Annotated in this window: 52 protein-coding genes; 30 read left to right on the top strand and 22 right to left on the bottom strand. The window is 70.7% G+C overall.

Annotation, left to right across the window (positions count from 1 at the left end):
• Nucleotides 1-55: 55 nt before the first annotated feature.
• The 5 genes from IE209_RS29735 (at nucleotide 56) to IE209_RS29755 (ending at nucleotide 5,218) form a co-directional block, all read left to right on the top strand.
• The gene (locus tag IE209_RS29735) at nucleotides 56-598 is read left to right on the top strand and encodes a hypothetical protein (protein WP_189690507.1); all 543 of its coding nucleotides are present in this window, start codon (nucleotides 56-58) and stop codon (nucleotides 596-598) included.
• Nucleotides 599-695: 97 nt separating this feature from the next.
• Entirely contained in the window at nucleotides 696-2,063 is a 1,368-nt protein-coding gene (gene gorA, locus IE209_RS29740) for a glutathione-disulfide reductase (RefSeq protein WP_189690508.1), read from the top strand.
• 30 nt (nucleotides 2,064-2,093) lie between these two features.
• On the top strand, nucleotides 2,094-3,590 hold the full coding sequence (locus IE209_RS29745) for an AMP nucleosidase (protein ID WP_189690509.1): 1,497 nt from the start codon (nucleotides 2,094-2,096) through the stop codon (nucleotides 3,588-3,590).
• A gap of 6 nt (nucleotides 3,591-3,596) precedes the next feature.
• The gene (locus IE209_RS29750; protein ID WP_189690510.1) at nucleotides 3,597-4,763 is read left to right on the top strand and encodes a GGDEF domain-containing protein; all 1,167 of its coding nucleotides are present in this window, start codon (nucleotides 3,597-3,599) and stop codon (nucleotides 4,761-4,763) included.
• A 50-nt stretch (nucleotides 4,764-4,813) separates the two neighbouring features.
• The gene (locus IE209_RS29755) at nucleotides 4,814-5,218 is read left to right on the top strand and encodes a phage holin family protein (RefSeq protein ID WP_189690511.1); all 405 of its coding nucleotides are present in this window, start codon (nucleotides 4,814-4,816) and stop codon (nucleotides 5,216-5,218) included.
• Between the two features lie 12 nt (nucleotides 5,219-5,230).
• Here IE209_RS29755 and IE209_RS29760 read toward each other — a convergent pair whose 3' ends face one another.
• Nucleotides 5,231-6,298: an alpha/beta fold hydrolase gene (locus IE209_RS29760; RefSeq protein WP_189690512.1), complete on the bottom strand. Its 1,068-nt coding sequence runs from the start codon at nucleotides 6,296-6,298 to the stop codon at nucleotides 5,231-5,233.
• Nucleotides 6,299-6,319: 21 nt separating this feature from the next.
• The gene (locus tag IE209_RS29765; RefSeq protein WP_189690513.1) at nucleotides 6,320-7,483 is read right to left on the bottom strand and encodes a mandelate racemase/muconate lactonizing enzyme family protein; all 1,164 of its coding nucleotides are present in this window, start codon (nucleotides 7,481-7,483) and stop codon (nucleotides 6,320-6,322) included.
• Nucleotides 7,484-7,577: 94 nt separating this feature from the next.
• Here IE209_RS29765 and IE209_RS29770 point away from each other — a divergent pair, with 94 nt between their 5' ends.
• Nucleotides 7,578-8,483, top strand: coding sequence for a LysR substrate-binding domain-containing protein (locus tag IE209_RS29770; protein WP_189690514.1), 906 nt, complete (start codon nucleotides 7,578-7,580; stop codon nucleotides 8,481-8,483).
• Between the two features lie 7 nt (nucleotides 8,484-8,490).
• Here the strand turns inward: IE209_RS29770 and IE209_RS29775 are convergent, their stop codons facing one another.
• Nucleotides 8,491-9,195 (bottom strand): TetR/AcrR family transcriptional regulator, encoded by a 705-nt coding sequence (locus tag IE209_RS29775; protein ID WP_189690515.1) that lies wholly within the window; start codon nucleotides 9,193-9,195, stop codon nucleotides 8,491-8,493.
• 89 nt (nucleotides 9,196-9,284) lie between these two features.
• On the opposite strand from IE209_RS29775, the gene IE209_RS29780 reads away from it, so the two are divergent.
• Nucleotides 9,285-10,247: a VOC family protein gene (locus IE209_RS29780; protein WP_189690516.1), complete on the top strand. Its 963-nt coding sequence runs from the start codon at nucleotides 9,285-9,287 to the stop codon at nucleotides 10,245-10,247.
• On the top strand, nucleotides 10,244-11,149 hold the full coding sequence (locus IE209_RS29785) for a c-type cytochrome (protein ID WP_189690517.1): 906 nt from the start codon (nucleotides 10,244-10,246) through the stop codon (nucleotides 11,147-11,149). The genes IE209_RS29780 and IE209_RS29785 overlap by 4 nt, the downstream gene beginning before the upstream one ends.
• A gap of 15 nt (nucleotides 11,150-11,164) precedes the next feature.
• Here the strand turns inward: IE209_RS29785 and IE209_RS29790 are convergent, their stop codons facing one another.
• Both IE209_RS29790 and IE209_RS29795 read right to left on the bottom strand, forming a co-directional pair.
• A complete protein-coding gene (locus tag IE209_RS29790) occupies nucleotides 11,165-12,334 on the bottom strand; it encodes a mechanosensitive ion channel family protein (RefSeq protein WP_189690518.1) in 1,170 nt (389 codons plus the stop codon).
• A gap of 80 nt (nucleotides 12,335-12,414) precedes the next feature.
• Nucleotides 12,415-13,389 (bottom strand): LysR family transcriptional regulator, encoded by a 975-nt coding sequence (locus IE209_RS29795; RefSeq protein ID WP_189690519.1) that lies wholly within the window; start codon nucleotides 13,387-13,389, stop codon nucleotides 12,415-12,417.
• 79 nt (nucleotides 13,390-13,468) lie between these two features.
• Between IE209_RS29795 and IE209_RS29800 the strand changes: the two genes are divergently transcribed.
• A complete protein-coding gene (locus tag IE209_RS29800) occupies nucleotides 13,469-14,497 on the top strand; it encodes a Rieske 2Fe-2S domain-containing protein (RefSeq protein ID WP_189690520.1) in 1,029 nt (342 codons plus the stop codon).
• Nucleotides 14,498-14,527: 30 nt separating this feature from the next.
• Nucleotides 14,528-15,631 (top strand): BMP family ABC transporter substrate-binding protein, encoded by a 1,104-nt coding sequence (locus tag IE209_RS29805; protein WP_189690521.1) that lies wholly within the window; start codon nucleotides 14,528-14,530, stop codon nucleotides 15,629-15,631.
• Nucleotides 15,632-15,648: 17 nt separating this feature from the next.
• Here IE209_RS29805 and purT read toward each other — a convergent pair whose 3' ends face one another.
• The gene (purT, locus tag IE209_RS29810; RefSeq protein WP_189690522.1) at nucleotides 15,649-16,875 is read right to left on the bottom strand and encodes a formate-dependent phosphoribosylglycinamide formyltransferase; all 1,227 of its coding nucleotides are present in this window, start codon (nucleotides 16,873-16,875) and stop codon (nucleotides 15,649-15,651) included.
• Between the two features lie 38 nt (nucleotides 16,876-16,913).
• Nucleotides 16,914-17,879 (bottom strand): Bug family tripartite tricarboxylate transporter substrate binding protein, encoded by a 966-nt coding sequence (locus tag IE209_RS29815; protein WP_189690523.1) that lies wholly within the window; start codon nucleotides 17,877-17,879, stop codon nucleotides 16,914-16,916.
• A 181-nt stretch (nucleotides 17,880-18,060) separates the two neighbouring features.
• Between IE209_RS29815 and IE209_RS29820 the strand changes: the two genes are divergently transcribed.
• The 11 genes from IE209_RS29820 (at nucleotide 18,061) to IE209_RS29870 (ending at nucleotide 32,096) form a co-directional block, all read left to right on the top strand.
• Nucleotides 18,061-19,470, top strand: a complete 1,410-nt coding sequence (locus IE209_RS29820) for an 8-oxoguanine deaminase (RefSeq protein ID WP_189690524.1) — start codon at nucleotides 18,061-18,063, stop codon at nucleotides 19,468-19,470.
• Between the two features lie 45 nt (nucleotides 19,471-19,515).
• A complete protein-coding gene (locus tag IE209_RS29825; RefSeq protein ID WP_189690525.1) occupies nucleotides 19,516-20,304 on the top strand; it encodes a DUF72 domain-containing protein in 789 nt (262 codons plus the stop codon).
• A gap of 53 nt (nucleotides 20,305-20,357) precedes the next feature.
• A complete protein-coding gene (locus IE209_RS29830) occupies nucleotides 20,358-20,594 on the top strand; it encodes an AbrB/MazE/SpoVT family DNA-binding domain-containing protein (protein ID WP_229883131.1) in 237 nt (78 codons plus the stop codon).
• Nucleotides 20,595-20,597: 3 nt separating this feature from the next.
• The gene (locus tag IE209_RS29835; protein WP_189690526.1) at nucleotides 20,598-20,993 is read left to right on the top strand and encodes a type II toxin-antitoxin system VapC family toxin; all 396 of its coding nucleotides are present in this window, start codon (nucleotides 20,598-20,600) and stop codon (nucleotides 20,991-20,993) included.
• A 102-nt stretch (nucleotides 20,994-21,095) separates the two neighbouring features.
• A complete protein-coding gene (locus IE209_RS29840) occupies nucleotides 21,096-22,115 on the top strand; it encodes a LacI family DNA-binding transcriptional regulator (RefSeq protein WP_189690527.1) in 1,020 nt (339 codons plus the stop codon).
• Between the two features lie 109 nt (nucleotides 22,116-22,224).
• A complete protein-coding gene (locus tag IE209_RS29845) occupies nucleotides 22,225-23,283 on the top strand; it encodes a LacI family DNA-binding transcriptional regulator (protein WP_229883132.1) in 1,059 nt (352 codons plus the stop codon).
• Nucleotides 23,284-23,324: 41 nt separating this feature from the next.
• Nucleotides 23,325-25,901 (top strand): beta-glucosidase family protein, encoded by a 2,577-nt coding sequence (locus tag IE209_RS29850; RefSeq protein ID WP_189690528.1) that lies wholly within the window; start codon nucleotides 23,325-23,327, stop codon nucleotides 25,899-25,901.
• 44 nt (nucleotides 25,902-25,945) lie between these two features.
• Nucleotides 25,946-26,893: an ATP-binding cassette domain-containing protein gene (locus IE209_RS29855; protein ID WP_189690529.1), complete on the top strand. Its 948-nt coding sequence runs from the start codon at nucleotides 25,946-25,948 to the stop codon at nucleotides 26,891-26,893.
• Nucleotides 26,894-26,999: 106 nt separating this feature from the next.
• Nucleotides 27,000-27,800 (top strand): ABC transporter permease, encoded by an 801-nt coding sequence (locus IE209_RS29860; protein ID WP_189690530.1) that lies wholly within the window; start codon nucleotides 27,000-27,002, stop codon nucleotides 27,798-27,800.
• Nucleotides 27,801-28,044: 244 nt separating this feature from the next.
• A complete protein-coding gene (locus IE209_RS29865; RefSeq protein WP_189690531.1) occupies nucleotides 28,045-29,784 on the top strand; it encodes a serine protease in 1,740 nt (579 codons plus the stop codon).
• A complete protein-coding gene (locus IE209_RS29870) occupies nucleotides 29,784-32,096 on the top strand; it encodes a serine protease (RefSeq protein ID WP_189690532.1) in 2,313 nt (770 codons plus the stop codon). The genes IE209_RS29865 and IE209_RS29870 overlap by 1 nt, the downstream gene beginning before the upstream one ends.
• 7 nt (nucleotides 32,097-32,103) lie before the next feature.
• Here the strand turns inward: IE209_RS29870 and IE209_RS29875 are convergent, their stop codons facing one another.
• Complete coding sequence (locus IE209_RS29875; RefSeq protein WP_189690533.1) at nucleotides 32,104-32,310, bottom strand: heavy-metal-associated domain-containing protein; 207 nt, start codon at nucleotides 32,308-32,310, stop codon at nucleotides 32,104-32,106.
• A 147-nt stretch (nucleotides 32,311-32,457) separates the two neighbouring features.
• On the opposite strand from IE209_RS29875, the gene IE209_RS29880 reads away from it, so the two are divergent.
• Complete coding sequence (locus tag IE209_RS29880; RefSeq protein WP_189690534.1) at nucleotides 32,458-34,866, top strand: heavy metal translocating P-type ATPase; 2,409 nt, start codon at nucleotides 32,458-32,460, stop codon at nucleotides 34,864-34,866.
• Nucleotides 34,866-35,282 (top strand): Cu(I)-responsive transcriptional regulator, encoded by a 417-nt coding sequence (gene cueR, locus IE209_RS29885; RefSeq protein ID WP_189690557.1) that lies wholly within the window; start codon nucleotides 34,866-34,868, stop codon nucleotides 35,280-35,282. The genes IE209_RS29880 and cueR overlap by 1 nt, the downstream gene beginning before the upstream one ends.
• Here the strand turns inward: cueR and IE209_RS29890 are convergent.
• On the bottom strand, nucleotides 35,265-36,284 hold the full coding sequence (locus IE209_RS29890; protein WP_189690535.1) for a GMC oxidoreductase: 1,020 nt from the start codon (nucleotides 36,282-36,284) through the stop codon (nucleotides 35,265-35,267). The genes cueR and IE209_RS29890 overlap by 18 nt on opposite strands.
• A 91-nt stretch (nucleotides 36,285-36,375) precedes the next feature.
• Between IE209_RS29890 and IE209_RS29895 the strand changes: the two genes are divergently transcribed.
• The 4 genes from IE209_RS29895 (at nucleotide 36,376) to IE209_RS29910 (ending at nucleotide 39,692) form a co-directional block, all read left to right on the top strand.
• Nucleotides 36,376-37,230: a 3-hydroxybutyryl-CoA dehydrogenase gene (locus IE209_RS29895; protein WP_189690536.1), complete on the top strand. Its 855-nt coding sequence runs from the start codon at nucleotides 36,376-36,378 to the stop codon at nucleotides 37,228-37,230.
• Nucleotides 37,231-37,271: 41 nt separating this feature from the next.
• The gene (locus IE209_RS29900) at nucleotides 37,272-38,081 is read left to right on the top strand and encodes a crotonase/enoyl-CoA hydratase family protein (protein ID WP_189690537.1); all 810 of its coding nucleotides are present in this window, start codon (nucleotides 37,272-37,274) and stop codon (nucleotides 38,079-38,081) included.
• Nucleotides 38,082-38,147: 66 nt separating this feature from the next.
• On the top strand, nucleotides 38,148-39,191 hold the full coding sequence (locus IE209_RS29905; protein ID WP_189690538.1) for a helix-turn-helix domain-containing protein: 1,044 nt from the start codon (nucleotides 38,148-38,150) through the stop codon (nucleotides 39,189-39,191).
• 12 nt (nucleotides 39,192-39,203) lie between these two features.
• Complete coding sequence (locus tag IE209_RS29910) at nucleotides 39,204-39,692, top strand: PIN domain-containing protein (RefSeq protein ID WP_189690539.1); 489 nt, start codon at nucleotides 39,204-39,206, stop codon at nucleotides 39,690-39,692.
• Between the two features lie 41 nt (nucleotides 39,693-39,733).
• Here IE209_RS29910 and IE209_RS29915 read toward each other — a convergent pair whose 3' ends face one another.
• A complete protein-coding gene (locus IE209_RS29915; protein WP_189690540.1) occupies nucleotides 39,734-40,288 on the bottom strand; it encodes a histidine phosphatase family protein in 555 nt (184 codons plus the stop codon).
• A gap of 122 nt (nucleotides 40,289-40,410) precedes the next feature.
• Here IE209_RS29915 and IE209_RS29920 point away from each other — a divergent pair, with 122 nt between their 5' ends.
• From IE209_RS29920 to IE209_RS29930, 3 genes are all read left to right on the top strand, one after another.
• Nucleotides 40,411-41,235, top strand: a complete 825-nt coding sequence (locus IE209_RS29920) for an isocitrate lyase/PEP mutase family protein (protein ID WP_189690541.1) — start codon at nucleotides 40,411-40,413, stop codon at nucleotides 41,233-41,235.
• Between the two features lie 78 nt (nucleotides 41,236-41,313).
• Complete coding sequence (locus tag IE209_RS29925; protein ID WP_189690542.1) at nucleotides 41,314-42,090, top strand: transporter substrate-binding domain-containing protein; 777 nt, start codon at nucleotides 41,314-41,316, stop codon at nucleotides 42,088-42,090.
• Complete coding sequence (locus IE209_RS29930) at nucleotides 42,087-42,656, top strand: flavin reductase family protein (protein ID WP_189690543.1); 570 nt, start codon at nucleotides 42,087-42,089, stop codon at nucleotides 42,654-42,656. The genes IE209_RS29925 and IE209_RS29930 overlap by 4 nt, the downstream gene beginning before the upstream one ends.
• Nucleotides 42,657-42,661: 5 nt before the next feature.
• On the opposite strand, the gene IE209_RS29935 is transcribed toward IE209_RS29930, so the two are convergent.
• The 12 genes from IE209_RS29935 to IE209_RS29990 all read right to left on the bottom strand — a co-directional run.
• The gene (locus tag IE209_RS29935; RefSeq protein ID WP_189690544.1) at nucleotides 42,662-43,639 is read right to left on the bottom strand and encodes a response regulator; all 978 of its coding nucleotides are present in this window, start codon (nucleotides 43,637-43,639) and stop codon (nucleotides 42,662-42,664) included.
• On the bottom strand, nucleotides 43,636-44,802 hold the full coding sequence (locus tag IE209_RS29940; protein ID WP_229883134.1) for a hybrid sensor histidine kinase/response regulator: 1,167 nt from the start codon (nucleotides 44,800-44,802) through the stop codon (nucleotides 43,636-43,638). Before IE209_RS29940 ends, IE209_RS29935 begins: the two co-directional genes overlap by 4 nt.
• An 11-nt stretch (nucleotides 44,803-44,813) precedes the next feature.
• The gene (locus tag IE209_RS29945; protein ID WP_189690545.1) at nucleotides 44,814-46,238 is read right to left on the bottom strand and encodes a sensor histidine kinase; all 1,425 of its coding nucleotides are present in this window, start codon (nucleotides 46,236-46,238) and stop codon (nucleotides 44,814-44,816) included.
• A 6-nt stretch (nucleotides 46,239-46,244) separates the two neighbouring features.
• Nucleotides 46,245-47,636 (bottom strand): class I SAM-dependent methyltransferase, encoded by a 1,392-nt coding sequence (locus tag IE209_RS29950; RefSeq protein WP_189690546.1) that lies wholly within the window; start codon nucleotides 47,634-47,636, stop codon nucleotides 46,245-46,247.
• Between the two features lie 70 nt (nucleotides 47,637-47,706).
• A complete protein-coding gene (locus tag IE209_RS29955) occupies nucleotides 47,707-48,564 on the bottom strand; it encodes a YecA/YgfB family protein (protein WP_189690547.1) in 858 nt (285 codons plus the stop codon).
• A 107-nt stretch (nucleotides 48,565-48,671) separates the two neighbouring features.
• A complete protein-coding gene (locus IE209_RS29960) occupies nucleotides 48,672-49,142 on the bottom strand; it encodes a PIN domain-containing protein (protein WP_229883135.1) in 471 nt (156 codons plus the stop codon).
• Nucleotides 49,143-49,155: 13 nt separating this feature from the next.
• Nucleotides 49,156-50,406 carry a THUMP domain-containing class I SAM-dependent RNA methyltransferase gene (locus tag IE209_RS29965; RefSeq protein WP_189690549.1) on the bottom strand — a complete coding sequence of 417 codons (1,251 nt, stop codon included), beginning with the start codon at nucleotides 50,404-50,406 and terminating at the stop codon, nucleotides 49,156-49,158.
• Between the two features lie 3 nt (nucleotides 50,407-50,409).
• Nucleotides 50,410-51,993, bottom strand: a complete 1,584-nt coding sequence (locus tag IE209_RS29970; protein ID WP_189690550.1) for an RNA polymerase factor sigma-54 — start codon at nucleotides 51,991-51,993, stop codon at nucleotides 50,410-50,412.
• Nucleotides 51,994-52,010: 17 nt separating this feature from the next.
• Nucleotides 52,011-52,787: an LPS export ABC transporter ATP-binding protein gene (gene lptB / locus IE209_RS29975; RefSeq protein ID WP_189690551.1), complete on the bottom strand. Its 777-nt coding sequence runs from the start codon at nucleotides 52,785-52,787 to the stop codon at nucleotides 52,011-52,013.
• A 1-nt stretch (nucleotide 52,788) separates the two neighbouring features.
• Nucleotides 52,789-53,400, bottom strand: a complete 612-nt coding sequence (gene lptA / locus IE209_RS29980) for a lipopolysaccharide transport periplasmic protein LptA (RefSeq protein ID WP_189690552.1) — start codon at nucleotides 53,398-53,400, stop codon at nucleotides 52,789-52,791.
• Between the two features lie 103 nt (nucleotides 53,401-53,503).
• Complete coding sequence (locus tag IE209_RS29985; protein ID WP_189690553.1) at nucleotides 53,504-54,151, bottom strand: thiol:disulfide interchange protein DsbA/DsbL; 648 nt, start codon at nucleotides 54,149-54,151, stop codon at nucleotides 53,504-53,506.
• Between the two features lie 49 nt (nucleotides 54,152-54,200).
• Nucleotides 54,201-54,483 (bottom strand): SPOR domain-containing protein (locus IE209_RS29990; RefSeq protein ID WP_189690554.1); only part of this gene is annotated, 283 nt, incomplete at its 5' end.

Raw genomic sequence — 54,483 nt, forward strand, 5'->3', positions numbered from 1 at the left:
CCCGCAGCCACGTGGCCGCCTCGGCGCTGCCTTCACGAAAGATCCGGGCTAGCTTATGCCCGACCTGCCCAAGGCCGCGCTCGAACGCGCGATCTTCGTGGAGTTCGCGCAGCGCTGGCGCGCCGACATCGACCTGGCCTCGGTCACCAGCGGCAACCCGAACGCGCGCGAGCCCGACATTCTTGCGAAGTCGGCCGAAAGCGACGAACCGCTGGCCATCGAACTCGTGCGCCTGACCGAGCAGGACAGCCAGATGCTGGCACGCCAGGCGCCGCGGCTGCCGCCGGCCGACGCCCCGCCGGCCCGGCTGCCCCCCATGGCCAGCGCGGTCGATGCGTTCTCGCGCAAGTTCAAGAAGGCCGAGGCCGGGCTGTACGACGGCGTGGAGGCCAGCCGCCTGGAGCTGCTGGCCTGGTCCGACCACCTCGCCACGCCCTGGCCCCAGGTGCTGGCCAGCGCCGAGGTCTGGCTGAGGCACTACGCCAGTGCCGAGCACTTCGCCGCGGTCTGGCTCTGGCGCCGGCCCGATTTCCCGGGCGACCCTGCGCAATCGGCCTGGGTCTGGTCGCACACCGGCGGCCTGCAACGCTTCGGCTGAGCGCCATGGGCCCGTGCGGACCACGGGCAAACCGGCCCCGCGCGCGGCCACCGCCGATCTGCGCGATCATGCCGCCGCCACAACAATGACCAAGACCATGGACCGATTCGACTACGACCTGCTGGTGCTCGGCGGCGGCAGCGGCGGCGTGCGCGCCGCCCGCATGGCGGCCCAGCGCGGCGCCCGCGTGGCCCTCGTGGAAGCCGCGGCACTCGGCGGCACCTGCGTGAACGTGGGCTGCATCCCCAAGAAGCTTTACAGCTATGCCGCCGGCTATGCCGAGGCCTTCGAGGAGGCCGCGGGCTTCGGCTGGCGCGTGCCCGAGCCGCGCTTCGACTGGGCCACGCTCAAGGCCAACCGCGCCAGGGAGATCGGCCGGCTCAACGGCATCTACCGCGACCTGCTCAAGGGCGCGGGCGTCGAGGTCGTCGAGGGCTGGGGCCTGCTGGCGGACGCGCACACGCTGCAGGTCGGCCAGCGCCGCATGACCGGTCGCCACATCCTGGTCGCGACCGGCGGCACGCCCTTCCTGCCCGAGATCGCGGGGCGCGAGCTGGCCCTGAGTTCCGACCAGATGTTCGACCTCGACCCCTTCCCAAAGCGGCTGGTGGTGGTAGGCGGCGGCTACATCGCCTGCGAGTTCGCGTCCATCTTCCGCGGGCTCGGGGCCGAGGTCACGCAGTTGCAACGCGGCGGGCGCATCCTCTCGTCCTTCGACCAGGACATCAGCCGCTTCCTCGCCTCCGAGATGGGCAAGACCGGCATCGACCTGCGCCTGAACGCCCAGGTCGAACGCATCGCGCACACGCCCAAGGGCCTGCACCTCACGCTGGCCGGCGGCGATCTGCTGGACGCCGATGCCGTGCTGTTCGCCACCGGCCGGCGCCCCAACACCGCCAACATCGGCCTGGAGGCCGCGGGCGTGCGGCTGGACGCGCAGGGCGCCGTGGTGGTGGATGCCCACTACCGCAGCAGCGTGCCCTCCATCTTCGCTCTGGGCGATGTGTCCACCGAGATGCAGCTCACCCCCGTGGCCACGGCCGAGGCCATGGCCCTGGTGGACCACCTGCTCGGCCCGGCCCCCGGCAAGGCGGCGCGCACGGTGTCCTACGAGTACATCCCGACGGCCGTCTTCACACACCCGCCGGTCGGCACCGTGGGCTACACCGAGGAAGCGGCGCGCGCCGAATTCGGCCGCGTCACGGTATTCCGCACCGAGTTCAAGCCGCTCAAGCACACGCTGTCGGGCCGCGGCGAGCGCACGCTCATGAAACTGGTGGTCGACGCCGCCTCCGACCGCGTGGTCGGCCTGCACATGGTGGGCCCGGATGCCGGCGAGATCGTGCAGGGCTTTGCCGTGGCGCTGCGCGCAGGCGCCACCAAGGCGGTGTTCGACGGCACCATCGGCATCCACCCGACAGCCGCCGAGGAATTCGTGACCCTGCGGGAGCCTGCGCCCGAATAAGCTGTCGCCGGGGCGCTGCACAATGGGCGCATGCCCTATCTGCCGCCCTTCATCGCCCCGACGCTCTACACCGACCCTGCCGCCGCGCTGGCGCAGGTCCAGCGCATCTACGCGCAGCAGATCGAGCATTTGCGCGAGGCCATGGCGCGTTTCGTGGCCGGCGAGACGCTGCCGGGCCATGTGCGGGCCTGCTACCCCTTCGTGCGCGTGCACACCGAGACCCTGTCCCGCGCCAAGGTCGAGGACGAGCTCGACCGCCTGGCCTACGGCTTCGTGGCCGGCGCCGGCCGCTTCGAGACCACGCTGACGCGGCCCGACCTGTACGGCAACTACTACCTGGAGCAGTTCCGCCTGCTGCTGCAGAACCACCAGGTGCCGCTGGAAGTCGGCATCAGCAACCAGCCCATCCCGGTGCACTTCTCGTTCGCCGAGAACGACCATGTGGAAGGCAGCATGAGCGCGGAGCGCCGCGGCCTCATGCGCGACGTGTTCGACCTGCCCGACCTGGCGGCCATGGACGACGGTATCGCCAACGGCACCTACAACCCGCGGCCGGGCGAGCCGCAGCCGCTGGCGCTGTTCACCGCGCCGCGCGTGGACTACTCGCTGCACCGGCTGCGCCACTACACGGGCACGGCGCCCGAGTGGTTCCAGAACTTCGTGCTGTTCACCAACTACCAGTTCTACATCGACGAGTTCGTGCGCATGGGCCACGAGGCCATGGCCGACGAAAACAGCGAGTACATCGCCTTCGTCGAGCCCGGCAACGTGGTCACGCGGCGCAAGGACCTCGCGCCGCAGGACATCGACGCCTTCGGCGCGCAGCCGCCGCGGCTGCCGCAGATGCCGGCCTACCACCTGATCCGGCCCGACCACACCGGCATCACCATGGTCAACATCGGCGTGGGCCCGGCCAACGCCAAGAACATCACCGACCACATCGCCGTGCTGCGCCCGCACGCCTGGCTCATGCTGGGCCACTGCGCGGGCCTGCGCAACACGCAGCAGCTGGGCGACTACGTGCTGGCCCACGGCTACGTGCGCGAGGACCACGTGCTGGACGAGGAACTGCCGCTGTGGGTGCCGATCCCGGCGCTGGCCGAGATCCAGCTCGCGCTGGAGAAGGCCGTGCGCGACGTCACGCAGCTCGAGGGCCCGGAACTCAAGGGCGTGCTGCGCACCGGCACCGTGGCCAGCACCGACAACCGCAACTGGGAGCTGCTGCCCGACAACAAGGCCCAGCTGCGCTTCAGCCAGAGCCGCGCCGTGGCGCTGGACATGGAGAGCGCCACCATCGCGGCCAACGGGTTCCGCTTCCGCGTGCCCTACGGCACCTTGCTGTGCGTGTCCGACAAGCCGCTGCACGGCGAGATCAAGCTGCCCGGCATGGCCAACCACTTCTACCGCGAGCGCGTGGACCAGCACCTGCGCATCGGCATCCGCGCGGCCGAACTGCTGCGTGCCCAGGGCATCGACCAGTTGCACAGCCGCAAGCTGCGCAGCTTCGCGGAAGTCGCGTTCCAGTAAGCCGCGGTGCAGCTCGACGCGCTGTCCCTGATGACGGTGGCGATGGTCAACCTCGTGACCATCTCGCTGGCCTTGCCGCTCGTCATGGGCAAGAGCCTGACACCGGCCGCCCGCGCGGCGCAGCGGGCGCTGCTGCTGCTCACGTCCGGCTGGACGGCACTGGTGGTGTCCGAATACCTGGTGTCCTCCTACGTGCTGTCGGTGCTGGCCATGGCCGGCCTGTCGGCCAGCCTGGTGCTGCTGCACCGCGCGCTGAGCGGCTGGCTGGGGCCGCGCCGCGGCGGGCGCACACTGCTGCTGCTGGCCGTCGCCATGCCGCTGGGCTATGCCTTCTCCTTCAGCCACTACCCGCTGCGCGTGGGCTGGTCCAACTTCCTGCTGGCCGCCATGCTGGTTCTGCTGGCGCGCGCCACGCTGGTCGCGCGCCGCCATGCCGGGCGCCACTGGCGGCTGCTGTTGCTGGCCTGCTTCGCCATCATGGCCGTGCTGACCGCCGCGCGCGGCGTGCTCGGTGCGTTCTTCACGGCGGCCTACCCCACCTTTCTGTCGCCCAACCCGGTCAACATCGCGGCCGCACTGGCCGTCAACATGGCCGTGGTGCTGGGCACGGTGGCGCTGCTGGTGGCCTGGCGCGACGAGGCCGACGACCGGCTGCGCACCATGGCCAACACCGACAGCCTCACCGGCCTGCCGAACCGCCGCGGCTTCATGGAGCGCGCCGAGGCACTGTTCGCCAACGCCCACCGCTACCGCCAGCCGCTGGCCGTGCTGATGCTGGACCTGGACCACTTCAAGCACATCAACGACAGCTACGGCCACGACCGCGGCGACGACGCGCTGCGCCTGTTCGCCCAGATGCTGCGCGAGACGCGCCGCACCGGCGACCTGGCCGGCCGGCTCGGCGGCGAGGAGTTCTGCGTGGTGCTGCCCTCCAGCCAGCGCCACACCGCCAGCGGCTTCGACCAGCGCCTGCGCGCGCGCTTGCAGCAGCGCAGCGAGGAGGAGCTGGGCTTCACGCTGTCCTACAGCGCCGGCGTGGCCGCCATGACCGACGGCGACGCCACGCTGGCCGGCCTGCTCGCGCGCGCCGACGCCGCGTTGTACGAGGCCAAGCACGGCGGCCGCGGCATGCTCTTGATGGGCGACAGCGGCTCCGGCCACACCGTGGTCTGACGCCCGGGGCACCGCCCATCCGCCGCCGGGCGCGCTGTTAGCATCCACCGATGCTCGACCAGCTCTCTCCCTTCCTGATCCACTGGGCCATCACGGCCCTGTCGCTGTGGGTCGCCAGCCACATCTTCCGCGGCGTGAAGTTCGACAGCACGGGCGCGCTGGTCGTGTCCGCGCTGCTGCTGGGCTTTGCCAACGCCATCGTCAAGCCGCTCTTGATCGTGCTGACGCTGCCGCTCACGCTCGTGACCTTCGGCCTGTTCCTGCTGGTCATCAACGCGCTCGTGATCCTGCTCGTGGCGGCGCTGGTCAAGGGCTTCCGGATCTCGGGCTTCTGGACGGCCGTGTTCGCGAGCCTGTTCGTCTCGGTGCTCAGCATCGTGATCGGCGCCTTCGTCGGCGGCAGCGACCCGGCCCAGCAGATCCAGATGCCGCAGGGCAGCGGCAACTGGCTGTAGCGCCGCGGGCTGTTAGCGCGCGGCGCCGGGAGGCACGCTGCGCAGCACCTCGGCCAGCCCGTCCTTCCACCACCGGGCCTGCCCCGTCGTGCCATGCCCACTCGTCTGCGCGCTGGCCGGAACCAGCAGGATGCGGCCGTTCCTGACGCGGCGCATGCCCTGCTCCAGCAGGCCCAGCTCCGGTGGGTTGCGCTCGTCGTCGGCGGAGTTGATGGCCAGCACCGTCGCCTCGATGCGTTCGAGCTGTCCTGAGGCATCGTAGTCGCGCGACGCGTCCCACTGGTAGATGTGGTCGTTGGCGTCGCCGACGGCGGACGCGGCCAGTTGCCGGTCCACCAGTGCGTCCGCCTGCGTGCGCGTCGGCGCATCGTTCTGCAGTTTCTGCGTGCCGCCGCTCGTTGCGAGGCCGAAGTAGGCCAGCGCAAAACCCAGGCCCGGCGGCTGTGCGGTGTAGTTGCCGTTGGCCCAGGCCGGATCGCGCTGGATCGATTCGACCAGCAGGCGGCGCATCATCCAGTTGCGCCCGGACATGGCCGCCGGCACCGAGGCCATGGGCACGGCGATGTCCATGTAGCCGGGATACTTCTGCGCCCACATCCAGGCCTGCATGCCGCCCATGGAATTGCCCAGCACCAAGCGCACATGGCCCAGGCCCAGGTGTTCGCGCACGAGGCGGTACTGGGCCTGCACCATGTCCTCGTAGTTGTACCTGGGGAAGGCCATGCGCAGGCCATCGGACGGCTTGCTGGACGCGCCGGCACCGATCGCGTCGGGCAGGATGATGTAGTACTTGCGCGCATCCAGCGGCTGCCCCGGGCCGAACAGCTCGCCCGCGAAGGCCGGCGTCAGCATGCGCTCGCCCGACCCGGCCGTGCCGTGCAGCACCACCACCGGTTCGCCTTGGGGATCGCCCACCGTGGTGTAGGCCAGGCGCAGCTGCGGCAGCACCTCACCGGTGTGGAAGCGGAAGTCGTTGAGCACCCATTCCTTCTTCTGCGGCGCCGGGTAGTCCGCGGCGCCTGCCGCGCCGGCAAAGACCATGGGCAGCGCGAGCGCCGCGCCGAGAAGAGGAATGCGCATGGGTGTCTCCTGGTTGTGGGTTCAGGCTGCCAGGGACTTCATCTCCGCGTACAGATCGGACTTGCCCTCGAAGCCGATGCCCGGCAGCTCCGGCATCGTCATGTGGCCCGCCTCCACGCGCACGCCGTCCGGGAAGCCACCGTAGGGCTGGAACAGGTCGGGGTAGGACTCGTTGCCGCCCAGGCCCAGGCCGGCCGCGATGTTGAGCGACATCTGGTGGCCCCCGTGCGGGACGCAGCGGCGCCAGGACCAGCCATGGGCCTTGAGCATTTCCAGCGTGCGCAGGTACTCCACGAGGCCGTAGCTCAGCGCGCAGTCGAACTGCAGCCAGTCGCGGTCCGCGCGCATGCCGCCGTAGCGGACCAGGTTGCGCGCGTCCTGCATCGAGAACAGGTTCTCGCCCGTGGCCATGGGGCCTTCGTAGTGCTCGGCCAGGCGCGCCTGCAGCTCGTAGTCCAGCGGGTCGCCGGCCTCTTCGTACCAGAACAGCGGGTACTGGCGCAGCGCCTTGGCGTAGGCAATGGCCGTCGGAAGATCGAAGCGGCCGTTGGCGTCCACGGCCAGCTGGCAGCCCGGCGGCAGCATCTTGAGCACGGCCTCGATGCGCGCGCAGTCCTCGGCCAGCGGCGCGCCGCCGATCTTCATCTTGACCACCGTGTAGCCGCGGTCCAGGTAGCCCTGCATCTCGGCCTTCAGTCCCTCCAGCCCCTTGCCGGGGTAGTAGTAGCCACCGGCCGCATAGACGAAGACGCGCGGGTCGGCCTGCGTGCCCTGGCGCTCGGCCAGCAGGCGGAACAGTGGCTTGTTCTCGATCTTGGCGACGGCATCCCAGACCGCCATGTCGATGGTGCCCATGGCCACCGAGCGCTCGCCATGGCCGCCGGGCTTCTCGTTCTTGAACATCGTGGCCCAGACCTTGTGCGCGTCCAGGTTGTCGCGCGCATCGTCGCGCAGGCTGTCGGGCGCGGCCTCCAGGATGCGCGGCGCGAAGCGCTCGCGGATCAGCCCGCCCTGGCCGTAGCGGCCGTTGGAGTTGAAGCCGTAGCCGACCACGGGCTTGCCGTCGCGGATGACGTCGGTGACGACGGCCACAAGGCTCAGTGTCATCTTGGAAAAGTCGATGAAGGCGTTGGCGATCGGCGAGGCGATCGGGGCGGTGCGTTCGAGGATGTTGACGATGCGCATGGCGGGTTCCTGTTGAAGTGGGTCGATGCTAGGCAAGATCCTGCAATCTCTGAAGTGGTATGTTTTCTCGCTTGAGATTCCATTCCGAGATGCCATGCATGCTTACGACCCGACCTCCCTGCGCCTGTTCGTCGCCGTCTGCGAGGAGCGCAACATCGCGCTGGCCGCGCAGCGCGAGGCCATCGTGCCCTCGGCCGTGAGCAAGCGCATCGCGCAGATGGAGGCCCAGGCCGGCACCCCGCTGCTGGCCCGCGGACGCCGCGGCGTGGCCCTGACGCCGGCCGGCGAGACGCTGTGGCGCTACGCGCGCGAGGCACTGCAGCTGCTCGAGCGCATGCAGGCCGAGCTCACGGCCTATGCCGAGGGCGTGCAGGGCCAGGTGCGCGTGTTCGCCAGCATGTCGGCACTGGCGCAGTTCCTGCCCGCGGACGTGGGCCGCTTCGCGCGCGAGTACGCCCAGGTGCGCGTGAGCATGGAAGAGCGCGAAATCTGGGAGGTGGTGCGCGGCGTGGAGGAAGGCCGGGCCGACATCGGCGTGTGCTGGGACGCGGTCGACCTGGGCCGGCTGCAGCGCTTCGCCTACCGCGAGGACCGTCTGGCCGTGGTGCTGCCCACCGGCCACGCGCTGGCCGGCCGCAAGCGCCTGCGCTTCGCCGACACGCTGGACCACGAGCATGTGGACATCCTGGGCCGCAGCATCATGAAGACCACGCAGCAGCGCCAGGCCGCGATCGCCGGCAAGCCGCTGCGCACGCGGCTGCAGGTGGCCACGGTGGACGCGGCCTGCCGCATCGTCGCCGCGCAGCTGGCACTGGCCATCGTGCCGCGCGAAGAGGCGCGGCTGTTCGAGCAGCCGCTGGGCCTGGCGGTGGTGCCGCTGGCCGACGACTGGGCCCGCCGGCGCTTCGTGCTGGCGGTGCGCGATGCCAAGGCGCTCACGCCAGCGGCACGGCTGCTGCTGGACAGCCTGCGCGCCGGCGCCGGCCAGCCGGCTGGCTGATCGCCGCTCAGGCCAGGCGACGCCGCGCCCTCGCAGCCAGCGGCGCGGCCGGCAACGCGAAGGGGGGCAAGGGCCGCGCCATCACCTCGGCCGCGTCGGCCGGCGCCATGCCCAGGCCGCACAGCACCATCTGCAGCAGCTCGGACACATAGGCCTGCGGCGCGGCCACCTCGCCCTCAGCGATGCGCGTCATGGCCCGCAAACAGGTGCCGAACACCATGTCGATGGCGGCCTCCTCGTCCGCCACCCGGAAGCGCCCTTGCGAGCGGGCCAGCCGCAGGTCGCCCAGCGAATAGGGCTTGATCAGTTCGATGACCTGCGGGAAGGCCATCGACAGCTGCATCAGCAGAAGCGCCCAGGCCGGACTGGTCTCGCCCAGCCACAGGAAGCGGCGCATGCCGATGCTCATGCGCTGTGCGCCGTCCTCGATGCCCTGGTAGCTCTGCACCACGCGCTCGTTGAGCGTGGTGGACAAGGCCACGGCCAGCGCCTCGAAGATCTCCTCCCGCGTGCGGAAGTGGTTGTAGACCGTGCCCGGCGCCATGCCGGCCACGCGCGCGATCTCCTGGATGCTGGTGCCGGCCAGGCCACGCGCCGACAGCACCTGTACCGCCGCCTGCAGCAGCTGGCGCCGGGTGCGCTCGCGCTTGGGCGGGCGCTCGCCATCCTCAGGAAGGAGGAAATGCGCAAGCGGCTCCGGCAGCGCCGGCATTGACGACCATCCAAAAACGGGATCAGAATTCATTTTTGAATAGCAAGTTCAATTTTGCTTTCTTCATCACTTTTTAGGAGGATACCGCAATGGCCATGCCCCTTCGCCTCGCCTACCTCGTGTTCGAGGTCCGCAAACCCGCGCGCTGGCAGCGCTTCATGCAGGAGATGCTGGGTCTGCCCGCACCCACATTGCATGCCGACGGCAGCGCCGGCTGGCGCGTGGACGGGGCCTGCCAGCGCCTCGTGACCGTGCCAGGCAGCCGCGACGACCTGTTGGCGCTGGGCCTGGAGTGCGCCGACGCCGCCCATCTCGACCGCCTGCTCGAACGCCTGCGCGACGCCGGCCACGCCCCCAGTCCGGCCGACCCGGCCCTGTGCCGCCAGCGCGGCGTGCGCGCCCTGTGGTGGCTGCATGATCCCGCCCAGGGCCGGGTCGAGCTGTGCCTGGGCCTGGAGCAGGCCGCCACGCCGTTCGCCAGCGCGGCCTTCCCCGACGGCTTCGAGACAGGCGCCCTGGGCCTGGGACACGTGGTGCTGGTCGCGCACGAGCTGTCGGCCATGGAGGCCTTTTACGGCCTGCTGGGCTTCGGCGTGACGGAGCGGCTGGACACGCGCGTCGGCCCGGTCCACATGCGCGGCACCTTTCTGCACTGCAACCGGCGCCACCACTCGCTCGCCCTGTTCGACGTGCCCGGGTCCCAGCGCATCCACCATTTCATGCTGCAGGCACGCGCCACACGCGACGTGGGCCGCGCCTTCGAACGCGCCGGGGCGCTGGGGGTGCCACTGGCGCTCGAACTGGGCCAGCACCCCGATCCGGACGGCACCTTGTCGTTCTACGGCGAGACGCCATCCGGCTTCGCCTTCGAGATCGGCGCGCAGACGCGCGAGATCGACCCCGCCTGCTGGCGCACCATGCACACCCAGCAGACCAGCGCCTGGGGGCACCGGCCGCGGCTGCGGCTGAAGCTCAAGATGGCCCGCGAACTGCTCAAGGCCCGCCTGCGCGGGCGCCAGCCGCGCAGCGCCGCACGCGGAGACGCGCTGTGAGGCCCTGGCTGCGCCGCAGCCTGTGGGGCGCCCTGGGCCTGGCGCTGCTGGCTGGCGCGGCCGTGGCGGCCGGCATGCGGCTGGCCGAGCGCAAGATGCAGCGCCAGCTGGTGCTGCAGGTGGCCGATGTGCCCCTGCGCGAGGATGCAGCCAGCGTGGAACGCGGACGCTATCTGTTCGCCTCGCGCGGCTGTGTCGATTGCCACGGCGCCAACGGCGCCGGCCGTACCTTCATCGACGACCCGAACGGCATGCTGGTGCGCGGCCCCAACCTGACACCGGGCGCGCACAGCGCCGTGCGCGGCTACCGCAGCATCGACTGGGTGCGCATCCTGCGCCATGGCGTCAAGCGCGACGGCCGGCCCGCGCTGGTCATGCCGAGCGAGGACTACAACCGCCTCACCGACGACGATCTGGCCGCGTTGGTGGCCCATGTACGTCAGCTGCCAGCGGTGGACGGCGAGCCCGGCGCCGTGCGCCTGCCACCGCCCGTCAAGCTGCTCTATGCACTGGGCGTGGTGCAGGATGCCTACGAGAAGATCGACCACCGCCTGCCGCCGCAGCAGCCGGTGGCCGAGGGCGTGACGCCCGCGCACGGTGCCTATGTGGCCAACATGTGCCTGGGTTGCCACGGCCCCGGTCTGTCGGGTGGCAGGATACCCGGCGGCCCGCCGGACTGGCCCGCGGCCTCGAACCTGACCTCGGGCGAGGGCAGCGTGATGCCGCGTTATGCCAGTGCCGAGCAGTTCCGCCGCATGCTGGCCACGGGCAAGCGTCCGGACGGCACGGCTGTGAGCCCGGTGATGCCGTTCGGCTCGCTGCAGGCCATGAGCGCCACCGATGCCGACGCGCTGTACCTGTACCTCAAGGCCTTGCCGCCGCGGCCGGCGGGCGGGCGCTGAACCGTCCGGTGTGGCTCAGACCGGATTCGGCGAAGGCGGCTGCGGCTGCACCGGCGGCATGGGCTGCGCCGGGCCGGGCGGCAGCGGCCGCTCGGCCAGGCCCTGCGTGACCGACTGCGGCGGCTCGCCACCGCGCAATTCAGCCCGCGTGAGCGGCAGATGCTCGGGGTACTCGCGCGCGATGAAGGCGATCAGACCTTCGCGCAGGAAGCAGCGCAGGTCCCAGGCCTTGCCCGAATCGGACGCCGTGCACAGCAGCCGCAGCTGCATGGTCCGCTCGGTGGTGTCGGTCACCTGCAGCAGGCACAGCCGCTTGTCCCAGTGCGGCGAGGCTTCGCACAGGCGCTGCGCCTCGGCCCGCAGCGGCTCCAGCGGCAGCCGGTAGTCCACCCACAGGAACACCGTGCCGATGATGTCCGAACTGGTGCGCGTCCAGTTCTGGAACGGGTTCTCGATGAACCAGCGCAGCGGAATGATGAGCCGGCGCTGGTCCCAGATGGCCAGCACCACGTAGGTCCCGGTGATGGCCTCCACGCGGCCCCACTCGCCCTGCACGATGAGCACGTCGTCGAGCCGGATCGGCTGTGCCAGCGCCAGCTGCAGCCCGGCGATGAGGTTGCCGAACACCGGCTGCGCCGCCATGCCCACCACCAGGCCGACCACGCCCGCGGACGCCAGCAAACTGGCGCCGAACTGGCGGGCGCCCGGAATGCTCATCAGCATCAGCGCCACGCCGGCCAGGCCGACCACCACCATCACGGTGCGCGACAGCACCTTGGCCTGCGTGTGGATGCGCCGCGCATGCAGGTTGTCCACCACGTTCAGCGGGTGCTGGTCGACCACGCCCTGGCCCACGCCGGCCACGGCGCGCAGCCCCACCCAGGTCAGACAGGCCAGCAGCAGCAGGCTGTTGAGCTGGCGGATGGAGCCGATCAGGGGGATGTCGTCGGGCGCGCCCTGCCACACCACCTGCAAGGCCAGGAACATGAGCCACCAGCGCGCGGCCGGCCGCACGAAACGCACCACGGTGGAGGCCACCGGCATGCCGCGCGTGACGCGCGCGAGCACCAGCGCGCCGGCGCGGTGGGCGATCCAGGCGAGCACCACGGCGACCGCCGCAGCCGCCAACAAGCCCAGCGCCGACGAATCGGTCCAGGCCAACAAGGCATTCCATTGCGTCTGCATAGCCGCGGCATGCTAGCCGCGGCGGCAAAGGGCTTTCGGAAGCCGAGAAATGGCCGTCCAGGCCGCGACCCAGGTCGTCGTCACGGCCTTGGCGATGGCGCAGGCCCTCCGCCGCGCGGCGCGCGCCCCGGGCTGCCCACGTACTGGTGCAGTTCCGCGATCTCGTCGATGCAGCCTGCGATCATGTCGATGAAGCCGCGCAGCTTGCGCGCCATGAAGCGCTGCTTCTGGTAGACCGCATAGACCCGCAGCGGCTCGGTGTGCCACCCCGGCAGCACCACGCGCAGGCCACCGGCCTGCACCTCCGGCGCACAGAAGAAGTCCGGCAGCGCGGCGATGCCCAGTCCGTCGAGGCAGAAGGTCTTCAGCACCCAGTAGTCGTTGGTGTCCGCGGCGACGCGCGGGGTCCAGGTGAAAGACGCGTCGCGCCCATTCAGTTGCAGCCCGGCCCGGCCCGCCAAGCGTTCGCGCAGCACCACCGCCACATGGTCCGCCAGGTCTGCGGGGCGTTGCGGCGGCGCGTGACCCGCCAGGTAGCGCGGGCTCGCGTACAGGCTGTAGGCCAGGCGGCCGAGCGGCTTGGCCACGAGGTGGGGCAGGTCTGGCGGCTCCGAGCAGAGGTAGCAATCGACGGTGTCGATGGCCGGCGAGGCCGGCCGGTCCGCAATCGCCAGCGTGCAGCGCACGTTCGGGTGCTGGTCGATGTAGCGGCGCACCATGCCGCACAGGAAGGTGGTGCTGAAGTGGGTGTCGGTCAGCACCGTCAGGCTGCCCGCATCGCCACTGGCCATGTCGCGCACCTGGGCCTGTGCCGAGGCCAGGCCGTCCTGCAGCTGCACCAACAACCGCTCGCCATGGGCATGGAAGGCGCGGCCGGCCTCGGTGGGCGACAGGCGCCGCGCCGAGCGCACGACCAACTGCACGCCGAGCAGTTCCTCCAGCCGTGCGACCTGCCGGCTCAGCGTGGCCTTGGGCACGCCGCTGTCGGCCGCGGCCCGGGTCAGGCTGCCGCTGCGCATCAGCAGCACGAAGGCTTCCACCAGTTTGATGTCCATGGGGCTGTTCCATTTTTGGGACGATTGTTCCCGGTCCGTGGCCTATGCGTGCAAGCGGCGCGCCAGTACGCTGACCGCCATGAGCACGACACCCGACCACGATCCCCTGCGCCACGAATGGCTGCCGGTCGCCAATGCCTCTGCCATCTGCGTGCAGCAGCCGCTGGCGTTCACGCTGGCGGGCGAGAAACTGGTGGCCTGGCGCGACACCGCCGGCCAGGCCCATGTGTGGCGCGACCGCTGCCCGCACCGCGGCGCAGCGCTGTCGCTGGGCCAGGTGGTGGGCGACACGCTGGTCTGCCCGTACCACGGCTGGGTCTTCGGCGGCGATGGCCGCTGCCAGCGCATGCCGGCCCATCCCGGTTTCGAACCGCCCGCCAAGGCCGCCGCCCGTGCGCTGGCGGTGCGCGAGCGCTACGGCATCGTGTGGGCCTGCCTGGACGATCCGGCGCGCGAACTGGCGCTGTTCCCCGAATACGACCTGCCGGGTACCCGCTGCATCCATCTCGCGCCGCTGGAGGTGCGGACCTCGGCGCCGCGCCTGGTGGAGAACTTCCTGGACATGGCCCACTTCGCATTCGTGCATGGCGGCATCCTGGGCGACCTCGCGCACACCGAAGTGCGCGGCTACGCGGTCGAGAGTTCGCCGCAGGGCGTCGTCGCGCGCGACTGCTTCGCCTGGCAACCGGCCGGCTTTCCGGGCCAGGAGGGCGACGAGGTCGAGTACGTCTACGAGGTGCGCCGGCCGATCGTCGCCATGCTGACCAAGCGCACGGCGCCGCGGCCTGGCGCCGTGCCCGAGGTGCTGCACCTGCTGCTGGCGCTGGCACCCGTGGACGAGTGCCGCACGCGCGCCTGGCTGGTCAGCGTATTCGATGGCAACACCAGCGCATCGGACCAGGCTCTGCACGACTTCAACGCGGATATCTTCCAGCAGGACGTGCCCATCGTCGAGTCGCAGTCGCCGCGCTGGCTGCCGCTGGAGCCCGGCGCCGAACTGCCGCAGGCGGCCGACCGGATGTCCATCGCCTACCGGCGCTGGCTGGTCCAGGGCGGCTGGTCCTACGGCACATCCCTGGGCCGCGCGGCCCGCCAGGCGGCTGCCTGATCCCTTTCCACCGACGACCACGAAGACAGCATGGCACCCGATACCTCTCCTTTCCCCTCGACCCGCCGGCAGCTGCTGCGCCACGGTGGCGCCCTGGCGCTGGCTGGCGCCGGCCTGCCGGCACGGGCCCAGGCGGCGCCGCTGAAGGTCGGCATCGTCTACGTGTCGACGCTGGGCGCGGTCGGCTGGACCCGGCAGCACGACCTGGCGCGGCGTGCCATGGAGCAGGCGTTTCCCGGCCGCCTGCAGGTCAGTGCCGTGGAGGGCATGTCCAACCCGGTCGATGCGGCGCGCGTGTTCCGCGAACTGGCTGCCAGCGGCCACAAGCTGGTGATCGGCACCAGCTTCTCGCACATGCAGCCCATGCTGCAGGCGGCGGCCGATTTCCCGGACGTCGCCTTCGAGCATTGCTCGGGCCTGAAGACCCTGGCCAACCTGGGCACCTTCGAGGCCCGCTACTTCGAGGGCACCTACCTGGCCGGTGTGCTGGCCGGCGCCATGAGCAAGAGCGGCACCATCGGCTTCATCGGCGGCTTTCCGGTGCCCGACATCGTGGGGCCGGCCAACGCCCTGCTGATCGGCGCGCGCAGCGTGAACCCCGCCATGCGCTGCCGCACGCTGTGGCTCAATTCCTGGTACGACCCGCCGAAGGAGCAGAGCGCGGCCACCACGCTGCTGAACGCCGGTGCCGATGTGCTGGTCTCGATGACCGACACCGCCACCACCGTGAAGGTGGGCGAGGAGCGCGGCGCCTGGACCATCGGCTATGCCAGCGACATGCGCTCCGTCGGGCCGACGCGCCAGCTCACCGCGTTCACGCTGGACTGGGCGCAGGTCTACATCGACGCGGCGCGGCGCGTGCTCGAGGGCCGCTGGAAGCCGTCCGAGCGCTGGCTGGGCCTGCAGTCCGGCGTGGTGAAGATGGCGCCCTACAACCCCGCGGTGCCGGCCGCCACGCTGGCCCAGGTCGCCGAGCGTGAACGCGCCATCGCGCAGGGCCGCCTGCACCCATTCGCAGGGCCGTTGCGGGACACGGCCGGCAAAGTGCGGGTCGCCGCCGGCGAGACACTGGCCGAGGCGCAGATCCGCGGCATCGACTGGCTGGTCGACGGCATGGTGGGCTCGCTGGGCTGACGCGGCCCCCTGGCAGCTCAGGCGGTGCGGGGCCGCACCAGCGCGGCGGCGCGCTTGGCGTTCACGCGGGCCTGCTCGACGTCGGCATCGCGCGCCAGCAGCACGCCCATGCGGCGCTTGACGAAACTTTCGGGCTTGCCGAACAGGCGGATCTCGGTGCCCGGCACCTGCAGCGCCTCGGCCACGCCGTCGAACACGATGCCCTGGGCATCCACGCCGCCATAGACCACGGCGCTGGCGCCCGGGGTCTTGAGGCTGGTGTCCACGGGCAGGCCCAGGATGGCACGCGCGTGCAGCTCGAACTCGTTCTGCCACTGGGTGACCATGGTCACCATGCCGGTGTCGTGCGGGCGCGGGCTGACTTCGCTGAACCAGACCTGTTCGCCCTTGACGAACAGCTCCACGCCGAACAGGCCCAGGCCTGCGGGCTGCCCGTCCAGGCCGCGGCCCAGATCGTCGGTCACGGCCTTGGCGATGGCGCGGGCCTTCTCCAGCGCGGCGGGGTGCATGGGGTGCGGCTGCCAGCTCTCCACGTAGTCGCCGCTGACCTGCACATGGCCGATGGGGTCGCAGAACTGCGTCTGCACGCTGCCGTCGGCGGCGCGCGCACGCACGGTCAGCAAGGTGATCTCGTAGTCGAAATCGATGAAGCCCTCGACGATCACGCGGCCATGGCTCACGCGGCCGCCGGCCATGGCGACCTCCCAGGCCTTGCGCACATCGGCCGGTCCGTCGATCTTGCTCTGGCCCTTGCCCGAGCTGCTCATGACGGGCTTGACCACGCAGGGGTAGCCGATGCCGGCGTCGATGGCAGCGTGCAGTTCCTCCAAGGAATCACAGAACTTGTAGGGGCTGGTCGCCAGGCCCAGCGTCTCGGCGGCCAGGCGGCGGATGCCTTCGCGGTCCATGGTCAGCCGCGCGGCGCGCGCCGTGGGCACCACGCGCACGGTGCCGGCGGCTTCCAGCTCCGCCAACGCGGGCGTGGCGATGGCCTCGATCTCGGGCACGACCCAGTCGGGCTTTTCCTTCTCGATCAGCGCCTTGAGCGCGGCCGGATCGCTCATCGCGATGGTGTGGGCGCGGTGCGCGACCTGCTGGCCGGGCGCGTTGTCGTAGCGGTCCACCGCGATCGCCTCCACGCCCAGCCGCTGCAGCGCGATCAGCACTTCCTTGCCGAGTTCGCCGGAGCCCAGCAACATGACGCGCGTGGCGTGGGAGGACAGGGGGGTGCCGAAGGTGGTCATGGTCTGTGCGCCGAAGGACTGGAGAAAGCGCGCGATTATCAGTCCAGCTTGGCGCCGGAGGCCTTCACCGCGGCAGCCCAGCGCGGCATCTCGGCCGCCAGGAACTTGCCGAAGTCCGCGCTGCCCAGGTAGGCCGGGTCGGCGCCCTGCGCCACCATGCGGCTCCTCACCTCGGGGTTGTTCAGCACCTGGCCGAAGGCATCGCTGAGCTTGGCCGTCACGTCGGCCGGCAGCCCGGCCGGCGCCAGGAAGCCGTAGAAACCCACGACCTCGAAGCCCTTGAAGCCGGACTCGATCACGGTGGGCACCTCGGGCAGCGCCGGGTTGCGCTCGCGGCTCGTCACGGCCAGCGCGCGCACCTTGCCCTGCTTGGCGTAGGCCGCCGCCTGCGGGATGGATTCGGCCATGAACTGCACCTGCCCGGCCATGAGGTCGGTGAAGGCCGGCGCGCTGCCGCGGTAGGGGATGTGGACCATGAACAGCCCGGCCGCGTTCTTGAACATCTCGGGCACCAGGTGGCTGATGCCGCCGTTGCCGGCCGAGCCGTAGTTGACCTGGCCGGGCTTGGCTTTCGCATAGTCGGCGAACTCCTTGAGCGTCTTGACGGGCAGCTGCGGCGTGACCAGCAGGGCCAGCGGTTGCATGGCCGTGCGCGCGATCGGAGTGAAGTCCTTGAGCGTGGCGTAGGGCAGGCGGCTGTACAGCGCCGGGTTGATGACCATCACGCCGGTGTTGGCCAGCATCAGCGTGTAGCCGTCGGCGGGCGCCTTCATGACGTCCTGCGCCCCCACGGTGCCGCCCGCGCCGGACTTGTAGTCGACCACGATGGGCTGGCCCAGCACCGCCTGCAGCTTGTCGGCCAAGAGGCGCGCATGCTGGTCCAGCGGGCCGCCGGCCGGAAAGCCGATCACGATGCGGATGGGTTTTTCGGGGAAGGCGGCCTGGGCCAGCGGGGCCAGGGCCAGCAGCGCGCAGGCGGCCAGATGTCGCAGGGTCTTGGGCATGGGGGGAGTCTCCTCTTCGCGGATGCGGAGCGGCCATCATAGGACCGCCCTCCTCCGTTCCAACGCACGGCATGGCGGACCGACGCGCGGCCGGACGATCTGTCGCAGCACGGGCCCGCCCGGCACAACGGTTGCTATCCTGCCGCTTCAACCCGCCGCGGCCGTGCGCTGCTCCAAACCCATGCCCAATGAAGCCCCCCTCCTGATCCTGCGCCATGCCGACGTGCTGGTGACCATGGACGATGCGCGCCGCGAGATCGCGGACGGCGCCGTCGTGGTGCAGGGCCCGGCGATTGCCTGGGTCGGCCCCAGCGACGCGCTGCCGGCGCCCTATGCCCAGGCGCTGGCCGCGGGCCGCGCCGAGGCCATCGACCTGCACGGCCATGTGCTGATGCCGGGGCTGGTCAACACCCACCACCACATGTACCAGAGCCTCACGCGCGCGGTGCCCGAGGCGCAGGACGCCGAGCTGTTCGGCTGGCTCGGCAGCCTGTACCCGCTGTGGGCCCGGCTCACGCCCGAGATGGTCCACGTGTCGGCCAAGACGGCGATGGCCGAGCTGCTGCTGTCGGGCTGCACCACCACCAGCGACCACCTGTACCTGTATCCCAACGGCAGCCGGCTCGAGGATGCGATCGAGGCCGCCGCGGCCATGGGCATGCGCTTTCACGCCGCGCGCGGCAGCATGAGCGTGGGCCGCAGTGCCGGCGGGCTGCCGCCCGACGAGGTGGTCGAGCGCGAGGACGCGATCCTGGCCGACAGCCAGCGCCTGATCGAGCGCTGGCACGACCCGGCGCGCCACGCCATGCTGCGCATCGTGCTGGCGCCCTGCTCGCCGTTCTCGGTTTCGCGCGACCTCATGCGCGCCTCGGCCGAACTCGCGCGCGCCACCGGCGTCTCGCTGCACACCCACCTGGCCGAGAACGACAACGACATCGCCTACTCGCGCGAGAAGTTCGGCATGACGCCGGCCGAGTACGCCGAGGACCTCGGCTGGGTCGGCCGCGACGTCTGGCATGCGCACTGTGTCAAGCTGGACGAAGCCGGCATCCGGCTGTTCGGCCGCACCGGCACCGGCGTGGCGCACTGCCCCTGCAGCAACATGCGGCTGGCCTCGGGCATCGCGCCCGTGGGCGCCATGCGCCGCGCCGGCGTGCCGGTGGGCCTGGGCGTGGACGGCAGCGCCAGCAACGACGGCGCCCACCTGCTGGGCGAGGCGCGCCAGGCGTTGCTGCTGGCGCGCGTGGGCTTCGGCCCGGCCGCGATGACGGCGCGCGAGGCGCTGGAGATCGCCACGCGTGGCGGCGCCCAGGTGCTGGGCCGCGACGACATCGGCGCGCTGGCGCCCGGCATGTCGGCCGACCTCGTGGCCTTCGACCTGCGCGGCGTGGGCCATGCCGGCGCCGGCCACGATTCGGTGGCGGCGCTGGTGTTCTGCCAGCCGGCCAACGCCGCGCTGTCGGTCATCAACGGCCGCGTGCGCGTGCAGGGCGGGCACCTGGTGGACTGCGAACTGGCACCGCTGCTGGCGCGCCACCGCGCGCTCGCGCAGCAGCTGGTCGAGGCGGCGCGGCATCCGCACACCGCCTAGCCGCCCGCGCCGCTATGCTGCGGGGCTTCGCAGCAGGAGACCCCCATGAGCATCCGTGTCGGCATCGGTGGCTGGACCTTCGAACCCTGGCGCAACAACTTCTTCCCGGCCGGGCTGCCGCACAGCCAGGAGTTGCACTTCGCGAGCCGCGCCGTGACGGCCATCGAGATCAACGGCACCTACTACAGCACGATGACGCCCAAGAGCTTCGCGCGCTGGCACGACGAGACGCCCGAGGACTTCGTGTTCTCGCTCAAGGCCAACCGCTTCGCGACCAACCGGCGCGTGCTGGCCGACGCGGGCGAGTCCATCACGCGCTTCGTCGAGAGCGGTCTGTCCGAACTCGGCAACAAGCTCGGCCCCATCGTCTGGCAGTTCGCGCCGACCAAGCCCTTCGATGCGCAGGATTTCGAGGCCTTCCTCGCACTGCTGCCCAAGGCCGTGGACGGCCGCGCGCTGCGCCATGTGCTGGACGTGCGGCATCCCAGCTTCATGGTCCCGGCCTACCTCGCGCTGGCGCGGCGCTACGGCTGCGCGACCGTGTTCGCGGACTCCGACAAGTACCCCAGCTTTGCCGACGTGACGGGCGACTTCGTCTATGCGCGGCTCATGCGCAGCCAGGCCGAGTGCCCGACCGGCTACGAAGCCGAGACGCTGGACCGCTGGGCCGACGTGGCGCGCGACTGGGCGCGGGGCGCGACGCCGGCCGGCGCGCCGCTCGTGGAACCGGCCCAGGACAGCGGCCAGGCCCGCGAGGTCTTCGTGTTCTTCATCAACGGCGCCAAGGAGCGCGCGCCGGCCGCGGCGCAGGCGCTGTTGGCCCGACTGCGGTGACCCGTCCCAACCGCCTTAAAATACCCACCTCGTAAAACTCTTGGGAGTGCAGCGTGGCAGCAGTCCTCATCTCTACCAAGGGGCAGGTGGTCTTGCCGGTATCGGTGCGCAAGGCATTGGGGCTCAAGCCCGGTATGCGCGTGAACATCGAAGTGGAGGGCAAGGCCGCACGTCTCACGCCAGCGCCGGCAAAGGCCGCCGCCACGCTGGAGGACGTGCAGGCCATCCTGCGCTACGACGGTCCCCGTGTCCCCATCGACAAGATGCGCGTCACCGGCTACGAAGACTGAGCCATGCGTGCAGTCGACACGAACGTGCTGGTGCGCGCATTCGTCCGGGACGACCCTGCGCAAGCCGCGCGCGCCCAGGCGCTGCTGCGCGCGCAGCAGGTGTTCGTACCGGTGACGGTGGTGCTCGAGCTGGAATGGGTGCTGCGCTCACGCTATGGCTTCGCCCGGGACGTCATCGCGGCGGCCCTGACGATGATCGCCTCGCTGGAGAACGCCGTCATCGGCGAACGCGATGCCGTGCTCGCAGCGACGGCCCATCTGGCGCAGGGATGGGACTTCGCCGACGCACTGCACCATGCGCTGTCTGCGGGATGCGATGGTTTTGCCACCTTCGACAACGCATTGGTGAAGCGTGCCGGCCGCCTGCCGGATGCCTCGCCCGCGGTGGTCCCCGTCTGAGCGCCGCATGAACGACCGAAGCGCCAACCCATTGCTCCGCTGGGCCGACGTCGCGCACGCGCCGGCCGCGGCGCGGGCGCCGATCACGCGGCTCTGAAGCGCATGCCCGTCGAACGCAAGCGTTCCGCCACGATCCGCGATGTGGCCAAGGCCGCCGCGGTCTCGACCGCCACGGTCTCCAAATTCGTCAACGGCAGCCAGCGCTTCTCGGCCGACGTGGAGGCGCGCGTCACGCGCGCCGTGCAGGAGCTGGGCTGGTCGCTGAACCCCATGGCGCGCAGCATCACGACGGGCCAGACCGGCAACATCGGCATCGTCATCCTGGACATCCGCAACCCGCACTTCACGAGCATGGTCAAGGGCGCGGCGCGCGGCGCGGCCGCCGCCGGCCTGAACCTGATCGTGGCCGACGCGGCCGAGAGCAAGGCCCCCGAGCTCGCCGTGCTGCGCGCGCTGGCGCGTCGGGTCGACGGGCTAATCGTCAGCGCGCGCCTGCCCGAGCCCGTGCTGCAGGCGCTGTACGACAGCGGCACGCCCGTGGTGTTCTACGGCGGGCCGCCGCCGCACCCGGCCTACCACAGCGTGTGCTGCGACAACCGGCTGGCCGGCCGCATGCTGGGCAGGCATCTGCGCGACCGCGGCCACCGGCGCATCGGCTACCTCGGCTTTCCGACGGCGCCCTGGAGCGCCGAGCGCTGGCAAGGCGTGCAGGACGCCTTTGCGGGCGAGGACGCGCACTTCATCGCGCACGAGGCCACGGCACCGGTCGCGGCCGAGGGCGAGCGCCTGGCCTCGCTGGTACTGCTGTCGGGCGAGCGGCCCGATGCCGTGGTCGCCTTCAACGACCTGCTGGCCCTGGGCCTGCTCGCCGAAGCCCGGGCGCTGGGCGTGCGCGTGCCCGAGCAGGTGGCCGTGGCCGGCTTCGACAACATCGACTACGGCCGCCTGGGCAGCCCGGCGCTGACCAGCGTGGACATGGCCAGCGAAGCCGTGGGCGAGACCGCCATGCAGCGCCTGGCCGAACTCGTCCAGGGCGCCCCCCGACCGCCGGACCAGCACGCCCACGTGCTGACCTGTCGGCTCGTGGTGCGCGAATCCACGGCGCGCTCTTCCCCCGGGTAATTCCCAGGGTCGCTGCGCTTGACCCTGCAAATGTTATCGATCACCATCGGCGCAAGTTAACCGGTTAACTTCTCGTTGCCGGAGACCCTTGTCTTGTTCCGAGGTTCCATTGACGCCCCACGCCAGCATTCCGCTGAAACAGGAAGTTAACCGGTTAATTTCCGGCATTGCCGAACCGGGACGCCAGCGCGCGACCACCGTGCTGGACGTGGCGCGCGTGGCGGGCGTCTCGGCCATGACGGTGTCGCGCGCACTGAACCAGCCGCAGCGCGTACCGGCCGCGACGCGCCAGCGCGTGCAGGCCGCCGTCGAGGCCACGCACTACGTGCCCAACCTGCTGGCCTGCGGTCTGCGCTCGCGCCGCAGCCGGCTGGTGGCCGCCATCGTGCCGGCGCTGGACAGCACGGTGTTCGGCGAGACGGTGCAGGCGCTGACGACCACGCTGGGTGGCGCCGGCTACCAGCTGATGCTGGGCCAGAGCGGCTATGGCGCGGCCGGCGAAGACGCGCTGTTGCAGGCCATCGTCGGCCGCCGGCCCGATGGCATCGTGCTGGTGGGCGTGGACCACAGCCCCCGGACGCGCGAGCAGTTGGCCGGCTGCGGCGTGCCCGTGGTCGAAACCTGGGATCTGACGCCCACGCCCATCGACATGCTGGTCGGCTTCTCGCATGCGGACGTGGGCGCAGCGGTCTGCCGCTTTCTCGCAGCGCGCGGGCGCCACCACCTGGCCGTGGTCAGCGGCGCGGACGCCCGCGCTGCCCGCCGCACCCAGACCTTCGTCGCCACGGCCGAGGCACTCGGCCTGCCGGCGCCCGCACAGATCGAGGTCACGGTGCCCAGCACGCTGGGCAGCGGCCGGCAGGCGCTGCGCGGGCTGCTGGCGCAGCACGCCGCGGTGGACGGCGTGTTCTGCAGCTCCGACATGCTGGCGCTGGGCGTACTGACCGAGGCCGCGCACCAGGGCATTGCCGTGCCGGGCCGCATCGGTGTGGTCGGCTTTGGCGACCAGCCCTTCGCCGCCGACGCCGAGCCGGCGCTGTCCAGCGTGCGTGTGGACGGTGCGCGCATTGGCCGTGAGGCGGCGCTGCGCGTGGTCGGGCGGATCGCCGGCACGCCCGCACCGACGCTGGACGTGGGCTTTTCGATCGTTTCCAGGCGCTCGGCTTGAGACGGGCCCGCTTCCCCCTTTTCAACAACGAGGAGATACCCATGACACTGCCGTCCCCCCTGCGCAAGAGCGCTGTCGCCATGGCCGTCGGCGTGGTGCTTGCCGCCGGCATCGCCGCTTGTGGCGGTGACGACGACGCGCCGCCTGAAACCGGCAATGCCTGGATGCGCCCATCCATCGTGGCCCGCCAGGCCGCCGCCGGCACCGACGCAGCCAAAGAGGCGGTGGCGAACGAGCGTGCCAGGCTGCTGCTGGCCGCGATGACGCTGGACCAGAAGATGCAGCAGCTGACCGGCGCCATGCCCGAAGTGCTGCCCGAGTTGCCCGAGTGCTACGGTGCCCGCCACGTGAGCGGCATCAAGGAACTGGACATCCCGACCTTCCGCATCACCAACGGCCCGGTCGGCCTGGGCCAGAACGACTGCGTGTCCACCAGTGTGTACGACCAGGTCAAGGCCGGCACCAAGTCCTTCACGGCGGCCTACACGCACCCGAGTTCGGCCAAGGCCACCGCATTGCCTTCGGCATTGGGCGCTGCGGCGTCGTTCGACCCGGCCGTCGCGACGGCTTATGGCGAGGTCATCGGCGACGAGATGAACAACCTGGCGCTGCACGTCTTCGAAGCGCCCGGTGTGAACATGGCGCGCCTGCCCGTGCTGGGACGCAACTTCGAGTACTTCGGCGAAGACCCTTACCTCACGGGCGTCATGGGCGTGGCCGAGGTCAAGGCTGTGCAGAGCAAAGGCTTGATCGGCATGCCCAAGCACTACCTGGCCAATGAGCAGGAAACCAACCGCCAGAAGATCCAGACCAACGTCGATCCGCAGGTGCTCCGCGAGATCTACATGCTGCCCTTCGAGATGACGGTCAGGGACGGCAAGGCCGCGTCCGTCATGTGCGCCTACAACTACGTGAACGGCGTGCACTCCTGCGAGAACGACGAGCTGTTGAACAAGGTGCTGCGCGACGACTGGGGCTTCACGGGCTACGTTCAATCCGACTTCTTCTCGATCAAGAGCACCGCCAGCACCCTGCGCAATGGTTTGGACCACGAGATGCCGATCCCGCAGTTCTGGAGCAAGGCCAACCTCACCAAGGCCCTGGCTGAAGGCAGCATCACGGTCGCGATGATCGACAAGGCGCTGGAACGGCGCTACACACAGAGCTTCAAGTGGGGCATCTTCGACCGCCCGCTCAAACAGACGGCAATCGATTTCGCCGGCCACGGCCAACGCGCGCGCGCCATCGGCACCGACTCGGCCGTGCTGCTGCAGAACAACGGCGCACTGCCGATCGCTGCCGACGTGGCCAAGCTGGTCGTGGTCGGCAAGGCCACGCAGGTCTACGCGCAGCAGGCCGTGGCGGGCGGCGCCATGGTCGGGCAACCCATGGGCGCCGGCGGCGGCAGCTCGGACGTGGTGCCCACCTACACGGTGGCGCCTGTCGAGGGCATCAAGGAGGCGTTGAAGGGCCTGGGCAACACGGGCGCCGTGGTGCAGTTGATCCTGGTGGACGATGCCAACGCGAGCGCCACCATCGATGGCGTCGCCGTGAGCTTCGCCCAGGCCTTGGCTACCGCAGCGGCCGCAGACGCCGTCGTACTCATGGCCGGCACGATCTCTGAAGAAGGAGCCGACCGCGCCACCACGGCGGACGGCAGCTCGCTGTCCTCGCTGGCGATACCGCTGGCACCGGGCGCCAGCGCGGCCGACGGCAGCAGCCTGGACTGGTATGCGCCGGTTTCGCTGACCTCCCCCGCCACGGCCAGCGGCACCAACGGCGTGAAGAACAGCAACACGGTGGCGATGATCAAGGCCGTCATGGGCGCCACATCGACCACCGGCAAATCCATGGTGCAAAAAACCGCGCTGGTGCTCAAGGACAACGCGGGCGTGGCCATGGACCCGGCCCTCGTCGGCACCGGCGGCCCGGCAATCCTGGAGGTGTGGTTCCCGGGCCAGGAGGACGGCAACATCGTCGCCGACCTGCTGTTCGGCAAGAAGAACCCCTCGGGCAAGCTGCCGGTGACCTTCCCGTACGCCGGCCGCGGCTTCCTGGACCATGTGACGGCGGCGCAGTTCCCCGGCGAGGTCAGCGCAGACGGCAAGACGCAGACCGTCACCTACTCCGAGCAACTGCACATGGGCTACCGCTGGTACGACGCCAACGTCAGCGGCCAGTGCGCCGTGGTCGCCGGCACCAACCCCTGCGTGGCCTTCCCGTTCGGCCATGGCCTGTCGTACACGCGCTTTGGCGTCGCCAACGCCAGCGTGACCACCGCCGGCGGCGGCTACCAGGTCAAGGCGCGCGTGAGCAACATCGGCGCCACGGCGGGCGCCGAGGTCGTGCAGGTCTACCTGGCGCTGCCGGCCTCGGCCAGCAGCGTCGGTGCACCGCAACCGCCCAAGCGGCTGGTCGGTTTCCAGAAGGTGCAGCTCGCACCGGCCGCCAGCCAGGAAGTCACGATCACGGTCGACCCGAACGCCAGCAACCATCCCTTGAGCGTGTGGAACCAGGCCAGCCGCAGCTGGACCGTGCCGGCCGGCCAGTACACGGTCTACGTGGGCCGCTCGTCGGCACCCAAGGATCTGGTGCAGGCGGGCAGCTTCACGCGCTAGCGCGCAAGAGAAGGCAGGTCGTCCGGCTGTTCCACAATGCCCGCATGACCTCCCCCCTGTTCGAGGCCCAGGCGCTGACCAAGCGCTATGGAGACAACACCGTGGTCGACGACCTGTCGTTCGCGATCGCGCCGGGCGAATGCCTGGGCGTGATCGGCCCGAACGGCGCCGGCAAGACCACCACGATCCGCATGTGCCTGGGCCAGACCGCGCCCGATGCCGGCAGCATCCGCTACCACGGCGCCGGCCGGCCGCTGGCCATGCCGGCCGATGCGCTGGCCATCAAGGCCCAGCTGGGCGTGGTCGCGCAGTTCGACACGCTGGACCCGGACTTCGACTGCAGGGAGAACCTCATGGTCTACGGCCGCTACTTCGGCATGCGGCGCGACGCCATCGCCGCGCGCATCCTGAAGCTGCTGGAGTTCGCGGCGCTGACCAGCAAGGCCCACGCCAAGCCCGCCGAACTCTCGGGCGGCATGCGGCGCCGGCTGAGCCTGGCACGCGCGCTGGTCAACGACCCGCGCCTGCTGCTGCTCGACGAACCCACGACGGGCCTGGACCCGCAGGCGCGCCATCTGATGTGGGAGCGGCTGCAGCTGCTGTTGCAGCAGGGCAAGTCCATCCTGCTGACCACCCACTTCATGGACGAGGCCGAGCGCCTGTGCTCGCGCCTGCTCGTGCTCGACCACGGCAGAAAGATCGCCGAAGGCCAGCCACGCGCACTGATCGCCGAGCACCTGGAGCCCGACGTGGTGGAGGTCTACGGCAACGGCGCGCTCGCGCTCGCGCAGGCCGAGGAACACGCGCCCCTGCGCGCGTTGGCCGCACGCGTGGAGGTCAGCGGCGAGACCGTGTTCTTCTACACGCGCGAGGCCAAGCCACTGCTGGACGCGCTGGGCGGCCATGGCCAGCTGCGCACGCTGCACCGGCCGGCGAATCTGGAGGATCTGTTCCTCAAGTTGACCGGACGACAAATCAGGGACGACGCGTGAGCGCGCAGGCGAGGGGCCCCGCCTGCGGGGATCGACCCAGCGAACGCGTCACGGTCGCCGACCACATGGACATTGCACCAACACAACCGTACGGAGGCGACGCGTGATGGACAACCCAAGCATCTGGCGCACGCCACAGATCTCCGGCCGCTGGTGGCCCGTGTTCCTGCGCAACCTGCTGGTCTGGCGCAAGCTGGCCATCCCCAGCCTGGTCGGCAACATCGCCGAGCCGCTGATGTGGCTGGTGGCCTTCGGCTACGGCATGGGCGCGCTGGTCGGCCAGGTCCGCATGGGCGACCAGCAGGTGCCCTACATCCTGTTCCTGGCCTCGGGCTCGATCTGCATGAGCGCGATGAACGCGGCCTCGTTCGAGGCGCTGTATTCGGCCTTCTCGCGCATGCACGTGCAAAAGACCTGGGAGGGCATCATGAACGCGCCCGTGAACCTGGACAACCTGGTGCTGGCCGAGCTGCTCTGGGCCGCGTTCAAGTCCATCTTCACGGTCACGGCCATTCTGTGCGTGATGCTGGCCCTCGGCATCAGCCACAGCCCCAAACTGCTCGTGGCCCTGCCCGTGCTGCTGGTGGCCGGCATCATGTTCAGCGCCATCGCACTGATCTTCAACGCGCTGGCCAAGGGCTACGACTTCTTCACCTACTACTTCACGCTGGTGCTCACGCCCATGATGTTCCTGTCGGGCGTGTTCTTTCCACGCGACCAGTTGCCCGCTGCGGTGCGCATCGTCTCCGACTGGCTGCCGCTGACCAATGCCGTGGAGCTCGTGCGGCCGCTGTTCATGGACCGCTGGCCCGAACACGCGCTGCGCCATGGCCTGGTGGTCCTGGCCTATGCCGTCGGCGCGTTCTGGGTCGCGCTGGCCCTCACACGCAAGCGCTTCAAGGCCTGAAGGCTGGACCGCTTCCCGGCGGCCGCATAACTCCTTGAGCGCAGCGCATTGCTGGTGCGCGGCTGCCGCAGCGCACGCTGCCGCGCCATCTGCGGTGGGCATCCGCAACATGCACGAAGAATGCGACGGCCACCACCCCGGCGCCCGATAGCATGCAGGCATGCAAGAACGAATACACCGCAAGGCCGCCTGTCATCTGTTGTCGGGGTTTGTGCTGCTGACTGCCGCAGCCCATGCCGTTGCCATGTCGGCCCAGGAGGTCTATGCGCGCGCCGCGGCGTCGGTGGCCGCATTGGAGATCGTCGATGCGGACGGGCAGCGCGTCGGCGAACGCAGTGCGACCTGGATCGGCGAGAACCGTCTCGTCACGGCCTGCGAAGGGCTGCAGGTCGGCATGGCGCTGCGGCTGCGTGCCGGCCCGGACTCCGTGCCGGCACAGCTCGGCACGCGCGACCGGCGGCGCAACCTGTGCGAGCTGCAGACCACCCTCGCAGGGCATGCGCTGGTACAGGAAACCGCCAGTCCGCAGGTCGGGCAACGCGTGTTCGCCGTCTCCAATGCACTGGGCCTGGGCATCGGCATCTCCGAAGGCGTGGTGGCGGGGCTGCGGCGCGAAGGCGGCGAGCCACTGATCCAGTTCACCGCACCCATCTCTCCGGGATCGGAAGGGGGCGCGCTGCTGGACGACCGAGGGCGGCTGATCGCGATCCTGGACTACCGCCGGCGCGACGGCCAGAACGTCAACTTCGGCGCGCCGGTGGCCTGGCTCGCCGACATGGCCGCCCGCGCCGCAGCCGACGCCGCGCGGCTGGCGGAACTGGACCGCGGCCATGCGCTCGCCCGGCAGGAACAGTGGCCCGCCCTGGCAGCACTCGCGTCGCAGTGGCTGGCCACGCAACCCGGCCAGCCCGATGCGCTGCGCTTCGCCGCCGAAGCCGCGCGGGCGCTGAACCAGTCCACGGCCGAACTGCAAGCCTGGCGCGCCTTGCGCGAGGCGCTGCCGCAGGACGTGGAAGCCGGCCTGGATCTGGGCCAGGCCTTGCTGCAGCAGAGCCTGCTCGCCGAGGCCACCACGCTGGCGCGCCAGCTCGTCGCCGAACACGCTGGCGAGGCCCGCACCCACTGGCTGCTCGCACGCACCTTGCACGCCGGCCGCGACCTCGACGGGGCCGAGGCGGCCTACCGCCGCGCGCTGGCCGAGAACCCCTGGCTGGTGTCCGCCTACAGCGGCCTGGCCGCGCTGGCCCAGGCCCGGGACGACCACGCCGCAGCGGTTGCGATCTTCTCGCGCCTGTCGGGCCTGTATCCGGGCGAGATCTGGCCCCGCCAGCAACTCATCGGGGCACTGCTGCGTGCGCAGGATGTCGCGCGGGCGCATGCCGAACTGCAGAACCTGCCGCCCGCCTACGCCGACAGTGCCGAAGGCTGGTACCTGCGCGGTGTGGTGGCGGCGCAGCTGGACAGGCCGCAGGCTGCAGTGCAGGCGCTGCACAACAGCGTGGAGCGCGCCGCGCCGCAAGACAAGGCCTGGGCGTTGGCCGAACTGGGCAGGGCATTGGCCGGCCAGGAGCGCTACCCCGAAGCCATCGCCACGTTGCGCGACGCCGTGCAGCGCGCACCAGACAGCTTGCGCTGGCGGCTGATGCTGGGCGACGCGTTGCGCCTGGGCGGCCGCGCCGAGGAAGCGCTGGGCATCGCCCAGCAGCTGGTGGCGGAGCAGCCCGGCGCGGCCGCGCAATGGATGTTGCTGGGCCAGACGCTGATCCGGCTCGACCGCCATGCCCAGGCCCTGCCCGCCCTCGAGCGTGCGCTGCAGCTCGAACCGCGCAACGCGACGCTCTGGGCCTCCCTGGTGTTGGTCCGCCAGAACCTGGGGCAGCGTGCGGCCGCTGCGCAAGCCGTGCGCGGCTTGCGCGAACTCGACCCTGCCCGGGCCGACCTGGCCTACCGCAACCATGTGCTGCCTTTCGAGGAGCTCCGGTGATGCGCCGGCTGCACGCCCGCTGGCAGCTGGCCGGCGCATTGCTGTTCGCCCTGGCTGCCGCGCACGCGAACGACGCGGCAGGCGACGCGCAGCAGGTGTTCGCCCGCGTCGGTCCGTCGGTCGTGACGGTGCTGGCGCTCAACGCAGCCGGCCAGGTCGATGGACAGGGCAGCGGCGTGGTGGTGGCTCCGGGGCTGGTCGCCACGAACTGCCATGTGGTGCGCGGCGCGGCCTCGCTGCGGTTGAGCGGTGCCGGCGGCGAGCGCGCCGCGCAATGGACGCGTCAGCTGGCCGGAATCGATCTGTGCCTGCTGGCCGCGCCAGGCCTGGCCGCAACGCCCGTGGCCTTGCGGCCCAGCGATGCCTTGTCGATCGGTGAGCCCGTCTACGCGGTCGGCAACCCCCTGGGCTTCGGACTGGCCGTCAGCAGCGGCCTGCTCTCCAGCATCCAGGCCGGGCAGCCCCATGGGCGGCTGGCGGTCACCGCGCCGGTCTCGCCAGGTTCCAGCGGCGGCGGACTGTTCGACGGCCAGGGCCGGCTGCTGGGCCTGACCACCGCCATCCTGGGGACCGGGCAGAGCCTGAACCTGGTGCTTCCGGCGCAAGCACTGGCCGCGCTGCTCGCCGACGGCGAACCCCGGCCGCCCGCCGAGCCGCCCCCGCCGGCCGAGCGGCGCTGGAAGGCCGAAGCCTCCGACATGTACAACCGCAGCGCGTGGGAAGAGCTGCACCAGCTCGCGCAGTTGTGGGTCCAGGCCCAGCCGACCTCGGCCACGGCCCTGGTCTACCTGGCCCGGGCCAAGAACGGGCAGGCCCGGTATGCCGAAGCCCAGGCCACGGCGCGACGCGCCCTCGCACTGGACGCCGACTTCGACCACGCCTGGACCGTGCTGGCCGAGGCCTTGATCGGCGAGCGCCGCAACGCGGAAGCGGAGGAGGCGCTGCGCGAATCGGCGCTGCGCGATGCCAGCAATGCCAACCCGCACCTCCAGCGCGCGAACATGCTCGCCAACGCCGGCCAGGCCGACGCCGCGCGTTCCGAGATGCGCACGGCCGTGCGCAAATGGCCGGGCAACCTCGCCCTGTGGTGGCGCCTCGGGCAGCTGGAGGAACAGCTCGGCAGCGCAGACGAGGCCCGGCGCGCCTACGCTGCCGTCGAACGCTTGGGCGCAGCCGACGCCAAGACCCTGGTAGCGACCATGGGGCGACGCGCCCACCTCGGCCAGGTGGAGGCACTGGCGGCAACGGGCTGGGTGGAGGTGCGCGCCGAGCGCCCCGTGCAAGCCGAAGCCGCCTTCCGCAAAGGCCTGGCACTGGACGAGCGCCATGTCGGGCTGTGGAACGGCCTGGGCACGGCGATGCGCCAACTGCGGCGGCTTGCCGAGGCCGAAGATGCGTACACGCGCGCACTGGCGCTGGCCCCCAACGACGATGGCGTCCTCACCAACCGCGCGGCTGTGCATGCGGACGCGGGCCGGACCGACAAGGCCCTGGCCGACGTGCAGGCCGCCCTGCGCATCCGGCCCGCGAACGCGCAGGCGCAGCGCCTGCTGGCGGGACAGACCTTCAACACGCGCGACTTCCGCGCCGCGGCAGCGGCCTACGCGCGGCTGGCAGAGATCGCCACGCCCAACGCGGACGACCTGGTCACCTGGGCAGAAAGCCTGCTCAAGCTGAACGACGTGCCGGCCGCGCAGGCCCTGCTGCGCCGCGCCGAGACGATGAGCCCGCCCAGCCCGCGCCTGGACGACGCCGTGGGCAAGCTGCTGGCCGCCCAGAACAAGCTGGCCGAAGCGCTGCCCTACTTCGAGCGCGCACTCGCGGCCCATCCCACGCAGGCGCAGGCCTGGAGCACCAAGGGATACGCCCTGTTCCGCCTGGACCGCTTGCCCGAGGCCATCCAGGCCCTGGAAACCGCCGTGCGCCTGGACCCGCAGTTGGCCAATGGCTGGATCAACCTGGGCCAGGCCCAGATGCGCGCGCGCAACCTGGGCCGCGCGATCGAGGCGCTGGAGAAGGCCGTGGTGCTGGCGCCCGAAGCCATGGACGGGCGCTTCTACCTGGCCCAGAGCTACCTGCAGGCGCGCATGCCGGCCAAGGCGCGCGAGCACGCGCAAGCCGTGGTCGCGCGCCAACCGGCGCTGCCGCCGGTGCTCGCGCTGATCGCGATCAGCTACCTCGCGGAGAACAACATCGCCGAGGCCGGCAACTGGCACCGCAGGCTGCATGCGGCGGCGCCCGAGATCGCCGGCAAGGTCCGCCAGCAGGCCATCGGTGCCGGCCTCGCGGCCGCGCAGCAATGGCCTGAGTGAGCCCGCTTCAGCCGGCCACCGGCTGCGGCGTGTAGCCGGCCGCGGCGATGGCCTGCTGCACGGCCGCCGCGTCGGCCTGCACCGGCTGCACCTGCACGCGGTGGCGCGCAAGGTCGACCTCCACGCGGGCCTGCGGGTCGGCCGCCTGCACGGCCTTGGTGATGCTGGCCACGCAGTGGCCGCAGCTCATGTCTTGGACGTCGAATGTCAGCATGGGTACTCCTTGAAAACGCTGGATGCCAGTGTCATCCTTGCCATGATGGAAAGGTCAACGCCGCCACAGAAATGCCCATTTTCCCGAAAGGGGATCGGCACCGCCACCGCTTGACCTTCCCATGATGGCAAGCCAGACAATGCCGCCATGTCCTCACCCTCCCCCAGCGATTCCACATTGCGCCTGCAGATCGAAGGCATGAGCTGCGCGTCCTGCGTGGGCCGCGTCGAGAAGGTCCTGCGCGCCGTGCCCGGCGTGGCCCGCGCAGACGTCAACCTGGCGACCGAGCAGGCCACGGTGCGGGCCGGCACGGACGTGCAGCCGCTCGAGGCGCTCGTCGGGGCGGTGCGCCAGGCCGGCTACGGCGTGGCCACCACCGAACACCGGCTGCAGATCGAGGGCATGACCTGCGCCTCGTGCGTGGGCCGCGTCGAGAAGGCCCTGCGCCGCGTGCCCGGCGTGCTGCAGGCCTCGGTCAACCTGGCCAGCGAGCAGGCCACGGTGCAGGCTTTGTCGACCGTGGAGCCGCAGGCCTTGCTCGCCGCCACGGCCGCAGCCGGCTACCCGGCCCATGTGCTGAGCGACGCGGGCGCCGCAGCCGCGGCGCCGGCCGGCGCGCCCTGGTGGCCCGTGGCCGTGGCGGCCGCGCTCACGCTGCCCATGGTCGCGCCCATGCTGGGCCAGCCCTTCGGCTGGCACTGGATGCCACCGGGCTGGGTGCAGCTGCTGCTGGCCACGCCCGTGCAGTTCTGGCTGGGCGCGCGCTTCTACCGCGCCGGCTGGGCCGCGCTGCGCGCGCGCAGCGGCAACATGGACCTGCTGGTCGCGCTCGGCACCTCGGCGGCCTACGGGCTGTCCTTGTACCTGCTCTGGCAGTCGGCCGGCCATGCCGGGCACGGCGGAGAGCCGCACCTGTACTTCGAGGCCTCGGCCGCCGTCATCACGCTGGTGCTGCTGGGCAAGTGGCTGGAGCAGCGCGCCAAGCGCCAGACGCTGGACGCGATCCGCGCGCTCCACGCGCTGCGGCCCACCAGGGCGCGCGTGCGCCGCGGCGGCGTGGAGCAGGAGATCGCGGTCGAGCAGCTCGTGGTCGGCGACCTCGTGCTCGTGCGCCCGGGCGACCGCATCGCCGTGGACGGCGAGATCGTGCAGGGCCAGACCCATGTGGACGAATCGCTGCTGACCGGCGAAAGCCTGCCCGTGGCCAAGGGCCCGGGCGAACGCGTGACGGGCGGCGCCATCAACGCCGAAGGGGCGATCGAGGTGCGCACGCTGGCCGTGGGCGCCGAGACCCAGCTGTCACGCATCATCCGCATGGTGGAGTCGGCCCAGGCCGCCAAGGCGCCGATCCAGCGCCTGGTGGACCGCGTGAGCGCCGTGTTCGTGCCCGTGGTGCTGCTGATCGCGCTGGCCACGCTGGCCGGTTGGGTCGTCTACAGCGGCGACTGGGAGCAGGCCCTGGTGAACGCCGTGGCCGTGCTCGTGATCGCCTGTCCCTGCGCGCTGGGCCTGGCCACGCCCACGGCCATCATGGCCGGCACGGGCGTGGCCGCGCGCCACGGCATCCTGATCAAGGACGCGCAGGCGCTGGAGACCGCGCATGCCGTCACGCTGGTGGCCTTCGACAAGACCGGCACGCTGACCGAGGGCAAGCCTTCCGTCGTCGCCGTGCGGCCCGCCGCCAGTGAGGACGCCGATGCGGTGCTGCGGCAGGCCGCGGCGCTGCAGGCCAGCAGCAGCCACCCGCTCGCGCTGGCCGTGCGCGAGCGCGCCCAGGGCCTGGCCGTGCCCGCCGTGCAGGACGCGCAAGCGCTGCCGGGCCGTGGCGTGCAGGGCACGGTGGAGGGCCGGGTGCTGGCCCTCGGCAGCACCCGGCTGCTGCGCGAACGCGGCCTGGATGCCGGCGCGCTGGCGAACGAGGCGCAGCAGCTGGAGCAGTCCGGCCGCACCGTCTCCTGGCTGCTGGCCAGCGACCGCGTGCTGGGCCTGCTGGCCTTCGGCGACAGCGTCAAGCCCTCGGCGGCGGCCGCCATCGCCCGGCTCAACGCGCTCGGCATCCAGACCCTGATGCTGACCGGCGACAACCGCGGCGCGGCCCAGGCCGTGGGCCAGGCGCTGGGCATCACGCGCGTGCAGGCCGAGATGCTGCCCGAACACAAGGCCCAGGTGGTGCAGCGCGAGCGCGATGCCGGCCAGGTCGTGGCCTTCGTCGGCGACGGGCTCAACGACGGGCCCGCGCTGGCCGCGGCCTCCTGCGGTTTCGCGATGGCCGGCGGCGCCGACGTGGCGACGGAGACGGCCGACATCACGCTCATGCGCGGCGACCTGCGGCTGGTGGCCGACGCGCTGGACCTGTCGCGCCGCACCAGCGCCAAGATCCGCCAGAACCTGTGGTGGGCCTTCGGTTACAACGCGCTGGGCATCCCGCTGGCCGCGCTGGGCCTGCTGAACCCCGTGATCGCGGGCGGCGCGATGGCGCTGTCCAGCGTCAGCGTGGTCGGCAACGCATTGCTGTTGCGCCGCTGGCGCAGCGTCGAGGAAAGGACTGCCCCATGATGAACATCGGCGAAGCCGCCAAGGCCACGGGCGTATCGGCCAAGATGATCCGCCACTACGAGAGCGTGGGCCTGTTCCCCGAGGCCACGCGCAGCGAGGCCGGCTACCGGCTCTACGGCGACAAGGAGATCGGCACGCTGCGCTTCATCCGCCAGTCGCGCGACCTGGGCTTCTCGATCGAGCAGATCCGCGAACTGCTGGGCCTGTGGTGGGACCGCAAGCGCCCGAGCCGCCAGGTCAAGGCCCTGGCCCAGGCACACCTGGCCGAGCTCGACGCCAAGCTGGCCGAGCTGCAGGCCATGAAGTCCACGCTGCAGCACCTCGTGCACTGCTGCCATGGCGACGACCGGCCGGACTGCCCCATCATCGATTCGCTGGCAGGACAGAAGGCCGGCGTTTCATCCGCCGCGCAATAGCCGCTGCACCAGCTGCGCGCCGAGCGCGGCCACGGCCTGGCCATCGGTCGGCAGCTGCGCGAGCACCGAGGCGTCGGCCACGTGCAGGCCCACGATGCCCCGCACGGCCAGTTGCGCGTCGACCACGGCCAGCGGGTCCACGCCCTGGCGACAGCCGCCGGCCACGCCTGGGCCGGGCTCGGCCTCTTCGCGCAGCAGGCGCTCGAGCGCCAGATCGGACGGGCGTCCATCCCATGGGCGCGCCGCGCGCCGGCCCTGCGCAGACAGGGCGTCCAGCGCCTGGCGGGCCTGCTGCATCAGCGCTTCCAGATCCTCGCGCTCGCTGAGCAGGTCCGGGTCCAGCCGCGGCGGCTGGTCCGGGTCCTTGTCCTCCAGGCGCAGCCGGCCGCGGCTGGCGGGCTGCGCGAGCACCAGTTCGATGGCGTCGGCCGGCCGGCGCGAGGCCAGCGCCGCGAGCGCCCCGCGCCGCAGTGGCAGCGGCACCTGCACGGGCACCAGCAGGCCCCGGCCGACGCCGGGCAGGTCGTGCCGCGTGGCCACGTTGGCGGCCACCAGTTCGGCATGCGGCCCGATGCCCGAGCGCAGCAGCAGCGGCGGCGACTGCAGCGAACCGGCACACAGCACGACAGCGCGGCCGGCCGGCAGCTGCTGCACGAGGCCGGCCTGATGGAATTCCACGCCCGTGGCGTGCCGGCCCTGCAGCAGCACGCGCACGGCCAGCGCGTCGGTGAAGACCGTGAGGTTGGCGGGCGTGGGGGGCGGGGCGGCACGCTCGCCCCAGGCGGCCGCGCCGCCCAGGCCCTTGCCGGCCGTCAGCGCGACGGCCCGCCCGTTGAGCCCGGGCTGCGCCACGGTGCTCCAGCGCCAGGCGGGGCGCGGCCGGCGCCGTGACCACGCCGGGCCGGCCTCGACGAGCGCGACCTGCACGGCCGCGTCCGCGGCCAGTTGCAAGGCCAGGCCGTAACCCGTGGCACCACCCCCCACGACCAGAAAATCGAACATTTATGATGCTGCGCGCAGCAGGTCCGGCCTGCCTTCGACGCGGCCACGATACCGCAGCCCCGCCCCTCTTTCCCCTTCCCAGGAGTTTTCAATGAGCACCCCCATCCGCACCGTCGGCATCATCGGCGCCGGCACCATGGGCAACGGCATCGCCCAGGCCTGCGCGACCAGCGGCATCGACGTCGTCATGGTCGACATCTCCGACGCCGCCGTGCAAAAGGGTCTGGCCACCGTGGCCGGCAGCCTGGACCGGCTCATCAAGAAGGACAAGGCCACCGAGGCCGACAAGAGCGCCGCGCTGGCCCGCATCAAGACCAGCACCGACTACGCCGACCTGGCTGCCGCGCAGCTCGTGATCGAGGCCGCCACCGAGAACTACGAGCTCAAGCTCAAGATCCTGAAGCAGGCCGAAGCCGTGTTGCCGCCCGAGACGCTGATCGCATCGAACACCTCGTCGATCAGCATCACCAAGATGGCGGCCGCCACCAGCCGGCCCGAGAAGTTCATCGGCATGCACTTCTTCAACCCCGTGCCCATGATGGCGCTGGTGGAGATCATCCGCGGCCTGCAGACCAGCGACGAGACCCATGCCGCCGTGCACGCGCTGGCGCTGGCGCTGGGCAAGTCGCCCATCACCGTGAAGAACGCGCCGGGCTTCGTTGTCAACCGCATCCTGGTGCCCATGATCAACGAGGCCTTCTTCGTGCTGGCCGAGGGCCTGGCCACGGCCGAGGACATCGACGCCGGCATGAAGCTGGGCTGCAACCAGCCCATCGGCCCGCTGGCGCTGGCCGACATGATCGGCCTGGACGTGTGTTTGGCCGTCATGAACGTCTACCTGGAAGAGTACGGCGACAGCAAGTACCGCCCCTGCCCGCTGCTCAAGGAAATGGTGGCCGCCGGCCGCCTGGGCCGCAAGACGGGTCGCGGCGTTTACACGTATTGAGGCCCTGGCGGCCCAGAATGGGGGACCCTAGGAGGACCCCCATGACGGAGACAAGCACCCCGGCCGAAGGCCGCATCGTGACCGAGCAGCGCGGCCACATCCTGCTGATCGGCATCGACCGCCCGGCCAAGCGCAACGGCTTCACGCCGGCCATGCAGCACCAGCTGGCACTGGCCTACACGCGGCTGGACGACGACCCGGCGCTGCGCGTGGGCGTGCTGCACGCGCTGGGCGACCACTTCACGGCCGGACTGGACCTGCCCAGCTTCGCGCCGCTGATGCAGCGCGGCGAGAAGGCCATTCCCGACGGCCTGGTGGACCCGACCGATCTGGGCATGCCGCAGTACCGCCGCCGCACCAAGCCCATGGTGGTGGCGGTGCAGGGCATCACCTACACGCTGGGCATCGAGCTCATGCTGGCGGCCGACATCGTGGTCGCGGCGAACGACTGCCGCTTCTCGCAGCTGGAGGTGCAGCGCGGCATCATGGCCACGGGCGGCGCCACGCTGCGCATGGCCGAACGCGCCGGCAGCGGCAATGCGCTGCTGCACCTGCTGACGGCCGACGTGTTCGATGCGGCCGAAGCGCTGCGGCTGAACTTCGTGCAGAAGGTGGTGCCGGCAGGCCAGCAGCTCGAGGAAGCGCTGCGCGTCGCCGAGGCCATCGCGGCGCAGGCGCCGCTCGCGGTGGTGGCCACGCGGCTGTCGGTGCGCAAGACCGTGGAAGAGGGCGTGGCGGCGGCCGTGGGCGAGTTCATCGAAGTCCAGAAACGCCTGGCCAACAGCGCCGATGCGGCCGAGGGCGTGCGCGCCTTCGTGGAGCGGCGCCAGGCGCGGTTCAGCGGGAAATAATCCTCCGGAACAAACTCTGGTTGACAAACTCTCAGAATAACTAGAATTCGTCAACCGGAGGCCACCATGATCCATGACCGCATGCGACGCGCCCGCGTCTTGCGGGGGCTCAGTCTGGAAGCGCTCGCTCAGCGGCTGGGCGACATCAGCAAGCAGGCGCTGAACAAGTTCGAGAAAGGCGAATCCGTTCCCAACTCGACCCGCGTGCTGCAACTCGCCCAGGCGCTGGGCGTCAAACCCGAGTACTTCTTCCGCTCCGACACGGTGGCGTTGGCGCCGCTCGAGTTCCGCAAGCTAGCCAAGATGCCGAAGTACCGGCAGGAGCAGGTCGAGGAGCAGATGCGCGATCACTTGGAGCGCTACATCGCATTGGAACGCTGCTTCGATGCCGCCGACCTGCAGGCGCGGCCCGCCCCTGCACAGTCCATCCCTGTGGCCAGCGTCGCAGAAGCCGAGACTGCCGCGCAGCAGTTGCGTGAGCAATGGGCCATTGGCGGTGATGCCATCGCCAATCTGACCCAGTTGCTCGAAGAGCACGGCATCAAGGTGGCATTGCTCGACGGCCCCACCGATTTCGACGGCGCCTGTGCAGCCACGCAGGACGGCCAGCATGTGCTGATCGCCTTGAACGCAACGCGGCCCGGCGAACGCATGCGCTTCACGGCGGCACACGAACTCGGACATTGGATCATGGCGCTACCGCAAGACATGCCCGAGAGGACCCGGGAATCGTGCTGCCACCGCTTTGCCGGCGCCTTCCTCTATCCAGAGGAACAGGTTCTGCGCGACTTCGGCACCCACCGCCGCTCGCGCGTTCATCCGGTCGAGCTGCTCAACGCCAAGCGGCGCTACGGCATCTCGATGCAACTCGCGCTGCGCCGGCTCAAGGACCTCGATCTGGTTGGCGAGCAGACCTACACGGCGAGTTGCATCCAGTTCGGCCGCGAAGGCTGGCGCACGTCAGAGCCCGAGCCTCTGCTCGCCGAGCAGCCGCGCCGCTTTGAGTCCTTGGTGTTTTGGGGGTTGGCTGAGGATCTGTTCAGTCCATCGCGGGCGGCGGAGTTCCTGCAACGGCGCATCGACCAGCTGGAACCGTCATTGCACGCATAGGGCACAGCAGGCATGGGCCGCGTCTACGTCAGCGACACCAACATCTGGATCGACTTTCGCCACGCGGGTTTGCTGGAGCAGCTGTTCCAGTTGCCGTTTCGCTTGTGCAGCACCGACTTCGTGCTGCAGGAACTGCACGACATCGAGCACGAGGTGCTGATTGGCCATGGCTTGCTGGTGGAAACGATGGATGGTCCAGCCGTGCAGCGCCTGTTCGGTTTGATGGCACAACACAACAACAGCTCGCTGGCGGACGTGTCCTGCTATTTGCTGGCACAGGACACAGGTAGACCCTTGTTGACCGGTGATGGGCGCCTGCGCAAGCAGGCCATGCGGGATGGCCTGCAGGTGTTTGGCACCCTGTGGCTCCTGGATCAGCTTGTCGCCCACGCCGTCGTCAGCCCTGCGCGGGCCAGCGAGGGATTGCAGGCCATGCTGGCCCACGGAGCGCGGCTGCCGAGCGCAGACTGTCAGCAGCGGATCCGTACGTGGGATGACTGAACCGCTGCACGGCGAACTGGGCGAGCGGCAGCCCGTCGCGTTCAAGGCGGCAGCCGCCCCACAACCACAAGCCCGCCCCCGGGCGCAGCCCGCACCACGATGCCTTCGCCCGAGGCCGGGAAGATCCCGGTCAGCGCCGTGATGTTGACCTGGTGCGTGACCACCACCAGCACACCCGGGCCGCGCCAGGCCGCCAGCACGGCGCGTGCGGCCGCGGTCTGGCGCTCGGACTGGGCCGCATCCTCGTTGAAGAAGGAGTTGAAAGCTGGCGCCTCCTGCACGCGGCCTGGGAAGGCGAGTTCGGCCGTGTCGCGCGTGCGGCACCACTGGCTGCTCAGCACCTGGCCCACGGCGATGCCACGGGCGCGAAAACGGGCACCGAGTTCCTGCGCCTGGGCGCGGCCGCGCGCGCTGAGGTTGCGTTGCGTGCCGCAGTCGCCGAGCCGGAACTGCGACGGGTCGCCGGTGCCCGGCGCGTCCGCATGGCGAAACAGCACGATGCCGTCCGGAGCCAGTGCAGGCCAGGCTTGCGCCAGCGCCGGCAGGCCCGTGATGGCCAGCGCGGCGCCGATGGCGGTGAGATGTCGTCGGTGCATGGCAGCCCTTCCCATCAAACGACCCAGGCCGGGCCGCGTTCTGCGACCATAGCCGCGCCACGCCAGCCGGCCCGCAAATCCCTGCGCCGCGCCGGCCCACACAGGCCCCAGGAGACCGTTCCATGCCCCGCAGCACCGCCGAGAAACGCGCCGCCTTCCACGCCCTGCACCGCCAGGGTTGTTTCGTGATTCCCAACCCCTGGGACCGCGGCAGTGCGCGCTACCTCGAAAGCCTGGGCTTCCAGGCCCTGGCCACCACGAGTTCGGGCCACGCCTGGTCGCAGGCCCGAGCCGACGGCGCCATGCCGCGCGACGCCGTGCTCGCCCACCTGCGCGAGATCGTGGCGGCCACCGAGCTGCCCGTGAACGCCGACTTCGAGGACGGCTACGGCGACACACCGCAGCAAGTGGCCGAGAGCGTGCGCCTGGCCGTGGCCACCGGCGTGGCCGGCCTGTCGATCGAGGACGGGACGGGCGACGCGGCCGACCCGCAGTACCCGCTGGACGTGGCCGTCGCGCGCCTCGCCGCCGCACGCGCGGCCATCGATGCGGCAGGCGGCGACTCGCTGCTGGTCGGCCGGGCCGAGAACTTCATCGTCGGACGGCCCGACCTGGACGACACGCTGGCCCGGCTGCGCGCCTATGCCGCGGCCGGCGCCGACTGCCTGTACGCGCCGGGCATCCGCACGCGCGAGCAGATCGCCGCGGTCGTCGCCGCGGTGGCGCCCAAGCCGGTCAACCTGCTCGTGGGCGGCGCCTCGGATCTCACCATGGCCGAGATCGCCGCGCTGGGCGTGCGCCGCGTCAGCGTGGGCGGCGGGCTGGCGCGCGCGGCCTGGGGCGGCTTCACGCGCGCCGCCAAGGATCTGGCGCAGCATGGCCGCTTCGACGGCTTCGCGGGCGCTGCCACGGGCGCCGAGCTGAACGGGCTGTTCGCTCCCGGCTAGGAGCGGGGCCGGATTTGTGCCGCCCACGCTCCTGGGCCCCGTTACGATGCGCCGCTCGATCCCCAAGGAATCCGTACGATGCGCAAGACCCTGACCCTCGCCGCCGCGGCCGTGCTGGCCGCCTCCACCCTTCTCAGTGCCGCCCAGGCCGGCCCGCGGCTGGACAAGATCATGGAGAGCAAGACCCTGCGCGTGGGCACGCCGGGCGACTACCGCCCCTTCGCGATCAAGACCGACAGCGGCTACAGCGGCCACGACATCGACCTCATCGAGGCCATGGCCAGGGAGCTCGGTGCCAAGGTCGAGTACGTGCCGACCAGCTGGCCCAATCTGATGAAGGACATCCAGGCCGACAAGTTCGACGTGGCCGTGGGCGGCATCACGCGCAACGTGGCGCGGCTGCGCCAGGTCGAGATGCTGCCGGGCTATGCGCCCTTCGGCAAGGTGGCGCTGGTGCGCGCGGCCGACAAGGACAGGTTCCGCACGCGCGAGAGCCTGAACCAGCCCGGCGTGCGCGTGATCAAGAACCCGGGCGGCACCAACGAGGCCTATGTGCTGCAGAACCTCACGGCGGCCCAGGTCAGCACGCACGACAAGAACGCCGAGATTCCGGGCCTGATCGCCGAAGGCAAGGGCGACGTGATGATCACCGAGACCTACGAAGCGCTGCACTACGCGCGCACCGATCCGCGCCTGCACGCGGCCTTCATCGACGCGCCGCTGACGCCCGTGAACACGCTGGGCTTCATGGCACCGACGGACGATGCCGACTACCTGCGCGTGCTGCGCTTTGCCTGGGAGCTCGTGGACAGCCGCGGCGGCGTGCGCGAAGCCGCGGCCAAGTGGCTCCGATGAAGCCGGTCGCGCTGCACCACGCCAGCCGCCTGATCAACCACGGGCCCACGGTCCTCGTGACCAGCGCGCACGCCGGGCGCCGCAACGTGATGGCCGCGGCCTGGTCCATGCCCGTGGAACTCACGCCGCCGCGCATCGCGGTGGTGATCGACAAGAGCACCTTCACGCGCGAGCTGGTCATGGCCAGCGGCGCGTTCGCGCTGTGCATCCCGGGCGCAGCGCTGGCCGACCTGGTCTACGCCGTGGGCAGCACGAGCGGGCGCGCGGGCGACAAGTTCGCGCGCCATGGCATCGCGGCCGGCAGCGGCCCGGTGCTGGGCATGCCGGTGCTGGAGCAGGGCTGCGTCGGCTGGCTCGAATGCCGGCTGATCCCCGAGCGCCACACCGAAGAAGCCTACGACACCTGCTTCGGCGAGGTGGTGGCCGCCGCAGCCGATCCGCGCGTGTTCGCCGACGGGCATTGGTCGTTCCGCGGCGACAACGCCGACCTGCAGACCCTGCACCACCTGGGTGCCGGGCTGTTCGCGCGCGCCGCGGGCACGGTGCAGGCGCGGGCGCCGCTCTGAGGCGCTCAGCCGGCCCGCTCGATGCGCTCGATGGCCGCGGCCATCCAGTCGCGCCGCAGGCTCTCGGGCGCCGGCAAGGCGCCCTGCACCACCAACCAGCGGCCTTCGCCCTGCGGCTGCAGCGTGGCGCTGCCCTCGGTCCACAGCAGCCAGGCCAGCCAGGCGGTGCCGGCCGCGGTGACGGGCGCCGCTGTCGGCGCCTCCAGCGGCCAGACCAGCGCGGCACGGTCGCGCACGATGAGCTTGCCTTCGTGGATCTCCGAGGCACCGGCCAGCGCCTCGTCCAGCACCGCCAGCGGCGGACGCGCGCTGCCCTGGTCGGCGAACCAGCGGCCCCAGGCCGCCAGCTCGGTGCCGATGGCGATGCTGCGCGCGGTTTCGGCCTGCATCAGGTCGGCGTGGTCGGTGCTGTGCCAGTCGATCGCGGGCGGCCGGCAGCCCAGCACCCTGGCCGACTGCAGGAACGCCTCGACGCGCGGCGCATGGTCGGGCCGCACGAAGCCGGCGCAGGCCACCACCAGCTGGGTCACGCGCTCGGCCAGCAGTTGCTGTTGCTGCACCATGAGCTTTTCGCGCAGCAGCATGTCGCGCTCGCTGCGCAGCGCGGCCAGCTCCAGCGCGTTCTTGAGGTCGGCGCGCAGGCTCTCCAGGTCCCAGGGCTTGGTGATGTAGCGGTAGATGTGGCCGGAGTTGATGGCCTCGATGGCCTCGCCCAGTTCCGAGTAGGCGGTGGTCAGCATGCGCACGATGTTGGGATGGTTGTCGTGCGCGTAGCGCAGCAGCTCGTTGCCGTAGGCGCCGGGCATGCGCTGGTCGGACACCAGCACGGCGATTTCGTCCGCATGCTCGGCCAGCATGGCCTTGCCGGCCTCGACCGAGGAGGCCGTGAGGACCGGGGCCAGCGGGGACACGAGGCGCTCGAAGTACTTCAGCGCCATGGTCTCGTCGTCCACGTACAGGATTTTCTGGGGTTGCTTGCTCATGTTCTGGCGTCCTCGGTGCTCGGGAAGGTCAGGGTGACGGTGCAGCCCTGTCCGGGTTCGGAGTGGATGGCGATGCCGCCGCCAACGGCCTGCACGACGCGTCGGCAGAACACCAGGCCCATGCCGTTGCCACCGCTGGCGGCGCGCGTGGTGAGCGGCTCCAGCGTCAGCCGCGCGAGGATGTCCGGCGCGATGCCGCAGCCGTTGTCGATGAAGCGGATCCAGGCATTGCGCGGCAGTTCCGCCGGCGCAGCCTGGCCGAACTCGATGCGCAGCCGCGGTCGGGCCACGCCGCGCATGGCGAGCAGCGCGTTCTTGGTCAAGGTGCACAGCACCAGGTACAGCAGGTCGCGCCGGCCGGGCAGGCGGAAGTCCCGCTGCGGGTCCAGCGCCACCCAATCGCGCTCCTCGCCCTCGAAGGGGTACTCGGTCAACAGCGCGCGGACCAGTGCGCCGGCGTACAGCGGCGGCTCCACGGCGCCCGGCAGGGCGTCGCGTGCAGACTGCACGAAGCTGGCCACCAGCGACTGGCAGTACAGCGTGCGCCGTTCAGCCGAGTCGATGGCGGCGATCACCTCGCCCGCACGGTGCTCGTCGAAGACCGCGCGGCCTTCGCCCGAGGCCTGGGCCTGGTAGCGGTCGCGCAGCGCCGCCATGTAGCCGCGCACCGTGCCCAGCGGGGTGTTGAGCTCGTGCGCCAGGAAGCCCAGCGTCTCGCGCATGGCCATGACGCGGCTCTCGTGCAGCGCGCGCTCGCGCGCGCGGTGGCCGTGCCAGGCCAGCGCCTCGCGCAGTGCCTGGCGCGTGGCGGCTTCCTCCAGCGGCTTCTGCAGGATGCGGAACACCCGCCCTTCGTTGACGGCGGAGATCGCGAGATCCGTGTCGGCGTAGGCGGTGCACAGCAAGGGCACCAGGTGCCGGTGCTGGCGCTGCAGCTCCTGCAACAGCTCCAGGCCGGTGCGCTGCGGCATGCGGTAGTCGGTGACGACCACGGCGACGCGGTGGCCGCTGCGGCCCAGCAGTTGCAGTGCCTCGTCGACGCTGGCCACGGTCTCGATGCGGAACTCGTTCTCGTAGGTGCGGTGGAACCACTTGCGCGCGAGCGCCTCGTCATCGACCACGAGGACGGTGTCTGCATCCGGTTCCATGGGCGCGGCGTGCATGGCGGGCGGTCTCAAGCCGGGAGGGCGCCGGCCGGCGCGCCCAGGGGCGTGGGTGGCGGTGTGGCCGCGGGAGCCGCGCCCGGTTCGGCCACGGCATCGGCCGTGGCCAGCGCCAGGTCGAAGCTGAACTCGGTCCAGGCGCCCTCTTCGCTGGCCACGGTCAGCTGCCCCCCGTGGCGCTGCACGATGGCATAGCAGACCGCCAGGCCCAGGCCCAGGCCCTGGCCCACCTCGCGCGTGGTGAAGAAGGGCTCGAACACCCGCTCGAGGTTTTCCGGCGCGATGCCGGTCCCGTTGTCGCGCACGTGCACGTGCAAGCGTGCGCCCTGGCGCTCGGCCCGCACGCCGATCTGCGGCGCCAGGCCCGGCCGGCGCTGCGCCGCCTTGTGCAGGGCCAGCGCCGCATTGCCGAGCAGGTTCACGAGCACGCCGATGACGGCCGGCTCGTCGCCCCGCACATGGGTGTCCAGCGGCAGCTGGGTGTCGACGGCCACGCCCTTGAGTTCGAAGCCGGTGAGCCGCAGCGCCGAGCGCAGCGCTTTCTCGAACAGGAAGATGCGCTCGCTGTCGCCGCCCGGCTTCTGGTAGGCGAAGGTCTTGAGGTCGGTCACGATGTTCTGCACGCGCAGCATGCCGTCCTTGGCATCGGTCAGGCTTTCCTTGAGGTCGGCGCTGGCGGCCACGGCCGGGTCCATCAGCGCCATGTTGAGCGCCATCATGCTGTAGTTGACGGGGTTGTTGACCTCGTGCAGCAGCCCGGCCGACAGCGTGCCCAGGGCCGCCATCTTCTCCTGCTGCATCATCATGCCCTTGATCTGGGCCAGGGCCTGGTTGGTGCTCAGCAGGGAGGCGTTCTTCTCCGAGACCTCGTGCTGCAGCGCGAACAGACGCATGCGCGCGTGCTCGTTGTAGAAAGTGCAGCCGGCCGAGATCGCGACCGAGAACAGCAGGAACAGCGTGTTGCCGATCAGCGCCGGCGGCGCCACGAGCGTGCCGGCGTGGGCCAGGCCGGCCAGGATGTAGGCCGCGCAGGTGAACACACCCAGGCCGACGGATTGCAGAAAGCCGATCGGCATGATGATGCCGGCGGCGTACAGCGCCAGGCTGAGGCCGAACACGTAGGGCGATTCCGCACCCTGCGTGGTGTAGATCATCCAGGCGATCATGACCTGCGGCAGCACCAGCCAGGCCAGCGTGAGTTCGCGCACGTACCGGGTCGCATGAGGGCGGTACAGCAAGACCAGCAGCACCAGCAGGGCCACCGTGCACAAGCCCCGCACCACGCCCAGCTGCCAGGCCTGGGCCGGGTAGAAGGTCAGGTCCAGCGCGACGCCGCCGGCCACCAGTGCCGTGGCGACGGCACAACCGGTGCGGCTGTAGGCCAGGCGGAACTCCGCCAGCTCGGCCTCGTAGTCGCGGTGCAAGTCCTGCGCCATGGCCGTTCAGGCCAGGGCCAGTTGCATGAACACGTTGACCCCGGTGGCGTCGGTCCAGATGCGTTCGACCTGGGCCGCCTCGGGCGCCAACGCGCGCATGCCGGCCTCGTCGCGGTAGATCAGATGCCATTCCAGCAGGTGTTCCATGACGCCCCTTTCCGGATTGCTGCTGTGCACGTTGGTGACCAGCATGCTGCCACCGCTGCGCGTACGGCTGCAAAAGTACTGCAGCAGGCGATGGCAGACCTTGTCGGACAGGTAGTCGAACAGGCCGGCGCAGTAGACGAAATCAAAGGACTCCTGCGGCGCACCGCGGTCGCTGGAGGCGCGCTTGAGCAGGTTGTGCACCGATTCATGCACGAGCGTGATCGACACCTGCACACCGCGGCGGCGGCAGGCCTCTTCGATCCGGTCGCGCGTGTAGGCCAGGGTTTCCTCGCTGAAATCCATCAGCGTGAAGGCCAGGCGGCCCGGGTCGGGGTGGCTGGCGATGAGCCGCTGGATCTCCACGGCAGGGCCGCAGCCAACGTTGAGCACACGCACCGGCCCGTCGCTGCCTGGGGCCCGCGACAGGGGTGCCAGCGTGTCGACCAGGATGTCGATGCGGTTGCGGTGCGCCCGCGCGACGGCAGCATTCAGGAACAGCGCGTTGATGATCTGGAAATAGGTGCTGGCGCCGTCGCGCGGGTCCTGCAGCATCTGGTTGACCATCTGGTAGTCGCCCGCATAGCCCAGCGGCTTGGCGAAGGTGCGGTAGACGAAGGGCGCGCGCAGGATCAGCGGGTGGATCGCCGTCTGCGCGAAAGTGCGGTGGGACGGCTGCAGCGGCTCGGGCACCTCGCGCGACACGTCTTCGAGCCGGTCGAAGTAATTGCGCGCGCGCTGCATCAGCGGCTCGGCGATCTCGAAGAACACGTCCTTGCGCAGCCGGCCCTCGGCGTCCTTGGGCAGTGTGGCCGACATGTCGGCCTGGTCGACCCAGCGCGAGACATCGGACAGGTAGGCCCGCAGTTCGCTGACCGCGACCTGGTAGGACTCCCCGATGTGGAAGCGCTGGTTCCACTCGTCGACGAAGGCGCGCGCCTGCTGCGAGAACGAGGCCGGGTCATGGCCCAGCACGGCCAGTTCGTCCCACTCGTCGATCAGCGTGACCGAGACCACCGCCATCAGCCCGGTGTTGAGCAGGCTCACGACCACGGCCTTGCCGCGGTAGACCGGCCGCTCGCCCGCGCGCACGGTCAGCTCGCTGAGCACCTCGCTGACCTGGACGATGGAATAGGGGTTGTAGACCTCCATCACCAGCGAACGCCGCTGGTGGTTGGTCAGCACCCCACGGACGACCTCGCCCTGGCTGTTGCGGAAGGTGATGACGGCATCGATGGCACGGGGAGACAGCACGGTGCAGACCTCGGCAGGCGGACGGACGATACAGCGGGCGCTTCAGCGCGCCGGCCACTGGCGGAAGCGCTCAGTTGGCAGCGCCATGGCACTTCTTGAACTTCTTGCCGCTGCCGCAGGGGCAGGGATCGTTGCGGCCCGGCTGCGGCTGGTCGTGGCGCACCGGGGCCACGCGGGGGCCCAGCGCCAGGCCGGCGGCGCGCAGATCGTAGACGGCCCAGACGGCTTCGCCGAAGGATTCCAGCCGCTCGGCCGACATGCTGGGCGGGCCTTCCGCGCCCTCGTCGTCCACATAGGCCGACACTTCGGCCGGGCCTTCGTCGTCCTCGCACAGCGCGGCCACGGTGCCCAGGGCCTCGTCCATGGTGCGGGCGATGTCTTTCTCGCGGCTGGGAGCCAGCCATTCGTCGGGCCAGCTTTCCACCACCAGCATGAAGCCCAGCGCCCAGAGCTGGGCGAAGGACGGCAGCTCGGCCACGGCCTCGGCCAGCGCGGCCTCGTCGGCGTCCGGCAGGCCCAGGGCCTCGGCACGCGCCTTGGGCTCCAGCTGGGCCATGGCACTGCGCACGTCCAGCACCTGCGGACAGTAGGCCCGTTCGTCGTCCAGGCGCTCGACCTCGGCGTCCAGCGCGCTGGCGATCTCCTGCCAGCGGCGCGCCCACAGGGTCTCGAACTGCTGGCGCATGGCCGCGTCCGGGAACAGTTCTTCCAGCGGCTTGTCCGATTCGAACAGCACCGGCCAGTAGGCAGCGGGCGCCACCGGGCTGCGGCAGCACACGAGCGCGGCCAGGAAGCCTTCGCACAACTCCCACTGCGGAGCCTCGACGCCCTGCTCGCGCAGGGTGTCGAGCCAGGCGTCGAGCCGGTCGAAGTCCTCGGGCTGCAGAGCAGGGGCGGGGGTGGAGAGGTGGGGTGCAGGTGAAGACATGTTGGTACGGGCCGCGCCGCTCCAGCGACGAGCGCCCGGCAAAAGCGAAATGGAATCGCCGGGTCCCCACGGGACGCAACGCGATCCAGCATGCACGTTGCGCATGCTTACATCTGTTGGAAGTGTGCCAGCTTCGACCCAGCCTCAACACCTTGCGGGGCCGTGTCTGCATGACGCTTGGTAAGCAACTGTTGCAGAACGTCCACGCCCAGGGGCGCGAGCCTGGCGCGCGTGGCGAGCACCGCACGGTCCTTGCTCAGCAGCAGGGCGCGGTGCGCGACAGCAAGGTCGATGAAGGGCTGGTCATCGGGGTCGCTGCACCGCACGGCGCAGGCGGGCACGGCCTCGGTCATCCGGCTCAGGGCATCGAAGGCCGCGAGCGCCGCTTCCGCCGAGCGGCCGTGGGCCTGGCGCCAGGCCAGCAGGTGGGCGTAATCGAGCACGCGCGCGAACTCTTCACGCATGGTTGGCAGCACCAGCCAGTGCAGACGGCCCTGTGCCAGCGCCTGCCGCAGCGCGGCGGTGCGGGGGTCGTCGAACACCAGCAGGTCCAGCGCGACGTTGGTGTCCAGCACCACGGCGCGGCCGGGCTCAGCTGGCGCCATGGCCGTCGTCGATGGTGGGCGGGACCGGGGTGGCCGCCGGCGTGCCGCGCGCCGAGCCGGCCACCAGCTCGAAGCGGAACAGCCGGCATTCGATCGGGCCGTTCCACATGGGCACGCGGCGCGATTCCTTCAGGCGCATGCGGCTGGGCAGCTTGGCGTCCGGCGTCAGCACCCAGGCGGTCCAGCCCGCGTAGTGGCGCTTCCAGTGGCTGGCCAGCTGCGGGAAGAAGTCGCCACCGTCGTCGGTCTGCGCGCTCTCGCGGCCAGGCGCCGGTCCGCGGCCGCCACCTGCCACGCCGGCCACGGCGATGCGTTCTCCGTAGGGCGGATTGAGCAGCATGGTGCCGGCCTCGGCCGGCGGCATGCGCTGCAGCGCGTCGCCGCCGCGCAGCTGCACGGCCGCGGCGACGCCGGCGCGCTGGGCGTTGCGCTGCGCGAAATCGACCATGCGGTGGGCCACGTCGCTGCCGAACACGGTGGCCGTGGGCGCGTGCTGGGCGGCCTGGGCCTCCTCGCGCAGCGAGGCCCAGACATGGGCCTGGAAGGGCGCCAGCCGCTCGAAACCGAAGCGCCGGTGCAGGCCCGGCGCGATGCCGCAGGCGATCTGCGCGGCCTCGATGGCGATGGTTCCGCTGCCGCAGCACGGGTCGTACAAGGGGGTCTGGGCGTCCCAGCCGCTGGCCGCGAGCATGGCGGCGGCCAGCGTTTCCTTGAGCGGCGCGTCGCCCTTGTCCTCGCGCCAGCCGCGCTTGAACAGCGGCTCGCCCGAGCTGTCGATGTACAGCTGCAGCCGGTCGGCGGTCAGGTGGGCGTAGATGCGCACCTGGGGGAAGCGCGTGTCCACGTCGGGCCGGCTGCCGGTCTTGTCGCGGAAGCGGTCGGCGATGGCGTCCTTGATGCGCAGCGCTGCGAAGTTCAGGCTCTTGAGCGGGCTGTGCTGGGCCGTGAGCTCGATCTTGAAGCTCTGGCGCGGCGTGAACCACGCCTCCCAGGCGACGTTGGCGGCAATCGCATAGAGGTCCTGCTCCTGGCGGTAGTCGCCATGGGCCAGTTCGATCAGCACGCGCTGGCACAGCCGGCTGTGCAGGTTCAGCCGCATGGCATCGCGCCAGGAGGCGCTGAGGCGCACGCCGGCGCGGCGGGCCTGGACCGGGGCGCCGGCGATGCGCGCGGCCTCGTCGGCCAGCATGGCTTCGACACCCGCCGCACAGGGCAGGAACAAGCGCAGGTTTTGCATGGCTTACAGCGCTTTGCGCAGGTTTGTTGGCGCGATGCGCAGGGCTTCGCGGTACTTGGCGACGGTGCGGCGTGCGCACTCGATGCCCTGCTCCTTGAGCATGTCGGACAGCTGGCTGTCCGACAGCGGCTTCTTCGGGTCCTCGGCCGTGACGAACTGCTTGATCAGCGCGCGCACGGCCGTGCTGGACGCGTTGCCGCCGGTCTCGGTGCCCAGCGAGGAGCCGAAGAAGTACTTGAGCTCAAAGGTGCCGAAGGGCGTGGCCATGTACTTGGCCGTGGTCACGCGGCTGATGGTGGATTCGTGCAGGCCGAGTTCGTCGGCGATCTCGCGCAGCACCAGCGGGCGCATGGCCAGTGCACCGTGCGTGAAGAAGTTCTTCTGCCGCTCGACGATGGCGTTGGACACGCGCAGGATGGTGTCGAAGCGCTGCTGGATGTTCTTGATGAACCAGCGCGCCTCCTGCAGCCGCTGCTGCAGCGCCGCGGTGTCGGAGGCCTCGCGGCCGCCGCCGCGGTGCTGCTTGAGCGCATTGGCGTAGATGTCGTGCACGCGCAGGCGCGGCATCACGTCGGCATTGAGCTGGGCGCGGAAGCGCACGTTGGCGCCGCGCCCGCTCTTGACGACGATGACGTCGGGCACGATGACGTTGCGCTCCACGTCGACGAACTTGCGGCCCGGCTTGGGTTCGAGCCGCGTGATCAGCGCCAGCGCGGCCTTGATGCCTGCCTCGTTGTCGCCGCACAAGTTGGCCAGGCGGCGCAGGTCGCGCCGCGCCAGCAGGTCCATGGACTGGCGGCACATGCGCAGCGCGGTGCGCCGCAGCGGGGGCGGCACCTCGTCCTCGGGCAGGGCACGGATCTGCAGCGCCAGGCATTCGCCCAGGTTGCGTGCGCCCACGCCGGGCGGCTCCAGGTTCTGCAGCAGGCGCAGGGCCACGGTGAAGCGGTGCACGAGTTCCTCGAGCGCCTCGGGATCGTCGCCGGCGAAACCGGCGGCCAGCTCCTCCAGGCTGTCTTCGAGGTAGCCGTCCTCGTTGAGCGACTCGATCAGGAAGCGCAGCGCCGCCGTGTCCTCCTCCGACAGGCGCAGCGCCAGCGCCTGGCGGTGCAGGAAGCTGGCCAGCGACTCCTGGCTGCGCGCCAGTTCGGTGGCATCGGCCTCGCCGTCCTCGCCCTGGGTGGCGCCGTTGCGCGGCAGGGCGTCGCCGCCCCACTCGCCGTCGTCGGGCGCGATGTCGTGGGTGCCGTCGCCCTCCCAATCGTGCTCGTCGGCCTGGCCGGTCAGCGGCGACTCGGATTCGATGCGGCTCTCGGCCGGCGCCTCGGTGGCGTAGTCCAGGCCGCTGGACAGCACGGCCTCGGTGTCGCGGTCTTCCTCGCGCACCGGCGTGTCGGCCTGGGCCAGCCCGAAATCCTCGCCCGGCGCCTCGTCCATGGACTGTTCCAGGAACGGGTTCTCGTCGAGCATCTGCTCGACCTCCTGCGACAGCTCCAGCGTGGACAGCTGCAGCAGCCGGATCGACTGCTGCAGCTGGGGGGTCAGTGCCAGGTGCTGGGAGACGCGGAGGGAGAGACCTTGCTTCATCGAAACCGTCGGCTCCCCTACATCCGGAAGTGCTCGCCGAGGTAGACCCGGCGCACTTCGGCGTTGTCGACGATCTCGGCGGGCGTGCCCTTGGCCAGCACCCGGCCCTCGCTGATGATGTAGGCGTGGTCGCAGATGCCCAGGGTCTCGCGCACGTTGTGGTCGGTGATCAGCACGCCGATGCCGCGGCCCTTCAGGAAGCTTACGATGCGCTGGATCTCGATCACGGCGATCGGGTCGATGCCGGCGAAGGGCTCGTCCAGCAGGATGAAGCGCGGCTGCGTGGCCAGCGCGCGCGCGATCTCCACGCGCCGGCGCTCGCCGCCGGACAAGGCCAGCGCCGAAGAATCGCGCAGATGGTCCACGCGCAGGTCCTGCAACAGGCCGGTCAGGCGTTCCTCGATCTCCTTGCGGGCAAGCGCCTTGCCCTCGGGCGTGTGCTGCAGTTCCAGCACGGCGCGCACGTTTTCCTCGACCGTCAGCTTGCGGAAGATCGAGGCCTCCTGCGGCAGGTAGGACAGGCCCAGGCTGGCGCGCCGGTGGATCGGCATGTGCTCGACCGAGGCGCCGTCGATGGCGATGTGGCCACCGTCGGCCCGCACCAGGCCCACGATCATGTAGAACGAGGTGGTCTTGCCGGCGCCGTTGGGGCCCAGCAGGCCCACCACCTCGCCCTTGTTGACGGTCAGCGAGACGTCGTGCACCACCTTGCGGCTGCCATACGACTTCTGCAGCTGGCGCGCGACCAGCCGGCTGCCGCCCGCTTCGCCGAAGGCGCTGTCGGTGGCCGCCACCTCAGTTCTTCTCCGTGCCGAGCCGGGTGCTGGGCCTGAGCGGTGCGCTCGGCTGGGCCGGCGCCTTGGGCGCGCTCGCCGACGGGGCGGGCGACAGCATGGCGCGCACGCGCGCGTCGGGATTGGTGCTGCCGGGCTTGGCCGCATCCACGGTGAAGACCTCGGTCACGTTGTTGTAGACGATCACATTGCCCGTCACCTCGTCGTTCATGGTGCTGCCGACGAAGCGGCGCATCACGGCGCGGCGCGTGAAGATGACCTTGTCGGCCTTGCCGTCGTAGTCGATCACCTCGCCCTGGCCCTCGACGTATTCGTCCACACCCTCGCGCTTCTCGCGGTAGTAGGCCAGTTCGCCCGGCGCGGCCGTGATGGTGGCGAACTGGTAGCCCTGGGCATCCTTGCGCACTTCCACGCGCGCGCCACGCGCCAGGATCGTCCCCTTGGTCACGACCACGCGGCCCGTGAACACGTTGACCTGCTTGAGGTCGTCGTAGCGCATGGCATCGGCCTCGATGTTCATGGGCTTGTCGCGGTCGGCACGTTCGGCCAGCGCCGGTCCGAGAGACAGGGCAAGGGCCAGGCCGACGAGGAAGGAAGCGGTGGTGGGTTTCATGAAAGGCACGAATCTTGCTCGGCCATTGTAGCGGGCGTGAGCGAATGCAAAAACGACATGGCCCGCATCCGCGGGCCATTGTGCAGTGCAATATCGCTGCAGTCTACGACTTGGTCTTGCTGCGCTGCTCGGCGATCAGCTGGTCGGTGACGGTCAGGGCGCGGTTCATGTTCTGCGCCAGCGTGCCGTCGGTGTAGTAGCGGCCGTTGATGCCGATGGCGGGCACGCCGGCCAGCTTGTAGGCGTCCTGCAGCTGGGTGGCCTTGCGCACCTTGGTCGCGACGTTGAACGAGTTGTAGGTCTCGGTGAACTTGGCCTTGTCCAGGCCCTGGCTGGCGGCCCAGGCGATCACGGTGTCGTCGGTGTTCAGGCGCTGCTTGTCCACGTGGATGGCGTAGAAGGCCTTGCGGTGCAGTTCCTCGACCTTGCCCAGCGCTTCCAGCGTGTAGTAGAGCTTTTGCAGCGGCACGAAGTCGTTGCGGAAGGCCACGGGCGCGCGGCGGAAGGCCACATCCTTGGGCAGTTGCTTGACCCAGGACTCCAGCGCCGGCTCGAAGGCGTTGCAGTGCGGGCAGGCGTACCAGAAGAACTCCACCACCTCGATCTTGCCGGGGGGCGCTTCGGTACCGGCCGGCTTTTCCAGCACCAGGTAGTCGGTGCCGGCCTTGGCTTGCGCCCAGACGGCGGGCGCCTGGGTCAGGCCCAGTGCGGACACGGCCAGGCCGGCTTTCGAGAACTCACGACGTTTCATTGGTTTGAACTCCTAGGGCCGGTCTGACCGGCATCGGTCGCAAAAAGTTTCAACGCTGCACGCGCACCAGGGCCGAATCGGCACCCGTGCTGTCCAGCCGCGCCTTGGTGCGCTCGGCATCCTCGCGCGAACGGTACGGTCCCAGGCGCACGCGGTAGACGGTGCGGCCGGCCTGCTCGCGCTCGGTCACGCGGGCCTCCAGGCCCATCATGGCCAGCCGCGCGCGCTGGGCCTCGGCATCGTCGGCGGTGCGGAAGGCGCCGGCCTGCACGAAGTAGTCGAACGGGTCGGCCGCGGCCGCCGGCGCTGCCGCGGGCGCCGGCGCGCCGCCG

It is taken from the genome of Pseudorhodoferax aquiterrae, from assembly GCF_014652235.1.
Classification (GTDB): domain Bacteria; phylum Pseudomonadota; class Gammaproteobacteria; order Burkholderiales; family Burkholderiaceae_C; genus Pseudorhodoferax; species Pseudorhodoferax aquiterrae.

Coding starts and splice junctions, on each gene's coding strand:
- IE209_RS29890 (WP_189690535.1), bottom strand. CDS start 36,284: ATGTTCGATTTTCTGGTCGTGGGGGGTGGTGCCACGGGTTACGGCCTG.
- IE209_RS29815 (WP_189690523.1), bottom strand. CDS start 17,879: ATGCCCAAGACCCTGCGACATCTGGCCGCCTGCGCGCTGCTGGCCCTG.
- IE209_RS29920 (WP_189690541.1), top strand. CDS start 40,411: ATGCCCCGCAGCACCGCCGAGAAACGCGCCGCCTTCCACGCCCTGCAC.
- IE209_RS29735 (WP_189690507.1), top strand. CDS start 56: ATGCCCGACCTGCCCAAGGCCGCGCTCGAACGCGCGATCTTCGTGGAG.
- purT (WP_189690522.1), bottom strand. CDS start 16,875: ATGACCACCTTCGGCACCCCCCTGTCCTCCCACGCCACGCGCGTCATG.
- IE209_RS29970 (WP_189690550.1), bottom strand. CDS start 51,993: ATGAAGCAAGGTCTCTCCCTCCGCGTCTCCCAGCACCTGGCACTGACC.
- IE209_RS29745 (WP_189690509.1), top strand. CDS start 2,094: ATGCCCTATCTGCCGCCCTTCATCGCCCCGACGCTCTACACCGACCCT.
- gorA (WP_189690508.1), top strand. CDS start 696: ATGGACCGATTCGACTACGACCTGCTGGTGCTCGGCGGCGGCAGCGGC.
- IE209_RS29965 (WP_189690549.1), bottom strand. CDS start 50,406: ATGCAAAACCTGCGCTTGTTCCTGCCCTGTGCGGCGGGTGTCGAAGCC.
- IE209_RS29875 (WP_189690533.1), bottom strand. CDS start 32,310: ATGCTGACATTCGACGTCCAAGACATGAGCTGCGGCCACTGCGTGGCC.
- IE209_RS29835 (WP_189690526.1), top strand. CDS start 20,598: ATGCGTGCAGTCGACACGAACGTGCTGGTGCGCGCATTCGTCCGGGAC.
- IE209_RS29825 (WP_189690525.1), top strand. CDS start 19,516: ATGAGCATCCGTGTCGGCATCGGTGGCTGGACCTTCGAACCCTGGCGC.
- IE209_RS29765 (WP_189690513.1), bottom strand. CDS start 7,483: ATGCGCATCGTCAACATCCTCGAACGCACCGCCCCGATCGCCTCGCCG.
- IE209_RS29905 (WP_189690538.1), top strand. CDS start 38,148: ATGATCCATGACCGCATGCGACGCGCCCGCGTCTTGCGGGGGCTCAGT.
- IE209_RS29800 (WP_189690520.1), top strand. CDS start 13,469: ATGAGCACGACACCCGACCACGATCCCCTGCGCCACGAATGGCTGCCG.
- IE209_RS29880 (WP_189690534.1), top strand. CDS start 32,458: ATGTCCTCACCCTCCCCCAGCGATTCCACATTGCGCCTGCAGATCGAA.
- IE209_RS29770 (WP_189690514.1), top strand. CDS start 7,578: ATGCATGCTTACGACCCGACCTCCCTGCGCCTGTTCGTCGCCGTCTGC.
- IE209_RS29855 (WP_189690529.1), top strand. CDS start 25,946: ATGACCTCCCCCCTGTTCGAGGCCCAGGCGCTGACCAAGCGCTATGGA.
- IE209_RS29780 (WP_189690516.1), top strand. CDS start 9,285: ATGGCCATGCCCCTTCGCCTCGCCTACCTCGTGTTCGAGGTCCGCAAA.
- IE209_RS29925 (WP_189690542.1), top strand. CDS start 41,314: ATGCGCAAGACCCTGACCCTCGCCGCCGCGGCCGTGCTGGCCGCCTCC.
- IE209_RS29840 (WP_189690527.1), top strand. CDS start 21,096: ATGCCCGTCGAACGCAAGCGTTCCGCCACGATCCGCGATGTGGCCAAG.
- IE209_RS29945 (WP_189690545.1), bottom strand. CDS start 46,238: ATGGCGCAGGACTTGCACCGCGACTACGAGGCCGAGCTGGCGGAGTTC.
- IE209_RS29940 (WP_229883134.1), bottom strand. CDS start 44,802: ATGCACGCCGCGCCCATGGAACCGGATGCAGACACCGTCCTCGTGGTC.
- IE209_RS29820 (WP_189690524.1), top strand. CDS start 18,061: ATGCCCAATGAAGCCCCCCTCCTGATCCTGCGCCATGCCGACGTGCTG.
- IE209_RS29790 (WP_189690518.1), bottom strand. CDS start 12,334: ATGCAGACGCAATGGAATGCCTTGTTGGCCTGGACCGATTCGTCGGCG.
- IE209_RS29860 (WP_189690530.1), top strand. CDS start 27,000: ATGGACAACCCAAGCATCTGGCGCACGCCACAGATCTCCGGCCGCTGG.
- lptA (WP_189690552.1), bottom strand. CDS start 53,400: ATGAAACCCACCACCGCTTCCTTCCTCGTCGGCCTGGCCCTTGCCCTG.
- IE209_RS29955 (WP_189690547.1), bottom strand. CDS start 48,564: ATGTCTTCACCTGCACCCCACCTCTCCACCCCCGCCCCTGCTCTGCAG.
- cueR (WP_189690557.1), top strand. CDS start 34,866: ATGAACATCGGCGAAGCCGCCAAGGCCACGGGCGTATCGGCCAAGATG.
- IE209_RS29775 (WP_189690515.1), bottom strand. CDS start 9,195: ATGCCGGCGCTGCCGGAGCCGCTTGCGCATTTCCTCCTTCCTGAGGAT.
- IE209_RS29935 (WP_189690544.1), bottom strand. CDS start 43,639: ATGAGCAAGCAACCCCAGAAAATCCTGTACGTGGACGACGAGACCATG.
- IE209_RS29870 (WP_189690532.1), top strand. CDS start 29,784: ATGCGCCGGCTGCACGCCCGCTGGCAGCTGGCCGGCGCATTGCTGTTC.
- IE209_RS29795 (WP_189690519.1), bottom strand. CDS start 13,389: ATGGACATCAAACTGGTGGAAGCCTTCGTGCTGCTGATGCGCAGCGGC.
- IE209_RS29805 (WP_189690521.1), top strand. CDS start 14,528: ATGGCACCCGATACCTCTCCTTTCCCCTCGACCCGCCGGCAGCTGCTG.
- IE209_RS29895 (WP_189690536.1), top strand. CDS start 36,376: ATGAGCACCCCCATCCGCACCGTCGGCATCATCGGCGCCGGCACCATG.
- IE209_RS29930 (WP_189690543.1), top strand. CDS start 42,087: ATGAAGCCGGTCGCGCTGCACCACGCCAGCCGCCTGATCAACCACGGG.
- IE209_RS29910 (WP_189690539.1), top strand. CDS start 39,204: ATGGGCCGCGTCTACGTCAGCGACACCAACATCTGGATCGACTTTCGC.
- IE209_RS29900 (WP_189690537.1), top strand. CDS start 37,272: ATGACGGAGACAAGCACCCCGGCCGAAGGCCGCATCGTGACCGAGCAG.
- IE209_RS29850 (WP_189690528.1), top strand. CDS start 23,325: ATGACACTGCCGTCCCCCCTGCGCAAGAGCGCTGTCGCCATGGCCGTC.
- IE209_RS29760 (WP_189690512.1), bottom strand. CDS start 6,298: ATGCGCATTCCTCTTCTCGGCGCGGCGCTCGCGCTGCCCATGGTCTTT.
- IE209_RS29755 (WP_189690511.1), top strand. CDS start 4,814: ATGCTCGACCAGCTCTCTCCCTTCCTGATCCACTGGGCCATCACGGCC.
- IE209_RS29915 (WP_189690540.1), bottom strand. CDS start 40,288: ATGCACCGACGACATCTCACCGCCATCGGCGCCGCGCTGGCCATCACG.
- IE209_RS29985 (WP_189690553.1), bottom strand. CDS start 54,151: ATGAAACGTCGTGAGTTCTCGAAAGCCGGCCTGGCCGTGTCCGCACTG.
- IE209_RS29865 (WP_189690531.1), top strand. CDS start 28,045: ATGTCGGCCCAGGAGGTCTATGCGCGCGCCGCGGCGTCGGTGGCCGCA.